The 57,671-nt window shown below is 30.7% G+C and carries 58 protein-coding genes (2 of these 58 running past the window's edge); 48 read left to right on the forward strand and 10 right to left on the reverse strand.

Annotated features, from left to right (window positions below):
• The 7 genes from K354_RS0103345 to sstT form a co-directional block, all read left to right on the forward strand.
• Positions 1-274 carry the final stretch of a polyprenyl synthetase family protein gene (locus tag K354_RS0103345; RefSeq protein ID WP_024954099.1) on the forward strand. 572 nt of this gene lie to the left of the window's left edge, so the window shows 274 of its 846 coding nt (coding positions 573-846); its start codon lies off the left edge, out of view; the stop codon is at positions 272-274.
• Positions 275-294: 20 nt separating this feature from the next.
• The gene (gene tkt, locus K354_RS0103350) at positions 295-2,250 is read left to right on the forward strand and encodes a transketolase (RefSeq protein WP_024954100.1); all 1,956 of its coding nucleotides are present in this window, start codon (positions 295-297) and stop codon (positions 2,248-2,250) included.
• Entirely contained in the window at positions 2,251-2,931 is a 681-nt protein-coding gene (locus K354_RS0103355; protein ID WP_024954101.1) for an HAD family hydrolase, read from the forward strand. It abuts the gene before it with no gap.
• Entirely contained in the window at positions 2,919-3,617 is a 699-nt protein-coding gene (locus K354_RS0103360) for an SDR family oxidoreductase (protein ID WP_024954102.1), read from the forward strand. Before K354_RS0103355 ends, K354_RS0103360 begins: the two co-directional genes overlap by 13 nt.
• 8 nt (positions 3,618-3,625) lie before the next feature.
• Positions 3,626-4,417: an undecaprenyl-diphosphate phosphatase gene (locus K354_RS0103365; RefSeq protein ID WP_024954103.1), complete on the forward strand. Its 792-nt coding sequence runs from the start codon at positions 3,626-3,628 to the stop codon at positions 4,415-4,417.
• 3 nt (positions 4,418-4,420) lie between these two features.
• The gene (locus K354_RS0103370; protein WP_024954104.1) at positions 4,421-4,915 is read left to right on the forward strand and encodes a SprT-like domain-containing protein; all 495 of its coding nucleotides are present in this window, start codon (positions 4,421-4,423) and stop codon (positions 4,913-4,915) included.
• A gap of 61 nt (positions 4,916-4,976) precedes the next feature.
• The gene (gene sstT, locus K354_RS0103375; protein ID WP_024954105.1) at positions 4,977-6,188 is read left to right on the forward strand and encodes a serine/threonine transporter SstT; all 1,212 of its coding nucleotides are present in this window, start codon (positions 4,977-4,979) and stop codon (positions 6,186-6,188) included.
• 43 nt (positions 6,189-6,231) lie between these two features.
• On the opposite strand, the gene K354_RS0103380 is transcribed toward sstT, so the two are convergent.
• On the reverse strand, positions 6,232-7,935 hold the full coding sequence (locus K354_RS0103380) for an FMN-binding glutamate synthase family protein (RefSeq protein ID WP_037940166.1): 1,704 nt from the start codon (positions 7,933-7,935) through the stop codon (positions 6,232-6,234).
• A gap of 117 nt (positions 7,936-8,052) precedes the next feature.
• Between K354_RS0103380 and trhA the strand changes: the two genes are divergently transcribed.
• From trhA to K354_RS0103520, 27 genes are all read left to right on the forward strand, one after another.
• Positions 8,053-8,697 (forward strand): PAQR family membrane homeostasis protein TrhA, encoded by a 645-nt coding sequence (gene trhA / locus K354_RS0103385; RefSeq protein WP_024954107.1) that lies wholly within the window; start codon positions 8,053-8,055, stop codon positions 8,695-8,697.
• Positions 8,698-8,777: 80 nt separating this feature from the next.
• The gene (locus K354_RS0103390; RefSeq protein WP_024954108.1) at positions 8,778-9,884 is read left to right on the forward strand and encodes a pyridoxal-phosphate-dependent aminotransferase family protein; all 1,107 of its coding nucleotides are present in this window, start codon (positions 8,778-8,780) and stop codon (positions 9,882-9,884) included.
• Positions 9,877-10,722, forward strand: coding sequence for an ATP phosphoribosyltransferase regulatory subunit (locus K354_RS0103395; RefSeq protein ID WP_024954109.1), 846 nt, complete (start codon positions 9,877-9,879; stop codon positions 10,720-10,722). Before K354_RS0103390 ends, K354_RS0103395 begins: the two co-directional genes overlap by 8 nt.
• Positions 10,723-10,816: 94 nt before the next feature.
• Entirely contained in the window at positions 10,817-12,070 is a 1,254-nt protein-coding gene (locus tag K354_RS0103400; protein ID WP_024954110.1) for an adenylosuccinate synthase, read from the forward strand.
• Positions 12,071-12,222: 152 nt separating this feature from the next.
• Positions 12,223-12,639: a flagellar export protein FliJ gene (locus K354_RS0103405; protein ID WP_024954111.1), complete on the forward strand. Its 417-nt coding sequence runs from the start codon at positions 12,223-12,225 to the stop codon at positions 12,637-12,639.
• Between the two features lie 5 nt (positions 12,640-12,644).
• Positions 12,645-13,178: a MotE family protein gene (locus K354_RS0103410; protein WP_024954112.1), complete on the forward strand. Its 534-nt coding sequence runs from the start codon at positions 12,645-12,647 to the stop codon at positions 13,176-13,178.
• A gap of 2 nt (positions 13,179-13,180) precedes the next feature.
• Positions 13,181-13,795, forward strand: a complete 615-nt coding sequence (locus tag K354_RS0103415) for a LysE family translocator (protein WP_024954113.1) — start codon at positions 13,181-13,183, stop codon at positions 13,793-13,795.
• Between the two features lie 104 nt (positions 13,796-13,899).
• Positions 13,900-14,454 carry a DUF507 family protein gene (locus tag K354_RS0103420; RefSeq protein WP_024954114.1) on the forward strand — a complete coding sequence of 185 codons (555 nt, stop codon included), beginning with the start codon at positions 13,900-13,902 and terminating at the stop codon, positions 14,452-14,454.
• Positions 14,451-15,581 (forward strand): glutamine-hydrolyzing carbamoyl-phosphate synthase small subunit, encoded by a 1,131-nt coding sequence (gene carA, locus K354_RS0103425; RefSeq protein ID WP_024954115.1) that lies wholly within the window; start codon positions 14,451-14,453, stop codon positions 15,579-15,581. Before K354_RS0103420 ends, carA begins: the two co-directional genes overlap by 4 nt.
• Before the next feature lie 10 nt (positions 15,582-15,591).
• Positions 15,592-16,269, forward strand: a complete 678-nt coding sequence (locus K354_RS0103430) for a sulfite exporter TauE/SafE family protein (RefSeq protein WP_024954116.1) — start codon at positions 15,592-15,594, stop codon at positions 16,267-16,269.
• Positions 16,266-17,501: a PAS domain-containing sensor histidine kinase gene (locus K354_RS0103435; protein WP_024954117.1), complete on the forward strand. Its 1,236-nt coding sequence runs from the start codon at positions 16,266-16,268 to the stop codon at positions 17,499-17,501. The genes K354_RS0103430 and K354_RS0103435 overlap by 4 nt, the downstream gene beginning before the upstream one ends.
• On the forward strand, positions 17,494-18,171 hold the full coding sequence (locus K354_RS0103440; protein ID WP_024954118.1) for a response regulator transcription factor: 678 nt from the start codon (positions 17,494-17,496) through the stop codon (positions 18,169-18,171). Before K354_RS0103435 ends, K354_RS0103440 begins: the two co-directional genes overlap by 8 nt.
• A 170-nt stretch (positions 18,172-18,341) precedes the next feature.
• Positions 18,342-19,808: a cytochrome-c oxidase, cbb3-type subunit I gene (gene ccoN, locus K354_RS0103445; RefSeq protein WP_024954119.1), complete on the forward strand. Its 1,467-nt coding sequence runs from the start codon at positions 18,342-18,344 to the stop codon at positions 19,806-19,808.
• A 15-nt stretch (positions 19,809-19,823) separates the two neighbouring features.
• Entirely contained in the window at positions 19,824-20,489 is a 666-nt protein-coding gene (gene ccoO, locus K354_RS0103450; RefSeq protein ID WP_024954120.1) for a cytochrome-c oxidase, cbb3-type subunit II, read from the forward strand.
• A 17-nt stretch (positions 20,490-20,506) separates the two neighbouring features.
• Positions 20,507-20,722: a cytochrome c oxidase, cbb3-type, CcoQ subunit gene (locus K354_RS0103455; protein ID WP_051505387.1), complete on the forward strand. Its 216-nt coding sequence runs from the start codon at positions 20,507-20,509 to the stop codon at positions 20,720-20,722.
• Positions 20,723-21,571, forward strand: a complete 849-nt coding sequence (locus K354_RS0103460) for a cbb3-type cytochrome c oxidase N-terminal domain-containing protein (RefSeq protein ID WP_024954122.1) — start codon at positions 20,723-20,725, stop codon at positions 21,569-21,571. It abuts the gene before it with no gap.
• 9 nt (positions 21,572-21,580) lie between these two features.
• The gene (locus K354_RS0103465) at positions 21,581-21,787 is read left to right on the forward strand and encodes a DUF4006 family protein (RefSeq protein WP_024954123.1); all 207 of its coding nucleotides are present in this window, start codon (positions 21,581-21,583) and stop codon (positions 21,785-21,787) included.
• A gap of 113 nt (positions 21,788-21,900) precedes the next feature.
• Positions 21,901-22,509 carry a TPM domain-containing protein gene (locus tag K354_RS0103475; RefSeq protein WP_169733412.1) on the forward strand — a complete coding sequence of 203 codons (609 nt, stop codon included), beginning with the start codon at positions 21,901-21,903 and terminating at the stop codon, positions 22,507-22,509.
• Positions 22,506-23,000 carry a FixH family protein gene (locus tag K354_RS0103480; protein WP_024954125.1) on the forward strand — a complete coding sequence of 165 codons (495 nt, stop codon included), beginning with the start codon at positions 22,506-22,508 and terminating at the stop codon, positions 22,998-23,000. The genes K354_RS0103475 and K354_RS0103480 overlap by 4 nt, the downstream gene beginning before the upstream one ends.
• A gap of 132 nt (positions 23,001-23,132) precedes the next feature.
• On the forward strand, positions 23,133-24,074 hold the full coding sequence (locus tag K354_RS0103485) for an ABC transporter substrate-binding protein (RefSeq protein ID WP_024954126.1): 942 nt from the start codon (positions 23,133-23,135) through the stop codon (positions 24,072-24,074).
• A gap of 19 nt (positions 24,075-24,093) precedes the next feature.
• Positions 24,094-26,391, forward strand: coding sequence for an ATP-binding protein (locus K354_RS0103490; RefSeq protein ID WP_169733413.1), 2,298 nt, complete (start codon positions 24,094-24,096; stop codon positions 26,389-26,391).
• Positions 26,392-26,491: 100 nt separating this feature from the next.
• Entirely contained in the window at positions 26,492-28,825 is a 2,334-nt protein-coding gene (locus K354_RS0103495; protein WP_024954128.1) for a PD-(D/E)XK nuclease family protein, read from the forward strand.
• Complete coding sequence (locus tag K354_RS0103500) at positions 28,825-31,548, forward strand: RecB-like helicase (protein ID WP_051505382.1); 2,724 nt, start codon at positions 28,825-28,827, stop codon at positions 31,546-31,548. Before K354_RS0103495 ends, K354_RS0103500 begins: the two co-directional genes overlap by 1 nt.
• A 71-nt stretch (positions 31,549-31,619) precedes the next feature.
• A complete protein-coding gene (gene rplM / locus K354_RS0103505) occupies positions 31,620-32,045 on the forward strand; it encodes a 50S ribosomal protein L13 (RefSeq protein ID WP_084607315.1) in 426 nt (141 codons plus the stop codon).
• A 2-nt stretch (positions 32,046-32,047) separates the two neighbouring features.
• Positions 32,048-32,437 (forward strand): 30S ribosomal protein S9, encoded by a 390-nt coding sequence (rpsI, locus tag K354_RS0103510; RefSeq protein WP_024954131.1) that lies wholly within the window; start codon positions 32,048-32,050, stop codon positions 32,435-32,437.
• A 191-nt stretch (positions 32,438-32,628) separates the two neighbouring features.
• A complete protein-coding gene (gene purT / locus K354_RS0103515) occupies positions 32,629-33,789 on the forward strand; it encodes a formate-dependent phosphoribosylglycinamide formyltransferase (RefSeq protein ID WP_024954132.1) in 1,161 nt (386 codons plus the stop codon).
• The gene (locus tag K354_RS0103520; protein ID WP_024954133.1) at positions 33,790-34,251 is read left to right on the forward strand and encodes a 2-thiouracil desulfurase family protein; all 462 of its coding nucleotides are present in this window, start codon (positions 33,790-33,792) and stop codon (positions 34,249-34,251) included. It abuts the gene before it with no gap.
• Between the two features lie 217 nt (positions 34,252-34,468).
• Here K354_RS0103520 and K354_RS13860 read toward each other — a convergent pair whose 3' ends face one another.
• Positions 34,469-35,221: a Rossmann-like domain-containing protein gene (locus tag K354_RS13860; protein WP_024954134.1), complete on the reverse strand. Its 753-nt coding sequence runs from the start codon at positions 35,219-35,221 to the stop codon at positions 34,469-34,471.
• A 163-nt stretch (positions 35,222-35,384) separates the two neighbouring features.
• Here K354_RS13860 and K354_RS0103535 point away from each other — a divergent pair, with 163 nt between their 5' ends.
• From K354_RS0103535 to nifJ, 9 genes are all read left to right on the forward strand, one after another.
• Positions 35,385-36,425 (forward strand): ABC transporter substrate-binding protein, encoded by a 1,041-nt coding sequence (locus K354_RS0103535; protein WP_024954135.1) that lies wholly within the window; start codon positions 35,385-35,387, stop codon positions 36,423-36,425.
• On the forward strand, positions 36,422-37,465 hold the full coding sequence (locus K354_RS0103540; protein ID WP_024954136.1) for a FecCD family ABC transporter permease: 1,044 nt from the start codon (positions 36,422-36,424) through the stop codon (positions 37,463-37,465). Before K354_RS0103535 ends, K354_RS0103540 begins: the two co-directional genes overlap by 4 nt.
• Positions 37,462-38,223 (forward strand): ABC transporter ATP-binding protein, encoded by a 762-nt coding sequence (locus K354_RS0103545; protein ID WP_024954137.1) that lies wholly within the window; start codon positions 37,462-37,464, stop codon positions 38,221-38,223. Before K354_RS0103540 ends, K354_RS0103545 begins: the two co-directional genes overlap by 4 nt.
• Positions 38,224-38,275: 52 nt before the next feature.
• Positions 38,276-39,775: a peptide-binding protein gene (locus K354_RS0103550; RefSeq protein ID WP_024954138.1), complete on the forward strand. Its 1,500-nt coding sequence runs from the start codon at positions 38,276-38,278 to the stop codon at positions 39,773-39,775.
• Between the two features lie 48 nt (positions 39,776-39,823).
• Entirely contained in the window at positions 39,824-40,414 is a 591-nt protein-coding gene (locus tag K354_RS13865) for an OmpA family protein (RefSeq protein ID WP_024954139.1), read from the forward strand.
• Positions 40,415-40,425: 11 nt separating this feature from the next.
• Positions 40,426-41,457 (forward strand): OmpA family protein, encoded by a 1,032-nt coding sequence (locus tag K354_RS0103560; RefSeq protein WP_024954140.1) that lies wholly within the window; start codon positions 40,426-40,428, stop codon positions 41,455-41,457.
• Between the two features lie 11 nt (positions 41,458-41,468).
• Positions 41,469-42,272 carry a mechanosensitive ion channel family protein gene (locus K354_RS0103565; protein WP_024954141.1) on the forward strand — a complete coding sequence of 268 codons (804 nt, stop codon included), beginning with the start codon at positions 41,469-41,471 and terminating at the stop codon, positions 42,270-42,272.
• Between the two features lie 36 nt (positions 42,273-42,308).
• Positions 42,309-42,932 carry an HAD family hydrolase gene (locus tag K354_RS0103570; RefSeq protein ID WP_024954142.1) on the forward strand — a complete coding sequence of 208 codons (624 nt, stop codon included), beginning with the start codon at positions 42,309-42,311 and terminating at the stop codon, positions 42,930-42,932.
• Positions 42,933-43,125: 193 nt separating this feature from the next.
• A complete protein-coding gene (gene nifJ, locus K354_RS0103575) occupies positions 43,126-46,683 on the forward strand; it encodes a pyruvate:ferredoxin (flavodoxin) oxidoreductase (RefSeq protein WP_024954143.1) in 3,558 nt (1,185 codons plus the stop codon).
• Between the two features lie 37 nt (positions 46,684-46,720).
• Here nifJ and K354_RS0103580 read toward each other — a convergent pair whose 3' ends face one another.
• The 3 genes from K354_RS0103580 to K354_RS0103590 all read right to left on the reverse strand — a co-directional run bounded on the left by K354_RS0103580 (position 46,721) and on the right by K354_RS0103590 (position 49,395).
• The gene (locus K354_RS0103580) at positions 46,721-48,106 is read right to left on the reverse strand and encodes a PhoH family protein (protein ID WP_024954144.1); all 1,386 of its coding nucleotides are present in this window, start codon (positions 48,104-48,106) and stop codon (positions 46,721-46,723) included.
• A 236-nt stretch (positions 48,107-48,342) separates the two neighbouring features.
• Positions 48,343-48,537 (reverse strand): hypothetical protein, encoded by a 195-nt coding sequence (locus K354_RS0103585; RefSeq protein ID WP_024954145.1) that lies wholly within the window; start codon positions 48,535-48,537, stop codon positions 48,343-48,345.
• A 96-nt stretch (positions 48,538-48,633) separates the two neighbouring features.
• The gene (locus K354_RS0103590) at positions 48,634-49,395 is read right to left on the reverse strand and encodes a hypothetical protein (RefSeq protein WP_024954146.1); all 762 of its coding nucleotides are present in this window, start codon (positions 49,393-49,395) and stop codon (positions 48,634-48,636) included.
• 57 nt (positions 49,396-49,452) lie between these two features.
• On the opposite strand from K354_RS0103590, the gene luxS reads away from it, so the two are divergent.
• Both luxS and K354_RS0103600 read left to right on the forward strand, forming a co-directional pair.
• Positions 49,453-49,956, forward strand: coding sequence for an S-ribosylhomocysteine lyase (gene luxS, locus K354_RS0103595; RefSeq protein WP_024954147.1), 504 nt, complete (start codon positions 49,453-49,455; stop codon positions 49,954-49,956).
• 239 nt (positions 49,957-50,195) lie between these two features.
• Positions 50,196-50,537, forward strand: a complete 342-nt coding sequence (locus K354_RS0103600; protein WP_024954148.1) for a hypothetical protein — start codon at positions 50,196-50,198, stop codon at positions 50,535-50,537.
• Here K354_RS0103600 and K354_RS0103605 read toward each other — a convergent pair.
• Together K354_RS0103605 and K354_RS14575 are read right to left on the reverse strand one after the other, a co-directional pair.
• Positions 50,534-50,968, reverse strand: coding sequence for a pyridoxamine 5'-phosphate oxidase family protein (locus tag K354_RS0103605; protein ID WP_037940169.1), 435 nt, complete (start codon positions 50,966-50,968; stop codon positions 50,534-50,536). The two genes, K354_RS0103600 and K354_RS0103605, sit on opposite strands and share 4 nt — an antisense overlap.
• Entirely contained in the window at positions 50,965-51,348 is a 384-nt protein-coding gene (locus K354_RS14575) for a DUF1294 domain-containing protein (protein ID WP_024954150.1), read from the reverse strand. The genes K354_RS0103605 and K354_RS14575 overlap by 4 nt, the downstream gene beginning before the upstream one ends.
• 296 nt (positions 51,349-51,644) lie before the next feature.
• Between K354_RS14575 and dut the strand changes: the two genes are divergently transcribed.
• The 3 genes from dut (at position 51,645) to K354_RS0103625 (ending at position 53,717) form a co-directional block, all read left to right on the forward strand.
• A complete protein-coding gene (dut, locus tag K354_RS13875) occupies positions 51,645-52,337 on the forward strand; it encodes a dUTPase (RefSeq protein ID WP_037940171.1) in 693 nt (230 codons plus the stop codon).
• Positions 52,337-53,098 carry an EI24 domain-containing protein gene (locus K354_RS0103620; RefSeq protein ID WP_024954151.1) on the forward strand — a complete coding sequence of 254 codons (762 nt, stop codon included), beginning with the start codon at positions 52,337-52,339 and terminating at the stop codon, positions 53,096-53,098. The genes dut and K354_RS0103620 overlap by 1 nt, the downstream gene beginning before the upstream one ends.
• Positions 53,099-53,171: 73 nt before the next feature.
• Positions 53,172-53,717: a hypothetical protein gene (locus tag K354_RS0103625; protein WP_024954152.1), complete on the forward strand. Its 546-nt coding sequence runs from the start codon at positions 53,172-53,174 to the stop codon at positions 53,715-53,717.
• Positions 53,718-53,891: 174 nt separating this feature from the next.
• Here the strand turns inward: K354_RS0103625 and K354_RS0103630 are convergent, their stop codons facing one another.
• The 3 genes in view from K354_RS0103630 to K354_RS0103640 are tightly spaced (each overlapping or abutting the next) and all read right to left on the reverse strand, a layout consistent with a single transcriptional unit that may run on beyond the window.
• Entirely contained in the window at positions 53,892-54,584 is a 693-nt protein-coding gene (locus K354_RS0103630) for a cytochrome b/b6 domain-containing protein (protein WP_024954153.1), read from the reverse strand.
• Entirely contained in the window at positions 54,577-55,383 is an 807-nt protein-coding gene (locus tag K354_RS14580; protein WP_024954154.1) for a 4Fe-4S dicluster domain-containing protein, read from the reverse strand. Before K354_RS14580 ends, K354_RS0103630 begins: the two co-directional genes overlap by 8 nt.
• Positions 55,380-57,671 carry the 3' portion of a molybdopterin-containing oxidoreductase family protein gene (locus K354_RS0103640; protein ID WP_024954155.1) on the reverse strand. The gene runs 264 nt beyond the window's last position, so the window shows 2,292 of its 2,556 coding nt (coding positions 265-2,556); the start codon falls outside the window, past its right edge — the gene reads right to left on this strand; its stop codon occupies positions 55,380-55,382. Before K354_RS0103640 ends, K354_RS14580 begins: the two co-directional genes overlap by 4 nt.

The raw sequence follows: 57,671 nt of genomic DNA on the forward strand, positions 1-57,671 counted from the left end.
AGAAGAAAAAAGTATTTATGAATTTGGACTAAAGCTTGGACTTTTATTTCAAGTTCAAGACGATATTATAGATGCAACACTCACAAGTGATGAAGCAGGCAAACCAACAGGAAATGACGGGCATAAAAACTCTTTTGTAAATTTACTCGGAGTAGAGGGTGCAAATAAAGAGAAGAGTAGACTTTTAACAGAGTTAGAAGATGAAACAAAAAAGCTAGATACTAATTTAGCCAAAACACTACAAAAAATTATAAGTGATTATTTTAAAGGATAAATGGAATGGAAGATAAGTTAATGTTACAAAAGCAAGCTGATACTATTAGATTTTTATGTGCTGATATGGTACAACAAGCAAATAGTGGGCATCCGGGTGCTCCTATGGGTCTTGCAGATATTGTTACAGTTTTAAGTAGACACATCAAGCATAATCCAAAAGATACAAAATGGTTAAATAGAGATAGATTAGTTTTTTCTGGAGGACATGCTTCATCTTTAGTATATTCTTTTTTACACTTAAGCGGATATGATGTAAGTTTAGAAGATTTAAAAGAGTTTAGACAATTAGGTAGTAAAACTCCAGGACATCCTGAATATGGAGATGTTCCAGGTGTTGAAGTTACAACAGGTCCTTTAGGTCAAGGAATTACAAATGCTGTAGGTTTTGCAATGGCTGCAAAATATGCAGGAAATATTTTAAATAGTGATAAAGCCAGTGTAATTGATCATAAAGTATACTGTTTATGTGGTGATGGAGATTTACAAGAAGGAATTAGTTATGAATCTTGTTCTTTAGCAGGTCATTTAGGACTTGATAATCTTGTAGTGATTTATGATTCAAATGAAATTACAATTGAAGGTAGTACAGATATAGCTTGGAGTGAAAACGTTAAGCTAAGATTTGAAGCACAAGGTTGGCAAGTAGCACGTATTGATGGTCATAATTTTGATGAGATAAATGAAGTATTAGAAAATTCAAAAAGCCAAAGTAAACCTCTTATGATTATTGCTGATACTACTATTGCTAAGGGTGCTTGTGAAATGGAAGGAAGCCATCATTCTCATGGAGCTCCTTTAGGTGACGAAGAGATTGCAAACTCTAAGAAAAAAGCTGGATTTGATCCCCAAAAGAAATTTTTCATACCTGAAGATGTTAAAGCAAGATTTGAATGTGCTATAGAAAAAGGTGATTTAGCACAATCTGAGTGGAATAAAGTAATCAAAAATGAGTTAAGTGAAGAACAAAGTACTCTTTTAGCCGGGCTTTTAAATCCAGATACTGCAAAAATAGAGTGGCCAACATATGAAGCAGAAACGGGAGTTGCTACTCGTGATAGTAATGGACAAATTTTAAATGCAGTTGCTAAGGCATTACCTGGTTTCATGGGTGGAAGTGCCGATCTTGGTCCTTCAAATAAGAGTGAACTAAAAGGCATGGGTGATTTCCCACATGGCAGAAACATTCACTTTGGTATTCGTGAACATTCAATGGCAGCTATTACAAACTCTTTTGCTCTTTATGGTCTGTTTATTCCTTATAGTGCAACATTTTTTATCTTTAGTGATTATTTAAAACCAGCAGCAAGATTAAGTGCATTGATGAGCTTGAAAAACTTTTATGTCTGGACTCACGATAGTATTGGTGTAGGTGAAGATGGACCAACACATCAACCAATTGAGCAATTAAGTCAATACAGAGCAATGCCAAACTTTTATACATACCGTCCAGCAGATGCAAGTGAAAATGTAAAATCATGGCAAAAAGCATTGAGTATGAATGCACCAGCTTCATTTGTTTGTTCTCGTCAAAAACTTACAGTTTTAAAAGATGACAGAGCTATAGGTGATGTTGAAAATGGTGGTTATCTTCTTACAAAAAGAGAGGGAGCTACTTTAACTTTAATGGCAAGTGGTAGTGAAGTATATCTTGTACTTAAAACAGCTTGTGCCTTAGAAAAAATGGGTATTAAAGCAAATGTAGTAAGTGTACCTTGTTTTGATTTACTAATTGAACAAGATAAAGCATATATAGACTCTATCATTGACCCAGCTACAAAAGTTCTTGCAGTTGAAGCAGGAGCAGGAACTGAGTGGTATAGATTTGCTGATGAAGTGATATGTATGACTCGTTTTGGAGCTTCAAGTCCAGCTGATAAACTATTTATCAAGTTTGGATTTACAGAAGAAAATATAGCAAAAAAAGCGTGTGAGTTAGTTGGAGTTCCTTATAACGAAATAAGTAGTTGTAAATAAATGTATAAAGCAGTAATCTTTGATTTAGATGGTACTTTACTTGATACTTTAAAAGATATTGCAATAAGCAGTAATTACGTACTCGAACAGTATGGTAAAAGTCCTCTTCCTATAGAGGACTTTAAATTACTTGTAGGAAAAGGTGCCTCTCAACTTTTTATAGACCTTTTACCAGATTTATGTGCTGATGAACATAAAAAAGCAAGAGCTTTATTTGAAGAACACTACGCAAAGCAGTTTGATAAAAATACAAAAATGTATGATGATATCAATAAATTATTAACCTTTTTTCAAGTAAGAGGTTATAAAATGGCAGTTTTATCAAACAAACCTAACTCTTTTACAAAAAAATGTGTACTTAAATATCTCAGACGTTGGCATTTTGATGCAGTTTATGGCATACGAGAAGGGATTCCGAGAAAACCTGATAGTGCTGGTGCGGATGAGATATTACAAGAGTTAAATATTGATGCAAATGAGTGTCTATTTGTAGGAGATACAAAGACAGATATGCAAACAGCAGTAAATGCAAATCTTACTCCTATAGGTGTTTTATGGGGATTTAGAGAAAAAAAAGAGTTACTTGAACATGGTGCAAAATTTATTGTACAAAAGCCAAGTGAACTTATAAAATTAGTAGTGACAATGGAAATATTGGAGAGAGATAGATGTCAAAAGTAGCAATAGTAACAGCAGCAAGTATGGGTATGGGTAAAGCTTGTGCAATTGAGTTGATAAATAGTGGATATAAAGTTATCATCATGTCACGTGGTGAAGAAATACTCAATGTTGCAAAAGAGATAGGCGCTGATGCTATGCAAGGAAGTATTACATGTAAAGAAGATATCGTTTCTTTAGTAAAACTTGCAATGAATCAATACGGAAGAATAGATGCTGTTGTAAATAACGCTGGTTATATTCCTAAAGGCGATTTTTTTGAACTTAGTGACGAGAATTGGCATGAAGGTTTAGATATTGTTATAGGAAGTGTAAACACTATGTTAAAGCTAGTAACTCCTATCTTCCAATCACAAGGTGGTGGTAGTGTCGTTAATATTTCTACGTATGCTGCTTATGAGCCTAGTCCAGTTTTCCCAATCTCTGCTTGTTTAAGAGCAGCACTTGGTAGTTACATTAAACTTTACGCTGATAAGTATGCAAAAGATAATATTCGTATAAACAATGTTCTTCCAGGATTTGTAGACTCTAAACCAGTAAATGAAAAGTTTTTAAAAGATATTCCTATGGGAAGATATGGAAAAGTAGAAGAGATAGCAAAAACAGTGAGATTTTTACTGAGTGAGGATGCAAGTTATACAACAGGCCAAAACATTAGAGTTGATGGTGGAATTACTCGTTCAGTATAGGGAATTAGATGGATATAATACAAATAGTTTTTTTAAGTTTAGTTCAGGGATTTACGGAGTTTTTACCAATATCAAGTTCTGCACATCTTATTTTAGTTCCTAAGTTTTTAGGGTGGTCTGATCAGGGTTTAGCTTTTGATGTTGCTTTACATGTAGGAACTCTTATTGCTGTTTTATATTATTTTAAATCTGATATATTTTGCATTTTAAAAGACTTTTTAGAAAGTTTTAAAAAAAGAGAAAAAGTTGGTGAAAGTACTTTAGGATGGGCAGTTATCGTAGGGACTATTCCTGTAGGGCTTGCAGGTATTAGCTTTAATGATTTTATAAGTAATAACCTACGTTCGCCAGAAGTCATCGCTGCAACAACTTTAATATTTGGTTTAGCTCTATTTTTTTCTGATAGAAATGTTGGTAAAAAAAGTGAAATCAATATAACTATAAAAGTAGCAATACTCATTGGTATTGCTCAAGCTATCGCTTTAATTCCTGGAACTTCTCGTTCAGGTATTACAATGACAGCAGCACTTTTTTTAGGTTTTAGTCGTGTGGCATCTGCAAGATTTTCATTTTTACTTTCTATTCCTGTTATTATTTTAGCAGGTGGACTTAAAACACTTGAACTTATTGAAAGCAAAGCAGTTGTTGTTTGGAGTGAACTCTTTTTTGGAATAGGCTTATCAGCTCTTAGTGCATATGCTTGTATATATTTTTTCTTAAAGCTTATTTCTAAAACTTCAATGTTGCCATTTGTAATATATAGATTTATTTTAGGTATTTTTTTACTATCGGTATTCTAAACAGTGACTCTTAAAAAAATTCAATTTATATTTATTGTTATTTCACTATTAGCTTTGGTTATACTAATAAGAAACTGGTATAGCACGTATAATTTTAATAAAAATCCTATACCTCAAAAATATCAAGAAGCAATAGCAAAAGAAGAACAAAGAGTATTAGTTAATATGCAAAAAAACTTTGGTTTTCAATATAAAGTACCTATTATCATTACAGATAAAATTCCAGGAAAAATTTATGGAGTTACATCTTTGGGTCAAGATGGTAGTGTAAAAATATATCTTAATAAAAAAGTTATGAAAGAAAGTATAGAGTATATAATTTCTAATGTAATTGCTCATGAATATGCACATGCAGTACTTTTTAAAATTCATGCATATAACAATAAAAATGATGGTCACTCAAAACTTTGGCAAAACACTTGTGTGAAATTGGGTGGTGCTAAGTGTGAGCAATATGTAAATTCTCATGATGTCATTATGAAAAAGCTTCCATTTTAATATTTGCTTTAAATATTTTTTACGTTATAATCCTCAGTTTTAAATTTTAAAGAGGATTAATATGAGTCAAAAATGTAGTTTAGTATCTAAATACTCTAAAGGCAATTTAGTTGTACAAATTCTTATTGGTATAGTTTTAGGAGTAGTTGTAGCAATGGTTTCACCAGAGCTTGCATCAGCTGCATCTATATTAGGAAGTCTTTTTGTTGGTGCTTTAAAAGCAATAGCTCCTATTTTAGTTTTTATACTTGTGGCAACGGCAATTGCAACAAAAGAAGTAGATAGTACAGCAAATATGAAACCGATTGTTATGCTTTATCTTATTGGTACATTTTCAGCAGCACTTATAGCAGTTAGTGCAAGTTTTTTATTTCCAGTAGAGTTAGTTCTTATTGACGCTGCTAATACTAATTTAACTCCACCAGATAGTGTGATATCAGTTTTAAAAGGGGTACTTTTTAACATGGTTGATAACCCAGTAAATGCCTTAGCAACTGGTAACTTTATTGGTATTTTAGTTTGGGCAATTGCTATTGGTATTGCTATGCATTATAGTTCTAAAGAAACAAAAAATCTCTTTCATGATGTTTCAACTGGTGTAACTAAAATAGTTCGTTTTATTATTCGTTTAGCTCCATTTGGTATCTTTGGTCTTGTTGCAAATACGTTTGCAGAGACAGGATTTGAAGCACTGTTTAGTTATGGTAGACTTCTAAGCGTACTTGTAGGAACAATGCTTTTTATCGCATTTGTTGTAAATCCTATAATCGTTTTTGTTAAAACAAGACGTAATCCATATCCACTTATTTTTACTTGTGTTCGTGAAAGTGGTATTACAGCTTTCTTTACACGTAGTTCTGCTGCAAATATTCCTGTAAATATGAATTTATGTAAGAAACTTGGTCTTCATGAAGATACATATTCTATCTCAATTCCTTTAGGGGCAACAACAAATATGGCTGGAGCTGCTGTTACTATTACAGTTCTTACTTTAGCTACTGTTCATACTTTAGGTATTCACGTAGATATGGCAACAGCACTTCTTTTAAGTGTAGTTTCTGCACTTGCAGCTTGTGGTGCTAGTGGTGTTGCTGGTGGATCTTTGCTTTTAATACCTTTGGCTTGTAGTCTTTTTGGTATTAGTAATGATATCGCTCTTCAAGTTGTTGCTATTGGTTTTATTATTGGGGTTGTTCAAGATTCTCTTGAGACGGCGCTTAACAGTTCAACAGATGTCGTATTTACAGCGGCATGTGATGCTAAAAAAATCTAATTATATCTTTACATGTAAGGATTTTTCCTTACATGTAAACCTTTTAAGCATCTAATCTTTTACGCAAATATCTATTAACATCAGTATAAACGAAACCATTTTTATCTACAAATTGTAAATCATTTTTGTTTAACTCTTTATGACTTTTTTTACCCATGACTGCAAGTACCGTTTTTATCCCTTTAATAAGATTATTATGATAACTTTCGATATGTAAAGATTGTTTCATTACTAAATAAGCACTTCTTTTTTTAGCATCTTGTGTAGCTAGTCCAACAGGACAGTGTCTTCCTCCTGCTCCTGAACACTCCCTTGCACGAATACACCCAGCACTCATCATAAATCCTCTAGCAACCCCTACCATATCGGCACCAAGGCTCAGAGCTATTACCGCATCATCAGGAGTAAGTATTTTTCCACTAGCAAAAAGTTTTACTTCATCTCTTACTCCGTATTCTTCGAGAACACTATTTACTACAAAAAGAGCATCTTTTATACCTAATCCAATTCTATCCATAAGTTCTAATGGTGCAGTAGCACTACCTCCATCACCACCATCAACTGTAATATAATCAGGAATGCCTTCCATTTTGTTTTGTTTTCTATTTTTGATCTCTTGAGCAATTTCTTCTATATTATTTCTACCAGAGATGACTATTTTAAATCCTACTGGTTTATTTGAGAGTTTTTGTAATCTTCCAACAAAATCTAAAAGTTCTTTAGTCGTATTTGCAAAAGGAAATCTATTTGGAGAAAAAATATTTTTATATGGTTCTAATCCTCTATAATAGGCGATTGCAGGGGTTACTTTTTCAGCTATAAGTTTTCCACCTGTCTGTTTTGCTCCTTGGGCTATTTTTATCTCAGTTGCACGACAAAAACTCATGACTTTTTTATATCTATCTTCATCAAAGTTGCCATCTTTGTTTCTACATCCATAAAAACCTGAACTCATTTGATAAATAATATCAGGCATATCTTCAGGAATTTCTTTTGGAAATAGTTTAAATGGAAGTTGCCAATTTGGTCTAAAAAATATTAAAGAGTTAAAATCTATTACGTATGTATCATAAGTTTCTTTTGTAAGTAAAAGGGCTCGAAGAACTTTAAGTGCAACAGCACGGTTAAAAAACATTACTAAAAGCATATAAATAGTTCTATTAACTCCTGAAATTGGAATGTTTTCCATATACTCATCACCTCCGTGATTAGCGTGAGTTACAAAAAAGTTTGAAGTGAGTCCACCTTCTCCTGTATTTATTGGAAAATTTCCATTGGTTGCCCCTATAACAAATGCTCTTGTTCCCTCTGGTGATATAGAGCCATCACTCATGGCTGAGCGATAAATGATTGATTTTGTAACAAAGGGATATTTTCTTTTTTCACCTATAGTAATACTAAAGTCATCGCTTACTTCACTATCATTTAGGACTTGATTTGAGTGTTTTATAAGAAATTTTGGAAGAGGTTGTGGTTGTCCTGGTGAAAAAGATATATAATTTGGCATATCTCTACTTGCATTATATACCCAGTTGATTTTATCTCTTGATTCGTAAAAATCTTCATTAGCAAAGTATTGGCGAAATGGTTCACGAATTGCTTCAAGAAAATATCTCATTCTTCCAATAATAGGGTAATTAATAAGAAGTTGATGTTTTCTTTGTACATATTTATCGTGCACAAACCAAGCAAACATAATAATTATAAAAATTGCTGTAGATATTTCAATAAATAATTCAAAAAACATATTTAATCCTTTTATAATAATATTTAAATAAATATTAGCACAAATTTAATAAACCAACAGATATATGGCACAATAAAATACTAATTTGTATATAATGAACAAAAATAAGGTAAATATATGGAAAAATTAGTAGGAAGATATAGTTTAATAGAAGAAATTATTAATGCAACAACTCATGGGATTGGTATATTATTAAGTATTGTAGGTTTAGCTGTTTTAGTCGCATATGCATCACTTACAGAATCTGCAACAATAATAACAAGTTGTGCGATATTTGGAGCATCATTGATTTTTGCTTATACTTCATCAACACTTTATCATGCAATAACTAATGAAAAAGCAAAACAAATTTTTAGGCAATTTGATCATGCATCTATATATCTTTTGATTGCAGGTACTTATACACCAGTTGTTTTAGTACTGTTGGGAAACACTTGGGGTTGGAGTATATTTTTTATTATTTGGTCAGTTGCTATTGTGGGCATTGTTTTAAAGTTCGTTTGCCCTCATCGATTTAAAAAATTATCCGTTGTACTATATATAACAATGGGTTGGTTTGTCGTAGTTGCTATTAATCAACTTATGGAAAACATGGCAGTAAATGGTCTTTGGCTTATGCTCATAGGAGGGCTTTTTTATTCTATTGGTGTTATCTTTTACGTTAGAAAATCAATTCCTTATAATCATGCAATATGGCACATTTTTGTATTGTGTGGTAGCATCTCTCATTACTTTATGGTGCTCTTTTATGTGCTCCCTTAATTAGTATAAAATTAAATCAACTAAACAAATAAAAAGTAATCTTTAGTTAAAATAGAGTCAAAAACTTAATAGGGCGAGATATGTTACTTCTTACACCAGGGCCAACACCGGTACCTGAAGATATTAGAATGGCGATGAGTGGGCCAACAATCCACCACAGAACACCTGAGTTTGAAGAAATTTTTGAAAAAACAAGAGAACTTTTAAAAGAACTTTTTGATATGGAAGAAGTGTTAATGTTAGCAAGTAGTGGAACAGGTGCGATGGAAGCTACTGTTTTAAATCTTTGTAAAACTAAAGCACTTACTATTAATTCTGGAAAATTTGGTGAGAGATTTGGAAAAATCTGTGAAGCATATGGTAAAGAGTATAGTGAGCTAAAGTATGATTGGGATACTCCTTCTAATGTTGCAGATGTAGTAAATGCAATTAAAAATGATGAAAGTATAGATGCTATTTTCATACAAATTTGTGAAAGTGCAGGAGGTCTTCGTCATCCAGTAGAACAAATCGCAAAAGAAGTAAAAAAAATCAGACCAAATATCATGGTAGTTGCTGATGGCATCACTGCAGTTGGTGTAGAAAAAATTGATACTACAAATATCGATGCTTTGATTAGTGGTTCACAAAAAGCTCTTATGTTACCTCCAGGATTAGCTTTAATTGGACTTAGTGGTAGTGCCATGAAAGTTATAGAAGAGGGTGGTGTTGGTTATTATTTAAATTTAAAAACTGAATTAAAAAAGCAAAAACAAAATACAACAGCATATACAGCAGCAACAACTCTTATCATCGGTTTAAAAGCAATGTTAGAAAAATTACATGAAGATGGTTTTGATAAACTTTATAGTGATACAAAAAAACGTTCACTTGCAACAAAGAAAGCGCTTGAAGCACTTGATTTAAAAATATTTCCAAAAGTTCCTGCAGATGCTATGAGTGCAGTGTATGATGAAGATGCAGCACAAATAAGAAAAATTTTAAAAACGAAATATGATGTAAATATGGCAGGGGGGCAAGACCATGTTAAAACAACACTATTTAGAATTAATCATATGGGACTAGTTGCTCCTTATGAGGCAGCATGGACATTAAATGCTATAGAAATGGCTCTTGATGAAATAGGTCGTCGTCCTTATGATGGAGCGGCAAATGCAATTTTTAGTAAAGAATTATATAATGATTGATGAACACGAAATACCTACTGGAAGTAGGTTGTATTTTGGGAAAAGTGCTAAACTTAAAAGAGAGATTGAAGCCGTATCGAGTGAATTTTTAGGTGAAGCTGGTTTTGAAGAAATTGTAACTCCATTTTTTTCTTATCACCAACACCAGAGTTTAAATGAAAAAGAAATTATTCGTTTTTCAGATGAACAAAACAATATAGTATCTTTAAGGGCTGATAGTACTTTAGATGTAGTAAGATTGATGACTAAAAGGCTTGGTAGAAGTACAAAACAAAATAAGTGGTTTTATATACAACCAGTTTTTAGATACCCAAATACAGAGATAAATCAAATAGGAGCAGAGTTTATAGGCAATAATGATTTAAGCTCAAGTATAGGTATTTGTGAAAAAGTTTTTACAAAATTTGATTTAAATCCTTTAGTTCATATAAGTAATATAAAGATTCCGAAGATAATTGCTGAAGAGTTAAATCTTAGTTTAGATATTTTTGAAAAAGCGGAACTTCAAAAAATCTTGTCTTTAGAAATAGATTGGTTAGAAAAACTTGCTTGTTTACAAAGACCTGAGGATATTGACAAGGTTATAGAAATAGTGCCGCAAAATATTAAAGTGGAATTAAAAAAGATGAAATCACTTTATGAAAAATTAAATTATAAAAATGTTCATTTTTCACCACTTTATTATGTCAATATGCGTTATTATGATGAACTATTTTTTCGGTTTATTGATAAAAACTGTACCCTTGCAAAAGGTGGAAGTTATGAGAGTGAAGGATTAGAGTCTACAGGATTTGGACTTTATACAGATGCGTTTATAGAAACATTAATAAAAAAATAAATTAAATAAAATAAAGAAAGATTTCTTCGCAAGGCTATAGCTTTAGTGATAGGAATTTTTGCTGAACTTTTGTTCAGTAAAAGGAGAAAGTTAAATGAGTAGTAAAGCAGATTTAATAGTAGGAATTCAGTGGGGCGATGAGGGAAAAGGTAAGATAGTGGATATGCTAGCTCAAAAGTATGATGTGGTATGTAGAAGCCAAGGTGGACACAATGCTGGACATACTATTTGGGTTGATGGTGTTAGACATGCACTTCACTTAATTCCTTCAGGTGTTTTAAATAAAGACGCTATAAATATTATCGGTAATGGTGTAGTTTTATCTCCTAAAGCAATTATAGAAGAAATGGAGCAATTTGAATCTCTTGAAGGGCGTCTTTTTATAAGTGATAAAGCACATTTAAATCTTCCATACCATTCACTTATTGATCAAGCCAGAGAAAAATTAAAAGGTGATAATGCCATTGGAACTACTGGAAAAGGTATTGGACCAGCATATGCTTCAAAGATTAATAGAGTTGGAAATAGAGCGGGTGAACTTTTAAATCCAGAACAACTTTGTAAGTCATTATTATTAAGTTTTCATACAAATAAACCAGTATATGATGCACTTAAAATAGAAACTCCTAATGAAGCTGAACTTTTAGCAGAGTTGAAATTCTATAAAGAGAAATTAGGCGCATTTATAACTAATACAACAAATATGGTTTGGGATGCACTGGATAATAATAAAAAAATGCTTTTAGAAGGTGCACAAGGTACACTTCTTGATATTGATCATGGAACATATCCTTATGTTACAAGTTCATCAACAGTAAGTGCAGGTGCTTGTACAGGTCTTGGAATTAATCCAAAAGATATTGGCGTAGTTACAGGTATCGTAAAAGCATATACAACACGTGTTGGGCATGGACCTTTCCCAACAGAAGATTTTGGAAAAGTTGGTGAAACTTTAGCTGATGTTGGTAAAGAAGTCGGAACAACAACAGGACGTGGTAGAAGATGTGGTTGGTTTGATGCTGTTGTTGTAAAACACTCTTCAAGGCTGAATGGTTGTGATCAATTTGCTTTAATGAAATTAGATGTTCTTGATGGTTTTGAAACAATTAAAATTTGTAGAGCTTATGAGTATAATGGTGATGAAATTGATTATGTTCCAAGTGATTTAGAAAATTGTAAACCAATTTATGAAGATATTCAAGGTTGGGACAGTGTTGAGGGAATTTCCGATTATGATAAATTACCTCAAGGGGCAAAAGATTATGTTAAACGTATAGAAGAGCTAACAAATACAAAAATAGGAATCATCTCAACAAGTCCAGATAGAAATGATACGATAGTTTTATAAAAAAGCTTTACATGTAAGGATAAATTTCTTACATGTAAAAATCAATACAATATATAAAATGGAGGGAAACAATGTTATTTACAGAAGTTTCACTTCGTGCTTTAGTGAGAGGAATTTAACTTGAACGTGTTCAAGTTAAAGGAGAAAGTCAGATGAATAGTAAATTCACTCCTATTGCTAAAGTAAGAAAACAACAACGAGATAAAGTAGAAACGCTTTTAGCAAAAGAAAGATATAAAAAAAGTGAGTTAGAGAAAAAAATTCTTGATACTCGTCGCGAAATAGAAGAGATGAAAAGTCCTAAAGAGGGAAGTATCTCTTTAATTTCTGTATTCAGAGAACACTTAGCTATACTTAGACGTGAAAAAGACAATTTGCAAGAAGCAATGCTAAAAAGCGAGAGTGAAATCATGAGACTTCAAAGTGAATATAAACAAGCCAATACAGAGTACGAAAAAATAAAGTATCTTGAAGAGCAAGATTTTGAAGAATGGATGGAAAAGATAAAAAAACAAGAACAGTTAGATATGGATGAAATATCTAATATTTTGTTTAACAACAAGGAGTAGATACATTGAAATTTTTGTTTATTATTCTTATTTTTATAACTACAGTTTTTAGTGAAACTATTGATTGTACAAAAGTTTTTGAAGAGAGAAAAGTTGAGCTTTTAAAAGAAGTTGAAAAAATTGATGAAGCAAGACAATCTTTTGAAGCACTTCAAGCAGCAACTAATGTGCTTTTTGATAAACAAAGAGCAAAACTTGATTCTCAAAAAGAAGATTTAAATGCAACGATGCAAGTAATATCTGCTAAAGAAGAAAATATTAAAAATATGCTTAAAAAAAATCAAGAACTTCTTGATGCCATTAATGGTGCTAAAAATGATAAGATAAGTGATACATATTCAAAAATGAAAGACTCTGCAGCAGCAGGGATTTTAGAAGCATTACCTATAAATGAAGCAGCAGCAGTAATATTTACGCTTCAAGCAAAAAAAGTATCAAAGATTATGGCAAAAATGGATCCAGTCAAAGCTTCAAAAATTACACAGAGGCTTAGAATTGGACCACCATTTGATAATGAAAAGGACCAGAATAAGGAGTAAAAATGGATTTTTTAACGATTATGGCTTTTAGTGGCGCTCTTTTTATTTTCATGGCAAGTCCAGGACCTGGAACATTTGCTATTATTGCAAGAGCATTAGGTTCAGGATTTAATCATGCATTTTCCATGTCATTAGGAATAGTCCTTGGCGATTTAATATTTTTATTGATGGCTATTTTTGGTCTTAATGCTATTGCTAATATGATGGGTGAGGTTTTTATTATAGTAAAGTATATTGGTGGTATTTATCTTTTGTATTTAGGATATAAAATTTTTACTTCTAAAGCAAACGAAAATTCTGTAAAAAATGTAAAAAGTATCTCTTATGGAAAAGATTTTATAACAGGATTATTTGTTTGTCTTTCAAATCCAAAAGTTATACTTTTTTACTTAGGATTTTTACCAACTTTTATAGATTTAAATGCACTGACAACATCAGATATTTGGTTAGTTTCTTCTTTAGTTGTTAGTATTTTAACCTTAGTTTTAGGTAGCTATGCATATTTTGCTGCTAAAGCAAAAAAGGTAATTAAACGACCAAAAACCCAAAATATTATGAATAAACTAGCTGGAAGTGTAATGCTTGGAGCTGGTGGATATTTACTTGTAAAAAATTAAATTTTTATCATTCAGTAGTGTTATTTTAGTGACACTACTCTCACCTAAACAGATATTTACCTTACTTTAGATAAAATACTGAAAATTCTAACGTAAGGTCTGCAATGAAGATCAGATTACCACATGCACCATATATTGCAAATAAAATAGCAATTGATTTACTTAACAGTGGTTTTATAAAACTAATCAGTGGATTAGAACCAGTAGTAAAAGCATCTCAAGAACTAATAGAAGAAGATATTAATAAAGAGATGGCTCTTGAAGAGAGAGTTGATGAGCTTTTGGATGAAAACGAAGATGATATGGAGTTTATGCAAGTAGACAGACGTAATATGTTTTGGTTAATTAAGAAAAAATTAGCAAAAGAGTACGACGTAGTTTTATCATATGAAGATAGATATAGTGCTCTTTCACATAAAATTATGGAGCTTCTTTGGAAAGATAATTTAGTTGAGTACAATGTTACAGAAAACCGTGTTAAAAACATAATTTATGGAGCTATGGAAAAATATATTGAAAGTTTTCAAGACGTCGAAGAGATTGTTGCTGAAAAAATCACTCATTATAAGCGAAAACTAATTCCTGGAAGCCCAGAGTATGATTTAGTATTTGAGCGACTTTATGAGGAAGAATTAAGAAAAAAAGGATTACTTTTATGAGTTTAAAACCTATTTGGATTTATTTAGAGAATGGCATTTATTTAGAAGCAAATAGTTTTGGATATAGTGGAACTAAAGTGGGTGAAATTGTATTTAATACATCTATGAGTGGATATCAAGAAATTATGAGTGACCCTAGTTATGCTGGTCAATTTATTGTTTTTACAATGCCTGAAATTGGAATTGTTGGAACGAATGACAATGATATGGAAAGCAAAACTATTCATGCTAGTGGGATGTTAATTAGAAATTTAAATGAAGAAGCATCTAATTTTAGAGCAACTGCATCATTAAGTGAGTTTTTAAATACTCATGAGAGTTTGGGAATTTGTGATATTGATACAAGATATCTTACGAAGATGATTCGTGATGGTGGCCCTAAAATGATGATAGCTTCAACAGAAGTTAGCGATAAAGATGAATTACAAAAGATTCTTGAGAATACTCCTAGAATCGAAGAAATTAATTATGCACAAAAAGTAAGTACAAAAGAAGCTTATACACATACAGATGCTGCTTGGGATGATGTAAAACTTGAGTATAAAACGGCTCAAGCCAATAGTGGTAAAAAAATAGTAGCAGTTGATTTTGGAGTTAAAAGAAATATTTTAAATGAATTGTGTGAAGTAGGATTAGATGTAGAAGTTGTACCTTCTACTTTTAATGAAGATGAACTTATAAATAGATATAAAAGTGGCGATATTAAAGGTGTATTTTTATCAAATGGTCCTGGTGAACCTCTTGTTCTTAAAACTGAAGCAAAAAAAATAAAAAAATTAATCGATGCAAAAGTACCTATGTTTGCTATTTGTCTTGGACATCAATTGATCTCAATTGCCCTTGGACATCCTACATATAAATTAAAATTTGGTCAACATGGTGGAAATCATCCTGTTAAAAATGAAAAAACTAATATAGTTGAAATAACTGCACAAAATCATAATTATAATGTTCCTGATTCTGTTTGTTCTATTGCTAAAGTAACACATATGAATCTATTTGATAATACAATAGAAGGGCTAGATTATATAGATAAGCCGGTATTTTCAGTACAACATCATCCAGAAGCTAGTCCTGGACCACATGATAGTAAGTATATATTCAAAGAGTTTGCAGATAGACTCTAAGGGATAAATTATAGAAACTATTAACTTTGTAGCTATTATAAGTGTTGCTTTTTTAGGAAGCCTTGGTCATTGCATTGGAATGTGCGGTGGTTTTGTTGTCGCTTATAGTAGTGCAAAGATTGATTCAAATTCGAATAAATTGACGCAATTTATTTCTCATCTTTTTTACAATTTAGGAAGAGTTACTTCTTATGTAATGCTTGGAGTCATTTTTGGCTTTTTAGGAAGTGTTATCTCTTTTTCAAAAACTTCTACAGGTTATCTCTATTTTGTTATTGGCATAATAATGGTTTTAATGGGGCTTTCTCTCATGGGGAAAATTAATTTTTTAACTTCTTTAGAGTGTTCTTTATCTTCAAATTCTTTTGTTAAAAAACTTTTTTCAAATTTAATTCATTCAAAATCATTTGCTAGTTTTTATGGTTTAGGCCTTTTAAATGGACTGTTACCTTGTGGATTAGTATACTTTTTTGCAATTTCTGCAGCGGCTACTAGTTCAGTTTTTTGGGGAGCAATTACAATGTTGATTTTTGGTCTTTCTACAATTCCTACATTATTAAGTTTCGGATTTATTATAGGCTTTTTAAAGAGTGGTAATTTTAGAGAAATTATGATTAAAATAGCGTCAATTGTTATTATCCTTTATGGCATTTACATCTCTTATCTAGGATACATGGCAGTAATATGAATTTAAAAAAATATCAAGAAGCAATAGAACAAAGTAATATAGTTTCAAAAACAGATTTAGATGGAATCATTACTTTTGTTAATGATGAATTTTGTAAAATCTCTGGATATAAGAGAGAAGAGTTAATAGGCGAAAATCATAATATCATACGACACCCAGATGTTCCAAAAGATGTATTTGAAAAATTGTGGAACACTATAAAAGAGAAAAAAGCCTATATATCAACAGTTAAAAATAAAGCAAAAAATGGAAGTACTTTTTATGTTAATACTACAGTGATTCCTATGCTTAATGAAAAGGGCACTATAGAAGAGTTTATTGCTATACGATATGATGTTACAGATAGTATTGAGCTGACAGAAAAGTTAAAACAAAAAGAAGAAGAGTTAGAAAATCTCAACATTACTTTAGAGCAAAGAGTAAAAGAGCAAACTCAGCAACTTTTAGATCTAAATCAAACCTTAGAGCTTAGAATAAAAGAAGAAGTTGAGAAGAATAGAGATAAAGATAGATTTCTTTTTCAGCAATCTCGTCTTGCAGCGATGGGAGAGATGATAGGAAATATTGCTCACCAATGGAGGCAACCACTCTCAGAGCTTGGAATCATTCTTTATACAATGAAAAAAATATTTAAAAACACAAATGTAGATGATAAAGAGTTTTTAAAGAGTTATGAGAGTTCTAAAAAAGTCATTAAAAAAATGTCTGAAACTATTGAAGATTTTAGGAACTTTTTTAATCCTCATCGTCCAATTGAGACATTTTCAATTAAAAATGCATTAGATGAAGCAATGCTTATTATGCAAGGAACTTTACAGCGTCATGAAATAACATTAAAAGTAGATTGTTATGATGAAGTTTCTATAAAAGGGTATTTAAGTGAATTTTCTCAAGTTTTAATAAATCTTTTAAATAATTCAAAAGATGCTTTTAATAAATATTCAGTAGACAATAGAGTGATAAATTTAGAAATAAATAAGATAGAAGATAATTATGCTATTATTAGCTTCAAAGATAACGCTGGTGGAATAGAAAAAGAGGTGCTAGATAAAATTTTTGAACCATATTTTACAACAAAACATGCAAGTATGGGGACAGGTTTAGGTTTATATATGAGTCGAATGATTATTCAAAATAGTATGAGTGGAACACTAGAAGCGGAAAATTGTGATGATGGAATGTGTTTTTATATAAAAGTTCCATGTGTGGATAAGGAGAATATTGATGGGTAAGTTGAGTAAGTTAACAATTTTATTTGTTGAAGATGAAAGAGAGTTAAGAAGTGCTTTAGAAGGTGCTATAGGTGATGAGTTTGATAAATTTATAGTTGCTCGTGATGGTGAAGATGGTTTAAAAAAATTTAAAAAATATAAACCTGATGTTGTTATAACAGATATTTTAATGCCTATATGTGATGGATTAGAAATGTCTAAAGAGATTAAAAAAATATCTAAAGAGACGCCAATAGTTGTATTAAGTGCTTTTAGTGAAAAAGAGCGATTACTGAAAGCGATTGATGTGGGAATAGATAAGTATTTGATTAAACCAATTGATCCAGACGAATTAATGAGTGCATTAAATATTGTAGCGGATGAAATGCTTTCTTTAGATGAATTAATTGATATTAATGCTGGATATCAATTTGATAAAGTTAGAAAAGTACTTATAAAAAATGGTAAAACTATTTCTTTGACGAAAAAAGAGCTTTTATTTATATCAATATTAGTCAAAAATCTTGGAGTATTTGTCCTACATGAAGAGATAAAAAAGTATGTTTGGACAAATAAAAATGTAACAGATGCTGCTATTAGAACATTCATAAAAAGAGTTCGAGAAAAAACAGGAAAAGAATTTATTAAAAATGTTCCTGGACTTGGTTATAAAATAAATACTGACGTATAAAATATACCTACACTTTTAAATGTGTAGGTATATCATTTCTTATTATAAACTTAAAAATATTTCATTTAACACAAATTTAATCTTATTAAGCTATATCGTATAGTTTATATATTATAATTTCCTCAATTATGTGATATTTTTGTGACATAAAAAAGAATTAGGAGGGATTGATGCAGTCTAGTAATATGATTAACTATGACTATTCAGTTGCAAAGTGCTTTGCAATTGCCACTATAGTGTTTGGCATTGTTGGCATGGCTATTGGTGTTCTTATCGCTTTCCAAATGGCTTATCCAGAGTTAAATTATTTAGCTGGTGAGTATAGTACATTTGGAAGACTTAGACCACTTCATACTGATGCGGTTATATTTGGTTTCATACTAAGTGGAGTTTGGTCTACATGGTACTATATTGGACAAAGGGTTCTTAAAGTATCTATGGCAGAATCACCATTTTTAATGTTTATGGGTAAATTACACTTTTGGCTTTATATTGTTGGTGTAGCTGTTGTTGTTGTAACTCTTTTTATGGGTATTACAACTTCAAAAGAGTATGCTGAATTTGAATGGCCAATTGATATTGTTATTGTTTTAATATGGGTAATTTGGGGTATGGGTATTTTTGGACTTATTGGAATAAGAAGAGAAAAAACCCTTTATATATCTATTTGGTATTTCATTGCAACTTTTCTTGGTGTAGCAATGCTTTATCTTTTTAATAACATGGCAGTTCCAACTTATTTTGTTGCGGGACTTGGTAAGTGGTATCACTCAGTTTCTATGTATGCAGGAACAAATGATGCAATGGTACAATGGTGGTATGGACATAATGCAGTTGCATTCGTTTTTACTGTTCCTATTATTGCAATGGTTTACTACTTTTTACCAAAAGAATCTGGTCAGCCAGTATTTTCTTATAAATTATCACTTCTTAGTTTTTGGGGATTGATGTTTGTTTATCTTTGGGCTGGTGGACATCACTTGTTATACTCAACAGTTCCTGATTGGGTACAAACTATGGGTTCAATTTTTTCAGTTGTTTTAATTCTTCCTTCTTGGGGTAGTGCAATTAATATGCTACTTACTATGAAAGGTGAATGGGGACAATTAAAATCAAATCCATTAATTAAATTTATGATTCTTGCTTCAACATTCTATATGTTTTCAACTATCGAAGGTCCTATTCAAGCAATAAAATCAGTTAATGCCTTAGCTCATTTTACTGATTGGATTCCAGGTCACGTTCATGATGGAACATTAGGTTGGGTTGGTTTTATGATTATAGCATCGCTTCTTCATATGGCACCAAGAATGTTTAAAAGAGAAATTTATAGTAAAAAATTATTAGAAGCACAATTTTGGATTCAAACTACGGGTATTGTTCTTTATTTCTCAAGTATGTGGATAGCGGGTATTACTCAAGGTATGATGTGGAGAGCAGCAGATCAATATGGTAACTTAGCTTACTCATTTATTGATACAGTGAATGTACTTCATCCATATTACACTATTAGAGGTGTTGGTGGATTGTTGTATCTAGTTGGTTTCTTTATGTTTTCATATAATTTTTATAAAACAATGACTGCAAGTAAAGCAATTGAGGAAGAACCTCAAAGTGCTTCACCTATGGCAGCATAAAAGGAGGAGTATAAAATGTTTCATTGGTTAGAAAAAAATCCATTCTTTTTTGCAGTAGGTGTATTTGTTGTTATTGCTTATGCAGGAGTCGTAACTGTACTACCAGATTTTATGAATAGTGCAAGACCAGTAGTAGGTACTAAACCTTATACTGTATTGCAATTAGCTGGTCGTCATGTATATATAAAAGATAGTTGTAATGCTTGTCATTCACAATTAATTCGTCCTTTTAAATCTGAAACAGACCGTTATGGAATGTATAGTTTAAGTGGAGAATATGCTTATGATAGACCTTTTCTTTGGGGTTCAAAAAGAACTGGTCCAGATTTAATGAGAGTTGGAAATTATAGAACAACGGATTGGCATGAACATCATATGCTTGATCCTTTAAGTGTAGTTCCAGGCTCAATTATGCCTTCATATAAACACATGTTTAGTAATGTTGCAGATGTTGAAACAGCATATGCAGAGGCACTTACAGTGAAAAAAGTATTTAATGTCCCTTATGATGAAAAAGGTATGCCAAAACTTGGAACTTATGATGAAGCTACTAAAATGGCTTTAGCAGAAGCAAAACCTATCGTTGACGATATGAAAAATCCAGAAGTAAAAGAGGCATTTGCTAGAGGTGAGATTAAAGAAATTGTTGCAATCATTGCATATTTGAACAGCTTAAAATAAAGGTATAAACGGTGGAAATGGAATCAATTAGAGAGTTACAAGCTTATGGTTATGCGTTTGCAAGTTTTGTTTTTGCAATGATCCTTTATGGATATATTTATCATTTGTACACTTCAAAAAAGAAGGGTGGAAAAGATTATGAAAAATATTCAAAAATGGCTTTAAACGATAGCATAGAAGATTCTCCAGTTGAGAAAATAGAACCGTCTAACGAAGATAAAGAGGAGCGATAAATGAATTGGCTGAATGATAATGTAAACTTGCTGTCACTTATAGGCGCTGCAGCAATTATACTTATAACTGCTTTTGTAGCTGGAAAATATATTAAGCAGATGAAGACAGACAAGAGTACAGGAGAATTAGCAGAAGAAAATTGGGATGGAATTGGTGAGTATAAAAATCCACTTCCTATTGGTTGGGCTGTTTCGTTTTTGGGATTAATTATATGGGCAATATGGTATTTTCTAGCGGGTTATCCATTAAATGGGTATTCTCAAATTGGAGAATATAATGAAGAAGTAGCTGCTTATAATACAAAATTTGAAAGTAAATGGGCAAATCCAGATGAAGATACCCTAATGGGTATGGGTGAAGGAGTGTTTTTAGTACAATGTGCTCCTTGTCATGGTATTACTGGGGATGGTATTAATGGAAAAGCAACAGATTTAACTTCTTGGGGTCCTGAAAGTGCTATTGTAAATACAATTGCAATTGGTGCAAAAGGTTCAGGTTATCCATTGGGTGAAATGCCTGCTGGTTTATTAGATCCTGAAAGTGCTAAAGCAGTAGCTGCTTATATGGTTGAAAAAATTTCTAAAGCTGGTCCAAGTAAAAATCCTGATTTAGTAAGTACAGGTGAAGCTCTTTGGGCAACTTGTAGTGCTTGTCATGGAGAAGATGGAAAAGGTATGGCAGGTTCATCACCAGATATCTCAAATTATGGAAAACCAGAGTTTATTGTTAATGTATTAAATCGTGGAAAAAAAGGTATGATAGGAAGTATGCCTTCTTTCAATGATGGACGTTTGACTGATATCCAAAAATTTGCTGTTGGCAAGTACGTTAACTCATTGTCACAATAAGGGATTACTATGGAAAATACAAATAGAAACGTTTTTGGACTAAATGGTATTACTGGAATGTTGATTGCAACAGTTTTGTTGTTGAGTATACTTACAGTATTAACTATATTGGGTCTTAAAGCACAACAAGAGGTTGCTAATAAGCCTTATGAGATTACTAATCCACAGGCTATCAAGATGATTGATAAAACAAACTCTAATTTAATAAAGAAATAGGAGAGAATGATGGCTGAAAATATGGACAAAATAATCACATTAGCTCTTATTGCAATAGCAGTAGTAGCTGCTTGGGCAGTTTTAACACCAAATCATCTATTTATTGGTTAATTTTGATTAGTAAATTAAATGATATAAAGCGTAGAGTTTTTTTACTCTGCGCTTTATTTTTAAGTATAAGTGCAGTTGCTAATGCCTCATTTGTTGTAGTTAATGATGAGATTATTAGCCAAAAAGTTACTCAAAAAATCAATACTATGGGAAGTGAGCTTTTTACAAACACGGGTATTAGTGTATATGTAGCTCTTCCTCAAAGTTTAGAAAAAAAGAGTATTTTTGAGTATGAAAAAGAGATTTCTTTAAAGCTAAGAAAACCTTATGTTTTATTGACTATTGCTAAAAATGAAGAGCAATTAGACATTTTATATACTCAAGGATTAGAAAAAAGATTTGATAAAGAAGCAGTTCTTTCGCCATTTCCTTGGAGTGGTACAATCTTACCAATCTTGACTCAAAAAAAAGAGAATGACCAATATAATGCAGCCACATTAAATGGTTATGCAGACATTGTAGAGCAAATTGCAAAATCTTATAATGTGAAATTGCAAAGTGCTATTGGAAATACAAATAAAAATATTTATCTATATCTTAAGATTATTATTTATGGATTTTTGTTAATTGTTATTGGCAAATATTTATATAAAAAAATGGGAAAAAGATGATTAAAAAAGAAAGAAATTATTGGCCTCATGCCATAGTAGTAGTACTTATTTTAATGGTTTTTGCTTGTGCAAGCGTTGTTAAAATAGCCATGGATAATCCTGTACAGATGGATAGTTTTTATCTTGAAAAGTATCAAAGTGTAGATAACAATATTAATGATATAAAAAAAGAACAGAAGCTATTTGATGAAAACTATGTTTTAAGTTATAAAACAAAAAAATTTAAAATGGGTGAGCCAAATAAGTTTTTAATGAGTATAGAAAATAGAGATACAAAAAGCTTAGTAAAAAAAGCAGAAATCAAGCTTGTAGTTACAAGGCCAGAAACTAATGAGTTTAATCAAGAAATAACAATTAGAAATTCAAAGAATGGAATTTTTATTTTTGAAGGTATTAAAGCAGATAAACCAGGACGTTGGCAAATTTTGACAAAAATAAATATTGGTAATAATCATGGTTTTAATAAATATGAGGTTTATGCTAGTAAATAAAAATATTTTCAATAATACTTTAAAGGTTGATTAAAATAATATTATAATATAATAAGTAAAATGCATATGATATTTATTCTTATTGAAGGATAGACTATAAAAAAAGCAATACTTATTTTTATTATTTTTTTAATGGCTTGTTTTTATTTTTATAATCAGCCAAAAAAAGTTTCTAAAATTTACAAAATTGGAATTCTTTCTCACGCAAGAGTTCTTGATATGTCTTTAAAAGGTTTTAAAGACGGCCTTAAAAGTTTTGGATACAGTGAAAATCAAAATATAAAATATTATTATGATGGAGCAACCAATGATATTAGTAAGTTGCCAAATGCTTTGCAAAAATTATTAGATAAAAATGTTGATATGATTTTATCACTTGGAACTCCTGCCTCGATACAAGCTCAAAAAGGTACAAAAATTAATAAGATTCCAGTTCTATTTGCTCCTGCAAGTAACCCTATAGCTTCAGGGCTTGTAAAAAGTATAAGTTCGCCTGGCGAAAATGTAACAGGTGTTACTTTTGGATTACAAGAAGTGAAGAGGTTAGAATGGCTTCTAAAATTTTTACCCCATGTTAAAAAAATATATTATCCTTATAATAGTAAGGATACAAGTCCTGCTGCTACGTTAAAAAGACTTCAAAAGTATTTGAAAGGTAGTGATATTGAAATAATTATTGCAGATGTCGCTTCAGAAGAACAAATTAAAAAGTCTTTGAAAAATTTACCTCAAGATATAGATGTTGTATACGTAAGTACGGATGCTTTAGTTGCTTCATATTTGCAATATTATTTAAGCGTATTTAATAAACTTAAAATACCTATTAGCGTTCCTCATCGTATTGGTGTTGAGCAAGGTGCTTTTATGTCGTATGGATTTAGTTTATATGAATTGGGCTTTCAATCAGCTAGGATTGCTAAAGAAATATTAGAAGGAATGAACCCTGGAGATATTCCTGTTGAATATTCTGAATTTAAATTAAGTATTAATATTGATAACATGAAAGAGTTAGGAATAAAAATACCCGAAACTATTTTAAAGCAGGCAATTATAGTAGGTAAAGATGTTTATTAGTATTAAAAAGAGAATGACTATGTCTCTGCTTTTAGCATCAATTGTTCCACTGTTCTTTTTTTCTGTTATTTTGTTAATTACAGAATACTATATCCAACAAGAACAAACTTATTTATTGCAAAAAGAAAAAAGCATACAAATTTCTGAACATATAAAAGAGTATTTTAGCAAATTAGAAAATAATATGAATTTTTTGTGTAAGATGACACCTTTTATTTCGGTAAATCTTGAGAAAAAGAAAGATTTACTCTCAAGACTTATTTTACAAGAAAATCAATTTGAAAGATTTTCTTTAAGAGATAATAATGCAAAAGAGTTATTTTATACAGATAGACTAGTACCGTATGTAAAAAGTCAAGAACCTCAATATATCAATAAAAAATTAATTTATAAAGCATTTAGAGATAAAAAAAACTATTTTGATCAAATGCATTTTAGTACGAGCACTTATGAGCCTTTAATAGATGCTACTTTTTTACTTAAAAATACACAAACATTAAAAATTGAAAATATGTTAGTTGTGACTATGAGAATGAAAAAGATATGGGAATATTTATCTTCAGTTACACATTTAAGTGGTGAAGATATTTTTGTAACAAATTCAAAAGATATTATCTTAGCACATAAAAATCCTTCTGTTGTTATTAAAAAAACAAGTGCTATAAGTGCCTCAAAAAAAGGTTTGATAAAAGATAGAAATAATAATTATGTTTTGCGTAGCGTGAAGAGTTTTAAAATAAAAGGTTTTGAATTTAATGTAATTGTGCAAAGAAATATAGCTAATGCTTTCTCTAAGTTTTTATATATTTTTCTTTATTCATTTACTCTGAGTATGCTATTGGTAGTATTTATTTTTCTTGTCATTAAACATATTGATAAAAGTATAATAAATCCTCTTTTAAGTTTATCAAATGTTGCAACAATGCTTTCACAAGGTAATTTAAGTAAAAAAGCAGATGTCTATGGTAATGATGAACTTTCATTTTTAGCAGTGACATTTAATGAAATGAGTGAAAAGATTAGCAAAACAATGAATAGCCTAAAAGATGAAATAAAATTAAAAACGGTTATTCAAAATGATTTGGAAAATAGTGAAAAAAGACTTTTAGCTATCATTAACAATACAAATTCTATTATCTACCTCAAAGATAAAAACGAGAATTATGTAATGGTAAATGATGAATTTTTAAAATTTGTGAATAAATCACGAGAGGATGTTATTAACCATCATATATCGACAATATTTAGTGGAGATAAACTATCTAGTTGTTTAGCTAAAGATACTCAAATAAAATTAAATAAAGAAGTTATTATTTCAGAAGAGAAGTTTGTGGGATATAATGTAGAGGAAAGATGTTTTTTAATTAATCGTTTTCCTATTTTTGATAATGGTGGAAACCTTATTAATATTGCAGGAGTTGCCACAGATATTACAGAGCTTAAAAAAATTCAAAATAAATTAGAAGATTTTAATAAAGATTTAGAAAAAAAGATTCTTAAAAAGACACAAGACTTAACAAATGCCAATAAAAAGTTAGAAAAGACTATAAAAAGCCTGCATAAAACACAAGAGCAACTTATTTTTTCTGAAAAAATAGCTTCTTTAGGACGATTGGTTTCTGGTGTGGCTCATGAAATCAATACACCTTTAGGTATCGCTTTAACTGGTTTGAGTTATCTTGATGAAATTACTATTTCTATCAATGAATTACATAATGATGGTAATATGAGTCAAGATGAGTTTGAAAGGTATTTAAAAACAGCTAAACAATTATCTCATCAATCATTGTCAAATATTGAACGTGCTACACACCTTGTCCAAACATTTAAACAATTATCAGTTACAAATTTTGATGAGGAAAAAAGAAAGATTAATATATATCAATATACAGAGGGTCTCATTGCAAGTATTGAAGAAGAGACAAAAAACTCAAAAGTTGTTATTCAAAATAATATTTCAAAAGAGATTAACATTCATACATATGCTGGGGCATATGGACAAGTAATCTCGAATCTTATTACAAATTCATTAACGCATGGATATGGAAATGAAGGAAAAGGAACGATAACAATTTCAATTGAAAAACTAGATAAAAATTTAAAAATTATATATACTGATGATGGAATTGGTATTGATAAAGAGCATTTATCTCATATTTTTGAACCATTTTTTACGACACAAAGACATTCTGGTGGAACAGGACTTGGTCTTAATATTTTGTACAATATAGTAAGGCAGCAATTAAAAGGTGAAGTAACTTGTAAAAGTGAATTAGGGCATGGAGTATGCTTTGAAATTGTAATTCCAAATAAATAGAAATTCATATTGAAATATTTTTTAACCTTCTTGAGTAGTCCTAGTATAATTTAATAAATATCCTATGTTATAATATAAAACTTTAATTTAAGCGAAACAAATGACCGAAATATTTCCAACTTCAAGATGTGTAAGAGAGTTTTATTCTCACTTTTATGATAAAGATAGATTGTTACCAAAAGCTATGGGTATAGCAGAGTTTGAATCAAAAGCTATTGTTGTTCCTCACAAAAGCCTAGCCGATGAAGATACTCGAGTTTTAGTTATGCAAGAGGCTTCTGGTTTTGAAAACTTTGGTGAACTCAAAATTGATAGAGAGTTTCTCTCATTTATAAAAAATTCTTCATATCTTTTTCGTTTTTTTGAAGAGTTGTCATTAGAAAATGTGCAGATTGAGGATTTAGAATTAGCCGATACTTATGCACAATTTGAAGAGCATTTGAGTATTTTAAAAGAGTTATTGCAAAGGTATAAAACCCTTCTCAATCAAAAAAAACTTTATGACAAAATAACGTTGCCAGAAGTCTATGAGTTAAATGACGAATTTTTACAATCGAGTGAAGGTTTTATTTTTCATTTAGAAGGCTTTTTAAATAAATTTGAATTAGATCTGTTTTTAAAAGTTGCACAAATAACTTCATTTAAAATATCCTTACATGTAACAAAATATAATCAAAAAATGATAGAGCTTTTTGAGGCTTTAGAAATATCTTTACATGTAAACCACTCTTATGTTATTAACCTTAGTACAAACACTATTGAACAGAGTCAAGTGATAAAATCAAAAGATATAAATTATGATGTGAGAGGATTTAGTTCACGCTCACTTCAAAGCTCATTTGTATATGAAAAGATTGCTCAGTTTGTACAAAATGGAATCAATCCAGAGAATATAGCCGTTATAGTTCCTGATGAGAGTTTTGCGGATACACTCAAAGCTTTTGATAGTTTTAAAAATTTAAACTTTGCTATGGGTGAGAGTTATATACATAGTAAGCTTTATAAGAAACTTGACGCAGTTGATAAATGTATTCGCCTAAAAGATTATGAGCATAAGTTTCGTCTTAATCGTTTGAAAATAGAACAGAGCACTATTGATGATTTTCAAAAACTTTGGAGAAAAAAGTTACAAGCTGATGAAATCATCTCTTTGTTAAAAGTTTTTTGTGACCCTCAAAAAGCAGATGAAATTTATGATGAAGAACTTTTTAAATTCTCTAATCTTTTAAAAAACCTTGGAAGTATTGAACTCCAACAAGCCATAAAACTATTTCTCAATAGACTCTCAAAAAAATCTAAAGATGATGTGATGGGTGGAAAGATAACTGTCATGGGTCTTTTAGAGAGTCGTGGTATGAGTTATGATGGTGTTATTGTTGTGGATTTTAGTGATGAGTTTGTTCCAAAAAGAAGCCAAAAAGATATGTTTTTAAGCTCTTCTATTAGAAGCCATGCAAAACTTCCAAATAAAACAGATAGAGAAAATTTACAAAGATATTTTTATTATAGACTTTTAGAAAATGCAAAAGAAGTAGCTATTAGTTTTACCAAAAATGACCAAAGTATGGGTTCTCGTTTTTTAGATGAACTTGGTTTACATGTAAAGGTAAATTCTGATGAGATTTCATACTTTAAACCGCTGTTTTCTAGTAGTAAATTAGCTTCAAGATATGACCCAGAGATAGTAGAAGGAAGTTACGATGTAAGAAGCGGAACGCTTTCTGCGAGTAAGCTAAAAACAATCCTTACATGTAAACGACAATTTTATTACAAATACATACTCAAATCTCAAGAAGCTAAAGTGCCCAATGATACTATCAATGAAGCAGATATTGGCAATATCTTGCATGACGCCTTGCATCATGTTTTAAAAGATATGAAAGTAGTAGATGAAGACAATCTGATGATTCTTTTAAGAAGATACTTACAAAGCGAAGAAAAGAGTCTTATATGGCACTATCATCTTGATATTTGGTTGGATTATCTCAAAGACTTTGCAAAACTTGAAGCCAAAAGATACCTTGAAGGATATAGAATATATTCTCTTGAAAAGCCATATACGATAGAGCATAGAGGTTTTACCTTAGAAGGAAAGATTGATAGGATAGATATAAAAGATGAGAGATTTTGTGTTATAGATTATAAGAGTGGAAAAATCCCAAAAAGTACTATTAAAACACTGGATAAAGAGACAAATTTTCAACTGGAGTTTTATTATCTTTTGACAAACCAGATAAAAGAGGTTCAGAGTGTTTATTATTATGATTTAAAAAAAGCCCAGTTGGTTTGCGAAAATCTTTTTGAAGAGAAGTTAGATAAACTCAATGAGATTTTCCAAGAACTAGAAAAGCCACTGGTAAATTTTGAAAAATGTGATTCAAAAGCATCTTGTATGTATTGTCCTTTTGTAAAGTTATGTGGAAGGGAAGTGTAATGAGTATGTTTGAGCCTTATTTAGCCCTAGAAGCAAGTGCTGGAAGTGGCAAGACGTATGCACTTTCTGTGAGGTATATTTCTCTTTTGTACTTAGGGGCAAGTCCAGCAAAGATACTCACCCTTACTTTTACGAACAAAGCAGCGGCGGAGATGAAGAGTCGTATTTGTGATGTATTAAAAGAGTTAGAAAACAGAAGTGAGCTTGAAGCTATCAGTGAGCAAGTTGGACTTACATGTAAAGAACTTCTTGAGAGAAAAGAAGAGGTATTAGAGAAGTTTTTAAAAGAGGATTTGCTTATCTCTACCATAGATTCATTTTTTGCAAAGATTTTAAGAAAGTTTGCTTTGAATGCTGGTTTTATGCCAGACTTTAAGATAGAGACAAATAGCTTAGAAAATGAAGTATTAGAGAAGTTTTTGCGGATTTGTATACAAGAGAAAAAATACAACTCTTTACTAAAGTTTAGTATCAATGAGCAAAAAAAGCTTTCAGATATTTTTTCACTCTTAGACGAGTTTTATGACAAAGAGAGTGAGTTTGACCCTAAAAAAATTCAAACTACCTTACATGTAAATCCAAAACAGGTTTTATCAATACTAAATGAGTTAAAAGAGTTGTTTGCAAAAGAGGGAGCAAAAGAGGGAGTTTTAAAAACTTTTGAGGCTGAGAGTATTTCAGAGGTTGTGAAAAAGAAGTATCTTGCAAAAGATGATTTGGCATACTGGCAGTATAAAAAACACGTAACCCCACAGATAAGTGAACTTTTTGATGAGTTAAAAGAGGTTTTATCTACGTACTTAAATGAGCGAGAAAAATATCTTTTAGGAGAGTTGAGTGAACTTTTTTATATATATAAGTATGCCATTCGTTCGCTTAACAAAGAACTCTCAACTCTAAGTTTTTCAGATGTCACCAATGCTTTGTACACACTTTTAGAAGATGAGATTTCAAAAGACTTTTTATATTTTAGACTCGATGGCAAGATAGAGCATATCCTCATAGATGAGTTTCAAGATACAAATATCATGCAGTACAAAATCTTAGCGCCACTCATGAGTGAGATAGTCTCAGGTGTAGGAGCAAGTGAGTTTAAGTCACTCTTTTTTGTAGGAGATATCAAACAGTCAATCTATCGTTTTCGTGGAGGAGCGAAAGAGCTTTTCAAACACGCTCGTGAAGAGTTTGGTGTCAAAAGAGATGTTTTAGATACAAACTATAGAAGTGCAATAAATGTCGTAGAGTATGTCAATGATATCTTTGTTCATGAGATAAAAGGTTATGAAAGACAGCTGGTAAAATCAAAAGAAGAGGGTTATGTTGAAGTTGGTTTTTCTGAGTCTATTGAAGAGATGGTTTTACAAAAAGTTACATTTTTATTGGATGAGGGAGTAGAAGCAAAAGACATAGCAATCCTTACTCATCAAAACAAAGATGCCAAAACACTTAAAAATGTATTGATACAAAATATTAAAGATATCAATGTTCAAACAGAAGCCACCATAAAACTTATAAGTGTTCCAATTGTTGGAGCTATTATTGATTTGTTGAAGTATGCCTACTTTAAAGAGGAGTTATATAAACAAAACTTTTTAGTAGCGATTGGTTTTGATTGGCGTGAGAAGTTAGATATGAGTTGGCTCAATCTAAATCAGACTCCAATGAAAATGATAATTTCAATCGTAAAAAGATATGAAATTTTTGAAGATGATATGGATATTATCAAACTTATAGAACTAAGTTCAAGGTACAGTGATATAGAATCATTTTTATTTGAGTGTGATGAGTTTGGTGAAGATGCAAAAAGTGAAGACAATGATGGTGTAAAAATACTCACTATTCACAAATCAAAAGGTTTAGAGTTTGAACATGTCATTGTAGCTGATAGACTTGGAAGTCCACGTGGAGGTGGAGGCACTTTATTGTATGAGTATGATGATATAAATTTGGTTGGTATTTATCAAAGGGTAAGCCAGAGAGAATTTATAGATAAAAAATATGAAAATGCTAAAGCAAAAGAAGATGTTTTAGAAAAAGAAGATGTTTTAAATATGCATTATGTTGCTTTTACAAGAGCAGAGAGTTCTTTGATAGTTTGTGCAAAAGAGCAAAAAAGTGCTTTTAAACATTTAACTCTAGAAGAAGTTCGTAAGGGAAGTGTACATGTAAAACAAAAGTCTTTTGCATCCCAAAAAGTTTTAGTAAGTATGAACCAGACTTTAGAGAGTTATGGAACACAAGAGAGTACAAAAACACTTGAAGAAGACTCTAGTGAAGCTGATCATTTTGCTATTACCTATGGACTTGCGATGCACTTTTGTTTAGAGATGATGAGCGGGTTTAACAAAGAGTCTTTGGATAAAGCTTTTGTCTGTACATGTAACAAATATCGGGTTGTATTATCTATGAGTGAATTAGAGAGTATATACAGTAGAATTACTATGCTCATTAACAATGAAGAGTTTTTATCTTTAGTAAAAAACGGAAAGTTTTACAAAGAACAACCTTTAGTTTATAATGGGGAGAGAAAACAGATAGATTTATTGGTTGAAAAAGATGATGAGGTTATCGTCATAGATTATAAAAGCTCAGCAGATGTTTATGATTCACATTTGGCACAAATCGGTATTTATAAAGAGGCAATGTTGAGTATTTATGCTAAAGAAGTCTCTTGTTATTTGGTTTATTTACAAGAAAATGATATAAAACTGAGAAAAAGCTGAAATTAAGCTTTATTGAAGTTTTATTTGTATACAATCTCACTTCAAATAAATAAGAAGGTTTTAGAATGAAATTGACTAAATCAATGAAATCTAACGAAGTACAACGCGATTGGATCGTTGTTGATGCTGCTGGTAAGAGATTCGGTAGAGTTCTTACAGAAGTTGCAACGTACTTAAGAGGAAAACATAAACCATGCTTTACTCCAAATGTTGATTGTGGTGACTTTGTTGTTATTATCAATGCAGAGAAAGTAGAGTTTAGTGGAAATAAATTAGATACGAAAGAATATTACAGACACACTGGATATTTTGGTGGTGTTAGAACTGATAAACTAGCAGATCTTTTAGAAAACAACCCAGCTAAACTATATAGATTAGCTGTTCGTGGTATGCTTCCTAAAACAAATCTTGCAAAAGATATGATTAAAAAGCTAAAAGTATATGCAGGTAGTGAACACCCTCATACTGCTCAAATTAGTCAGAGTGAAGGAAAATAAATATGGCAAACGTATATGCAACTGGAAAAAGAAAAAGTGCAATTGCTAAAGTATGGGTAACTCCTGGTACTGGTAAAATTGTTGTTAATGGACTTAGCCTTGACCAATGGTTAGGTGGTCACGAGACTATCAAGATGAAAGTTCGTCAACCATTAGTAGTTACAAAACAAGTTGAAAGTTTTGATATTAAAGCTTCAACTTTAGGTGGCGGATATTCAGCACAAGCAGAAGCACTAAGACATGGTATTTCAAAAGCATTAGCTTCTATGGAATCTGATTTTAGAGCTGAGTTAAAACCACTAGGTTTACTTACACGTGATTCAAGAAGTGTTGAGCGTAAGAAATTTGGTAGAAAAAAAGCAAGAAAGTCTCCTCAATTCTCAAAGCGTTAATGGTCCTTTTACAAAACTTTTTAAAAGTTTTTGTGAAAGTCTTAACTGTTTTTATAGACTTTATATTTATGGAAGGGTTTATCCCTTCCAACTTCCCTTATACTCCTTATAAATAAATTTAAATTTTGATATAATCCCCTTTAAAAATGTAAATTATTCACGTAATATAATTTATTTCAAAAGAGGATACAATGCAATTTACAACCCCCTTAAAAAGTAATAGTACAAAAATAATGCTCATAGGTAGCGGTGAACTTGGTAAAGAAGTTGTCATAGAAGCTAATAGATTAGGCATAGAAACTGTAGCTGTTGATTCTTATAACAACGCTCCTGCTCACTTAGTAGCTAATAGAAGTTACGTAATTGATATGAAAGATAAGGAAGAGCTTTTAGAGGTTATAAGAAGAGAAAAACCAACTTATATTCTTCCTGAAATTGAAGCATTAAGCATCGAAGCGTTGATTGAAGCTGAAAAAGAAGGTTTTCATGTTATCCCAAATGCAGATGCAGTGAAAAAAACAATGAATAGAAAAAATATAAGAGAGTTTGCAGCAAAACAATTAGGTGTAAAAACAAGTGAGTATCTTTTTGTAAAAGACTATGAAACTTTATGTGCTGGGGTAGAGAAGATAGGAATTCCTTGTGTAGTAAAACCAGTTATGAGCTCATCTGGTCATGGACAAAGTGTAGTAAAATCTAAAGAAGATATTCAAAAAGCTTGGGAAATTGCTAAAGAAGCACGTGGAGATTCTAGTGAGCTTATTATTGAAGAGTTTGTAAAGTTTGATTATGAGATTACCTTACTAACTGTTAGAAATGAAAAAGAGACAGTATTTTGTGAGCCTATAGGACATATTCAAGAAGATGGTGATTATGTTCTTTCATGGCAGCCTATGAGTATGAGTGAAACTGCTTTGAAAAAAGCACAAGATATAGCAAAAAGGGTTACTGATGGTCTTGGTGGACGTGGACTTTTTGGAGTAGAATTTTTTGTAAAAGGTGATGAAGTATATTTTAGTGAATTAAGTCCAAGACCTCATGATACTGGTATGGTTACTCTTATCACACAATCTCAAAGTGAATTTGCTTTACATGTAAGAGCTATTTTAGGACTACCTTTAGATTATATATTTTATGGTGCTGGTGCAAGTGGAGCTTATAAAAGTGGCGTAGAGTCTGTAACACCAACATTGAATATCCCTGAAAATGCATTTAGTAAAAATTCATTTGTAAGAGTGTTTGGAAAACCAAATAGTCACGAAGGTAGACGTATGGCGGTTGCTTTAGTTTTAGATGAAGTTGAAAGTGCAAAGAAAAAAGCGAGAGAAATTGCTTTAGGTATTACTGAGTAAATGAAACAAAACAAAATTCTTATAAGTGCGTGTTTACTTGGAGAAAATGTTAAGTATGATGGTGGACATAATGATATTAGAGCAGATAGTTTTATACAAAAACTTTTAATGGAAAATTTACTTGTTTCTATTTGTCCTGAAGTTGAAGGTGGACTAGAAACTCCAAGAATCCCTGTGGAGCTTATAGATAATAAAGCTATTAATCAAGAAGGAGAAGATAAAACATCTTTTTTTGAATTTGGTGCACAAAAAGCGTTAGAGCTTTGTAAGCAACATGATATAAAGTATGCCATCCTAAAATTTCGTTCACCTTCTTGTGGTAGTGATATTATCTATGATGGTACTTTTACACACACATTTACAAGTGGAGATGGAATAACAGCAAAATTGCTCAAAGAAAATGGTATAAAAGTTTATAGTGAAAAAAATCTAGAAGAATTAAAAAAAATTTTGATTAATTAAGATAAAATTAGTCTCATTTACTATTTGTTTATAAAAAATTAAATAAGTGTTTAAACAATGATTATATACTTCTTTTACCAAGACAAAAACCTCCTTTTTGTAGATAGAACCGAAAAACTTTAATAATCAAGCATCCTAGTTGCCCGGCTAGGATGCTTTTTTTATGTCTATAAATAATTTCATTTTCACTTTCCAACAAAGCTAATAAAATACTATTTTAAATTTTAGAAATATAACAAGGATATGTAAAAATTTCATTAAGATTGTTGTGTAAAAGTGTTGAGTGATTTATATTTTTAAGATACAAACTTGCTACATGCGTCAATCCACTATCTTTAAACCAAGAAGGATAAGTACCAGCTGAAAATCCAGTAATTACTTTGATAGGTACATTTTTGCTAAAATGTAAAATTGCATCGATAGTAGAGCCAAGAAGAGTCGCTCCAGTAATAATGAGAATATCTGCTTGAGAGATAGCTTCATATTCATAAATATCATTATAGATTTTATTTTCTACATCTGTATGTTGTCTACAAAAGACACTAATATTTTTTCTTTTTTCTTTGAGTGCTTTGACTACAGGTTGCAGGTGACCAATAAAAATAATTTTTGAATTCTCGTGGGAATTTTTTAAAATAAATTTTGTTAAATTATCTCGTAAATCTTCTTCTAATTTTAGTTTTTCTTTTGAAAGTAAATATTGTGATATTGCATTCATTGTGCTGAGTGAAAAAGCTCTTTTACCTGCGTCATATACATTACCTTGAATAAGTAAGTTTTTAAGATCTCCTGGGCAAAATCTACCAATAGCTCCTTCTGTTTTGGGGGTAAGGCAGACACCTGTCGCTTCATTTAAACCATCGGTAATTTTTGTATATGTAAAGAGAGCACCCATACCAGATTCAACGAATTGCAGTGAGTTTTCTTCGATACAGCGTAAAGCATTTTCTTGTAGCTTATAAAAAAGCATTAAAATTCTCCTATTTCTTTTATAAATTAGATTTTAAAATATATCGCATATATTATTTTAAGTAGTATTTAATTTTTAAATGTTAGTATAATACGAAATTAATATAATTATTATATTTTGATAATTATAACATATTTATAATATTAATTATAAGGGCTTTTTTATGAAAAAAATATTGATTCTAATGAGTATTTTAGCATTATATGCATGGGCAAAACCATATACGGATATGTTGGGAAGAGTAGTAGATATTAAGAAAAATCAAACTTTTGTATTTATTGGGCCAGGAGCTTTAAGACTAGGGGTATATCTTGGGCTTAAAAATCGAGTAATTGGAATTGAGAGAATTGAGCAAATGAAGCGTAAAATAAATATTCAATCACCATATCGTATGTATTTAGGAGAAAAGTTTACTCATAGTCGTCCTCTTATTGGAAATGGTGGTCCTGGAAAGATGCCAAATTTAGAAGCACTTGTAAATGTTAATCCTGATGTAATTTTTACTTCATTTATTAAAAAAGATCAAATAGAAATTATTAGACAAAAAACTGGTATTCCAGTAGTCGCTTTAAGCTATGGTTCCTCTTATGGTGGTAAAGGAAATAAAAATTTAGATGAGATTAAAAACTCTTTATACCTCATATCACAAATAGCTCATGTAGAAGAAAGAGCAAAAGAAATAATAGATTTTATAGAATTTCAAGAAAAAAAACTTTCTAAAATTAAACCTTCAAAAAAAAGTTTGTATGTAGGTGGTGTTGCTTATAAAGGTATACAACCTATTACAAGTACAGAGGTTGATTATCCTCCTTTTGTTCTTTTAGGGCAAAAAAATTGTGTTTTCGAAAACAGTACAATAAAAGGGCATCAGTTTATTGATTTTGAAGCACTATTGAAAGCAAATCCAGAAGTAATTTTTACAGATATGCAAAGCCATGATAAAATAACACAAGATTATAAAAAAAATAAACCAATGTATGAAACACTACAAGCATATAAAAACATGGATGTAAAGGAAGTTTTGGGATTTAATAATTATAGTACAAATGTAGAAAATCTTCTTGTTATTGCTTGGCAAATTGCTACATATTTAGGTGAGAGTATTGATATAAATAAGAAAGCTGAAGATATTTATGAAGTATTTTATCCAAAAAATGGAAAAGTACTTTTACATAAACTTGAGTATAATTTAGGAAATGTATGACTCTTTCTAGTGTATATAAAAGACGAAAAAAAAAGAGAGTAGTTGTTCTTTTAATACTCCTTATTATCCTTTTAATACTTTTGTACTTAAGTCTTATTAGTGGTTCATCTGGTATAGTTTGGAAAGATAGTACAAAACTTTTTTCTTTAAGCGAACAAGATAAAACTTTTCAAATAATCGTAAATTCAATTCGTTTACCTAGAGCATTAGCAGGAATAATGGTAGGAGCATTATTAGGGTTAAGTGGTGCAGTAATGCAAGGTATTTTGCAAAATCCGTTGGCTTCACCTTTTACGCTTGGGATTTCTCAAGGAGCAGGGTTTGGAGCTGCTATTGCTATTATTGTTTTACCAGAATATACTATAGGTAGTAGTTGTTTTGGTGAATTTTATATTGCTATAAGTGCATTTACATCTAGTATGTTATGTACTTTTTGTATTCTTTGGATGAGTTCCAAAGTTGGCATGAATCCAACTAGTATTATTTTAGCTGGTGTTGGATTAGGTTCACTATTTCATTCAGGTACAATGTTTTTACAGTATTTTACTGATGAAATGAATGCAGCAGCTACACTTTTTTGGACATTTGGAGATTTGAGTAGGGCAAGAGAGTTTTCTCTTTATATTTTACTGATGGTTTTTATACCAGCAAGTATCTTTTTTCTAGTATCCCATTGGAAGTTTGATGCTTTGTGTTTTGGTGATGAGAGTGCCTTTAATAAAGGTGTTAACGTGAATAAATTTCGCATGGTTGCTTTGATTGTTGCATCTTTATGTGCAGCTGTAGGGGTGGCATTTTTTGGAATAATAGGTTTTATTGGGCTTATTGCCCCTCATATGGTTCGCATGATTATAGGCACAAGTCATAGTATTTTATTACCACTTTCAGCTATTTTTGGAGGAGTTTTACTTTTAGGAGCTGATTTATTAGCACGAACTTTTTTATATCCTATAGTTTTACCTGTTGGAATTTTAACCTCTTTTATAGGAGCCCCTTTATTGCTTTATTTATTAGTAACTCTTAAGAGAATAAAAGAATGAGTTTAAATGTAAAAGATTTGCATTATACATTGGCAAAGCAAACACTGTTACAAGATATAAATTTTCAAGCCAAAAAAGGAGAAGTAGTAGGTATTATAGGTCCAAATGGAGCTGGAAAGAGTACTCTTTTAAAACATATAGCAGCTATTTTACCTATAAAAAAAGAACAAATAATGCTTGATGGAAAAGACATTTCAAAATTAAAACCAAGAGAAATTTCACGACATATTGCATATCTTTCACAATTTGCTTCATTTCCTCAAATAAGTGTACTTGAATCATTAGAACTTGGTAGACGATCTTATAGTGGAATGATGTTAAGCCAATTGGATAAAGAGATGATTTCTCAAAGTATAGAAGAGTTTGACTTGCACAAACTTTTGCATAGAAGCATTGATACACTTAGTGGAGGTGAGCGACAAAAAGTTATGATAGCTAGTGCTATGCTACAAGAACCTGATGTGTTATTACTTGATGAACCTATTTCTCACCTTGATCCTAAAAATCAGCTTGAAATGCTTAGTGCAATCCATAAAGTAACATATGAAAAAAATTTAGTGACATTAGTAGTACTGCATGATTTACAACATGCTATTCATTATTGTGACTCCTTATTAATGCTTAAACTTGGTGAAATTAAATATCATATAAAGACAGATATGTTAGAGGAAAAGATGTTAGAAGAACTTTTTGATATACAAACAAAATTGTACTATGTAAGTGGACATATCTTTGTTTATTATGGTCATCATCATTAGTTTAAGAATAAATTGTAAGACTAAGGGACTCTATTTTTGATATAATTGATTCATGAAAATATTTATATTATGTATGTTTACATGTAGTACTGTTTTTTCTTCTGTATTGCATATGTCAATTTCTGCAAGTCCTAGTAGGATTAATCCTATAATTTCTACAGACTCTATTGGTTCACAAATATCAAGGTGGGTATTTAATGGACTTATCTCTTATGATAAAAATGCAAAAATAAAAATGGAGTTAGCAAAAAGTTATAAATTTTTAGATGATACTACGTTAGAATTTGAATTAAGGGATGATGTCTTATGGAGTGATGGGAAGCCTTTTACTGCAAAAGATGTTTTATTTACCTATGAGACAATTATCTCCCCAAAGATATTTACTCCATATGCAGCAAGTTTTACACACATAAAATCAGTAAAAATAATCAATGATTACAAAGTGGTTATTAAATATAAATATCCCTATTTTCAAGCACTTAATATTTGGATGATGGAGATATTACCAATGCATATTTTGCAAAATGAAAAAGATTTAATGACTTCAAAATTTAATCAATCTCCTATTGGTACAGGACCCTATACATTGGAAAAGTTTTCTATTTCTAGTGATATAGTAATACAATCAAATCCAAAATATTTTGTACATAAACCTAATATTGATAAGATGATATTTCATTTTTTACCTGATAGATCAGCTCAGTTTTTAATGCTCAAATCAAAAAAATTAGATGTTGGCAGTTTATCACCTTTGCAATTTGAACGTCAAATAGATGATGACTTTAAAAAGAACTTTAATATTTATGAAGATATAGCACATGTTTACTCTTATGTTGGCATGAATTTAAAAAATAAAAAGTTTAAAGATAAAAGAGTAAGAGAAGCTCTGAGTTATGCAATCAATAGACAAGAGTTAGTTGATATACTCTATTTTGGTCATGGCAGAGTTTGTAATGGCCCTTTTCTACCAGGAACAGGTGCGTATAACAAAGATGTAAAAGCACCCAAACAAGATATAAATAGAGCCAAAAAACTTTTAAAAGAATTAGGCTACGATGATAAAAATCCTTTTGAATTTACACTAACAACAAATACTGGTTCTTCTGGAGCTTATGCGGCTCAAATTTTGCAATATCAGTTAAAAAAAGCAGGGATTATAATGCATCTTAGAGTGATGGAATGGCAAGCATTTTTAAATACTGTAGTTAAGCCAAGAAAATTTGAAGCTGTTCTTATGGCATGGTCTTTAGGCCTTAAAGCAAATGCTTATAGTATTTGGCATAGTGAATCAAGTAAAAAAGGTGGGTTTAATTATATAGGATATAAAAATGAGAAAGTAGATTTTCTCATAAAAAAGGCAGAAAAAATTATCGACCAAGATAAATTTGATGCAATTTATCGAGATATGTATAAAGAAATTACAGATGATATTCCTTATCTGTTTTTAGTAATTCCTAATTCAATTACAGTAGTCAACAAAAAGATTAAACCAGTAAGTCCATCTATCATAGGTGTGATGCATAACTTGATAGATTGGGTTAAGAACCCTTAATACATTTTATGATAAAATGACTAAATTAATACATTCTAAGGGTAAATTATGAAAAATATATTAATCTTATTGGTTCTATTTTTGTCTTTTTCTTTTGCAGGTCAAAATAGTATTTTTAAAACAGTTGAAGGTGCAACAAACTCTGGAATAACAGAAGGATCAATGATACCTGATTCAAAAAGACCAGATGGTTTTATTATAAAACATATAAAAAATGATTTTGACAATGATGGCATTCAAGATCAATATGATGAGTGTTTAGATACCCCTGAGGGCAAAGTAGTTACAAGTGATGGTTGTATTAAGCTTATCCGTTTAAATGTAAGATTTGACTTTGATAAGTCAAATATCAAAAATGAATATAAAGATGAAATTGAAGAAGCTGTAAAATTTTTAAAACAAAATAAAACGTTAACTACTACTATAGAAGGACATACAGATTCAGTTGGAACTGAAAAATATAATTATGTACTTTCTCAGTTAAGAGCAAAAAAAGTAGCAATTGCTTTAGGTAATGAGGGTATTGATAATAAAAGAATTGTTACAAAAGGTTATGGTGAAACGAAACCAGTTGCTAATAATGATAGTGAAGAAGGAAGAACCCAAAATAGACGAGTTGACATTAGTTTTAACAAATAAAAAGGAAAACTATGAAAAAGATATTATTATGTTTAGTAGTTGTTACTACTTTGGCATTTGCAGGACAAGGTGATTATAAATCAGAAATGACGGCTACTGTGGGTGGCGTTAAAGCAGAAGGTAATTTAGATTTAGAAAATGCTTTAAATTTAGGTCTTAGATACGGTGTTTATGTAGAAGACACATTTTTTGATATGTTTGAAGTTGGTTTTGAGAGATCAAGTGATGTTGATTATGACAATTCATCAGAAGATACAGATATTAATAGGTTTTTTGTAAACCTTGTAAAAGAGTATGATGTAGCAAAAGATACAGCTTTATATGCATTAGTTGGACTTGGTTATGAAAACTATAGAAATCCTATGTTTGATAACGATGATGATGGATTTTTTCAATATGGTATAGGTGTCAAACAGTGGATAACAGATCAATTTGCATTAAAAGCAGAAGTAAGACATGGAATAAACTTTGATGGAGATAATAACCTATTTTATAACTTAGGTTTTGTAATCCCTTTTGGTAAAAAAGTTAAAGATGAGATGCCAATCAAATCTGAGCCAGTTGTAGAGCAAAAATCTGAACCAGTTGTTATAGAAGAACCAAAAAAAGTTATTTCTGTAGATGATGATAAAGATGGTGTTTTAAATGAAAATGATAAATGTCCAACAACAAAAATGGGGAAAATAGTAGATAAAGATGGCTGTGTGAAAATAGTTCGTTTACATGTAAATTTTGCTTATGACAAAGTAGAAATTTCATCTTCATATGTTATAAAGATACAAGAAGTTGCAGATTTTATGAATGAAAATGAAGATTATACAGTAGTTTTAGAAGGTCATACTGATTCAAAAGGAACAGAGCAATATAATCAAAAATTATCAGAAAAAAGAGCAATGGCTGTTTCAAAAGTACTGGTTGATTTAGGTATTGCAAAAGAGAGAATATCTACAGTTGGTTATGGGGAATCAAAACCAATTGCAACTAATGAAACAGAGGATGGAAGAGCTAAAAATAGAAGAGTAGATGCTAGTTATAATAAATAATAAGGATTAAAATGGATTTTAGTATTGATACAATATCATCTTTTATAACTTTATATAGTTTTAGAATTGTTAGTGCTATTGTTATATTTTATGTAGGGAAAAAAGTAGCTTCAATTGTAACTTCTGTAATTGTTAAAATGATGGCAAAATCTAAGGTAGATGTGACTTTGAGTAAATTTTTAGAAAATATAGTATATGGTTTACTTATTGTTGTAGTAGTTTTAACTGCTCTTAATACTTTAGGAGTCAACACTACTTCTTTTGTTGCTGTTTTAGCAGCTGCAGGTTTTGCTATTGGTTTAGCATTTAAAGATACTGTAGCGAATATTGGGGCAGGGGTTTTACTTGTATTTTTTAGACCATTTAAAGTAGGTGATTTTATACAAGCCGCAGGTGAAAGTGGTATCGTAGAAGAGATTAACCTTTTTAGTGTGATTATGAAAACAGTGGATAATAAAGAGATTATTATCCCAAACTCTTCAATCATTGGAGGAAACATAACAAATTTTTCAGCAAAAACTACTAGAAGAGTGGATTTTGTTTTTGGTATTGGTTACGATGATGATTTGAAATTGGCTAAGGCTACTTTACAAGAGATAATTGACTCTGATGAGAGGGTTTTAAAAGAGCCTGCAACTTTTGTTGCTGTTAGTGAACTTGCTGATAGTAGTGTAAATTTTGTTGTACGTGCATGGGTTAATAGCTCTGATTATTGGGGAGTTTATTTTGATACAATAGAAAAGGTTAAATTAACTTTTGATGAAAAAAATATTTCTATTCCATATCCTCAAATGGATATTCATTCAAAAAATTAAGATATAATACAGCCTTTACATGTAAAGGCTGTATATATGACAATACTTTTTGATTTAGATGGAACTCTTATAGATTCTACAGACGCAATTATAGAAAGTTTTGAAGTTGCGTATGATAGTTTTGGAGAAACTCCTGCTAGTAAAGAAGAGATAAAATCTCTTATAGGTTATCCTCTTGATATTATGTTTGAAAAATTAGGTATAAAAGGTGATAAATGGGAATATGTAAATGCGTATAAAGAGCACTACAGAGTGATTTCTCGTGCTAAAACAACTCTTTTGCCATTTGCTCGTGAAGCTGTAGAAGCAGCAGCAAAATTTGCCACCTTAGGTGTAGTAACAACAAAAACAGCAAGATATTCACAAGAGCTTTTAGAGCATATGGAGATTATGCATCATTTTAAGGTGCTAATAGGTCGAGAGAATGTAGAAAATCCAAAACCTCATGCAGAACCAATTCTTAAAGCAATACAATACTTAAATGCTTTACATGATTCAACTTGGATGGTGGGAGATACTATTCTTGATTTACATTCAGCTAAGAGTGCAGGGGTGAAATCTGTAGCTGTATTATGTGGTTATGGAGAGAAACAAGAGTTAGCAAAACATACTGATTTTATAGCGGATAATGCATATGATGCAGTACAACTTATAAAGTAAATGTTATATTTTTTTCATATAATTAGTATATTATTTCATGATTAAAGCTATATATTTCTTTTTTGTTTAAAGTTATATTAATCAAGAAATAGTAATATATCTGTATCATATAGACGTTATATAAAAGTGAATAACTAATGTCTTAAATGAAACTCAAATAAATAAAAATAATTAAAAATTAAGGGGAATTGCAATGTCAAAAGTCATGAAAACTATGGATGGTAATGAAGCAGCAGCTTATGCTTCATACGCATTCACAGAAGTTGCAGGAATTTATCCTATCACACCAAGTTCACCAATGGCAGATTTTACAGATCTTTGGGCAGCACAAGGTAAAAAGAATATATTTGGAATGCCTGTAAAGGTAGTTGAATTACAAAGTGAAGGTGGAGCAGCTGGTACTGTTCATGGTTCACTTCAAGCTGGTGCTTTAACTACAACTTATACAGCTTCTCAAGGTCTTCTTTTAAAAATTCCTAATATGTACAAAATGGCTGGACAATTACTTCCAAGTGTTATTCATGTAAGTGCAAGAACTTTGGCTACGCATGCATTATCAATTTTTGGTGATCATCAAGATGTATATGCTGCTCGTCAAACAGGTTATGCAATGCTTGCAACAAGTTCAGTTCAAGAAGTTATGGATTTAGCAGGTGTTGCTCATCTTGCAGCAATTAAAGGGCGTGTTCCTTTCATGCATTTCTTTGATGGCTTTAGAACTTCTCATGAAATTCAAAAAATTGAACTAATTGATTATGCTGATTTTAACAGACTTGTTGATCATGAAGCTATTCAAGAGTTTAGAGATAACGCAATGAACCCAGAAAGTCCAAAAACTCGTGGTACTGCTCAAAATGATGATATATATTTTCAAGGAAGAGAAGCTCAAAATAAATTTTATGATGCACTTCCTGATATTGTAGCAGATTATATGAGTGAAATTTCAAAAATAACAGGCCGTGAATATAAACCATTTACTTATTATGGGGCACCTGATGCTGAAAGAATTATTATTGCTATGGGTTCTGTTATTGAAGCTGCAAAAGAGACAGTGGATATGCTTAGAGCAAAAGGTGAAAAAGTAGGACTTGTTACGGTACATCTTTATCGTCCATTTAGCATAAAATATTTGATGGATGTACTTCCTGATTCTGTTAAAAAAATCTCAGTTCTTGATAGAACAAAAGAGGCTGGTTCTATTGGTGAGCCATTATATCTTGATATTAGAAGTGCATTTTATGGACAAAAAAGTGCTCCTATCGTAGTTGGTGGACGTTATGGATTATCATCAAAAGATGTAAATCCTGCTCAAATTGTAGCGGTATATGATGCTTTAAAAGTAGATGAACCTAAAAATAGTTTTACTGTAGGTATTATTGATGATGTTACACATACATCATTAGAAGTTGGAGAAAATCTTTCATTAGGTCATGAAAGCACTAAAGAGTGTTTATTTTATGGATTAGGTGCTGATGGTACTGTTGGTGCAAATAAAAACTCAGTAAAAATTATCGGTGATAAAACAGATTTATATGCACAAGCGTATTTTGCTTATGATTCAAAAAAATCAGGTGGTTATACAAGAAGTCATCTTAGATTTGGTAAAGAACCAATCCGTTCAACATACTTAGTATCAAAACCTGATTTTGTTGCCTGTACAGTTGCTGGATATGTTGATCTGTATGATATGATTGGTGGACTTAAAGATGGAGGAACATTTTTACTAAACTCTATTTGGTCTGTGGAAGATACGATCGCTAAAATGCCAAATCATATTAAAAAAACACTAGCTGATAAAAAAGCAAAATTTTATATTATTAATGCAACTAAACTTGCACGTGATATCGGTCTTGGCGGTAGAACGAATACAATTATGCAATCAGCTTTCTTTAAACTTGCAGAAATTATTGATTTTGAAGATGCACAAACTTTTATGAAAGAATTTGCTCATAAATCTTATATCAAAAAAGGTGAAAAGATTGTAGAGATGAACTACAAAGCTATTGATACAGGAGCTAATGGAGTTGAAGAAGTTCCAGTAGATGCTGCTTGGTCAAATCTTGATATAAGTGAATCAAAAGAAGATGCTAAATACATTGGAACTGATTTTGTTGAAAAAATTGCTAAACCAATAAATGCTGCAAAAGGTGATAGCTTACCAGTTTCAGTTTTTGATGGTTATGAAGATGGATCATTTGAAAATGGTACTTCACAATATGAAAAACGTGGTATCGGGGTTATGGTTCCTAAGTGGATTGAAGAAAATTGTATCCAATGTAATCAATGTGCTTTTGTTTGTCCACATGCTGTAATTAGACCTTTCTTGATTAATGATGATGAATTAGAAAAAGCTCCTGTTGGTGTTAAAAATCATGTTCTTGATGCAAAAGGTAAAGACTTAAAAGGATTTAAATATAAAATCCAAGTTTCAACACTTGATTGTACAGGATGTGATCTTTGTGCAGAAGCTTGTCCTACAAAAGAAAAATCTTTAGTAATGGTTCCACTTGGAGAGCAAATAGATGCAGGTGAACAAGATAATGCAGATTACTTATTTAATGAAGTAACTTACAAAGATGATATTGTTTCAAAAAGTACTGTTAAAGGTTCGCAGTTCGCTAAACCTTTATTTGAATTCCATGCTGCATGTCCAGGATGTGGTGAAACTCCATATATTACTCTAATCACTCAACTTTTTGGTGATAGAATGATGATTGCAAATGCAACAGGTTGTTCATCAATTTATGGTGGTTCTGCTCCAACTACTCCTTATAGAAAAAATGATAAAGGTGAAGGTCCAGCGTGGGCAAACTCACTTTTTGAAGATAATGCTGAATTTGGTTTAGGTATGGAAGTTGCAATGGAAACTATGCGTCACCGTATTGAAAATATTATGGTTGAAAATATGGATGCCACTCCAAATGCATTAACAGCACTTTATAAAGATTGGATAGAATTTAAAAATGATGGAAAGAAAACTCAAGAAATAAGAGATATTTTAGTACCTCAACTAGAAGCAAATAAAAATGTTCCTGGTGTAAAAGAGTTATTATCACTGAAAAAATATATTGTAAGAAAATCACAATGGATCTTTGGTGGTGATGGTTGGGCTTATGATATTGGTTATGGTGGGCTTGATCATGTTCTTGCAAGTGGTGAAAATGTAAATATGCTAGTTCTTGATACAGAAGTTTACTCAAATACTGGTGGACAAAGTTCAAAATCAGCTCGTACTGGTTCTATTGCTCAGTTTACTGCAGCTGGTAAACCTACACAAAAGAAAGATTTAGGTTATATCTCTATGACTTATGGAAATATATATATAGCTCAAATTAACTCTAATGCTTCACAAGCACAAACACTTAAAGCAATTGAAGCTGCTGAAGCTTATGATGGACCATCATTAATCATCGCTTATTCACCATGTATTGCTCATGGTATTAAAGGTGGTATGGGTAATTCAGGTAATCAAGGTGAACTTGCTACTAAATGTGGTTACTGGCCAATTTATACATATGATCCAAGACTTGAAGCTGAGGGTAAAAATCCTATTAAAATAACAGGTAAAGAGCCAGATTGGGATTCTTATGAAGATTTCTTAATGAACGAAGTAAGATATGCTTCACTTAAAAAATCAAATCCAGAGCATGCACAAGCACTGTTTGATGCAAATAAAAAAGATGCTCAAAGAAGATGGAGACAGTTAAATCGTTTAGCAAGTGCTGACTTTTCAAATGAGTTAGACGCTTAATAAAACGGAGAGGATTTTAAATCCTCTCCATTTTTTCCTAATTTTTTTCTACTTTACCAAACACTTCATCTGCGAAGTGTGAAAATTTTCCTCTAACAGATTTATCTAATTCTATTGCAAAGAGAGGCAATGGGTTTTTTTCATTTTGTGTTTGCTTTAACAAAGATGTAAGACCATTGTTGTATCTGTTTAAATACATATTATCAATTTGTCTGTTTGAACCAATAACTATAGCTTTACAGTTGTTATCAAGACGAGATAATATAAGCTGGGTTGTATTATTTGAGCTATTTTGCCATTCATCCAATATAACTATAGCATTGCTAAGAGTTCTTCCTCTAGCTTCTCCTGGCCAAAGTTTTTCTATGTGGTATTTTCCCATCATTTCTTCAATTTTACTTTCTATTGCCATTTGCATATCTACATTTTCTTTTTTTCTTAATCTTTTTTTGGCAATAAACTCAAGTGTATCAAAGAGTGCCATATTGTATATTCTGAACTTTTCATCATTACCCGCTAAATATCCAACATCTGCTCCTTTATCAACACTTTCTATAGAGTTTCTTACATAGACAATTTTTTCATAATTTCCTTTATCTATAAGTCTCATTGCAGCAGTAAAAGCCATAAGTGTTTTACCACTACCAGCTCTTGCATCAACTATATGAATATCATAAATATTACTTAAAATTGATTTCATAAAAAATTTCTGTTTTAAATTAATTGGTTTTACTTCTAAACCTTTAAAATCTTCATTTTCATCTATTACATGTATAAGACCACTAGGAGATATAACCGCATATAAAGTATTGCCATCATCTGATACAAATTCATATGAATAATTTCCATATTTATACTCTTCATCATAGTCTCTAATATCTTTATTATTGATTGTATTAAAGTAGCTAGAGTCTAAACTAAGAGTTTTAATAAATTGAAATGCTGGAACATCACTTCTGTCTTCTCTAAGGCTTTCAACTTTTACATTAGCAAGAAGACCAAACATACGAGCATAGACATCTAAAGAGAGAAAAACAATCTTTTGTCCTTTATAGTAATCTTGTGATGCCGTAGCTACTTCTACTATACGTTTATCATTTGATTCATCTAAATGATTTGTATCTATATCTGAATCGTATTTTACTTTTGCAAAAAGATGTAAGTTAATGTCATCTAGTTTCATTTTAACAATACGGCAGTTATTTTTAAAGTCAACTTCACTTACTTTACTCGCAGCTAACATCCTTGCAAAGGTCCTAGCTTGGAAACCAAGTTCAGTGAAATTTTTCTTAAAATTTTCTAATTCAATTAAAACAGTTTCTGGAATAACAATTATATTATTGCCATTATCTGAGAGCTCTTTTATCATATGGTTATTATGGAGGATGATATTTGTATCAAGAACGTAAATTTTGCTGGACATGCATATCCTTTATAGTTTAATTTATTGTATGTTTAAATAATTACCTTATAGTAACAATACCTTTTTATTTTTTAGTAAAAAGTTAAAATGAATAAGTTGTTGATGTAAAAGAGTTAGTAAGTAGTGAAAGTATTTTGTTATTGTAGTAGTAGACGTATTTTGTTTCATAAAAACTCTTTTTGTCAATTCTATCATTAATAATTATAACAAAAAGAGTCTCATAGTTCAAAGTTATATTATAAATTTATTTGAGTTTTTGCCTCATTATTAGATTTTACAACATCACCACTCCCATGAATAATATGAGGAATACAGTTTGTACATATCTCTACAGCTTCCCCACTTTTAGTCGCTTTAATAAACACAGCATCTTTTTCATCTTGACTTGATTTAAAACAAACATTGCATACTTGTATGTTATCAATTTGCATTTTTATTCCTTTATTGAAATTTTTTAGATTATACATCAGTAAAATAAAAAATGAAATGAAATAAGTCAAGACAAAGTGATAATAACTATCATAAATTTATAAGAAAAATATTAAACTTTTCATTGCTTCTATACTTACATCAAGAGGTTCATTATCCATGATAATAAGAGAATTTTTAACATGATGAATCATTTGAGTAAGAATAATTTCAAAATTAAAGTTTGAACTGGAGTAAATACTCTCTTTTTCGTTAGCTATATATTGAAGTTTTTGAATAAGTTCCCAAGAAGGTTTTTCACCATTTTTTATATTCTCTTGCAATTCTATTTGCCAATTATTTTGCCAAGTTAAAAAAAGATATTTATTATTGATGTCTTTTTTTGTTCTAATTTGCCATCTTAAAACTTTGAGTGCATAATAGAGAGATTCTAGAGATTTTTTATCATAGGAGAGTGTTGTAACTTGATGAGATTCATTTAATTGATATGCTTTGTACATATATTTATAAATACCTAAGATTAGATAATCGTTGCGATTTTTGATAGGTTTTTCTTTATCAAGAGCAATTTTTAAATATTGGTTATAGTCTGATATGTATTTATTTTCATATTTTAAAAAAAGTTTATTTGTATTATTGTTTAGTTCTTGGTATATGTAAGGGGCATATTGTTTGTCAAAACTTTTAGGATTTCTAGCATCAAGTTTCTTTTTATAGCTAATAAGAAGTTTTACCATCTCGTAATAGTCTTTTTTCAGATGCGTTGCATTATCTGTTTGAAACAGTTCTTTAATTTTTTGTTGAGAATTTGTGCAACCGGAAAAAATCATAATCATAAGTAATATAGATATAAATTTCATAGTGAGGATTATATCATAATTTATGTGATATAATTCAAATAAAAACAAGGATATATAATGCCATTATTAGATAGTTTTATGGTTGACCATACAAAAATGCCTGCGCCTGCAGTAAGAGTTGCAAAGACGATGAAAACACCATCAAATGATACAATTACTGTATTTGATTTAAGATTTTGTAGACCAAATGAAGATATTCTTTCGAGTGAAGGAATTCATACTTTAGAGCATCTTTATGCAGGCTTTATGAGAGAGCATTTAAATGGTGATGGAGTTGAGATTATAGATATTTCGCCAATGGGATGTAGAACAGGTTTTTATATGAGTTTACTTGGATCTCCTGATGAGCAAAGAGTTGCTCGTGCTTGGAAAGAGTCGATGGAAGATATTTTGAATGTACAAAAACAAGAAGATATTCCAGAGCTTAATATTTATCAGTGCGGAACTTGTGAAATGCACTCATTAGAAGATGCTAAACAAATTGCAAATAATATTTTAAGCAAAGAGATAGGAGTTATGAGTAATCAAGATTTAAAGTTAGATCCAAGTAAGGTAAATTAATTTATAATTAGTTGAAGAAACTTTTTAGTGACTAAATTTTGTAATTGAATGTAAATTTTAGGGAATATTTTTACGTCATAGCTGTACTGTCAATGTATATATGCTTTATTTAATATAGATTAAATATGGAAATTGTTAATTTATTCTTTTTATAAGGATAAATTTATTTTACATTTAATACACAATTAATTCACTTTTGTGTAATATACTTTATTCAATAAATCGAAGGAGAAGATGAAATGAAAAGATTATTGGCTTTATTAATTACAGCTTTTATGATGGTGGGAATGATGAGTTCGTCAGCATTTGCTGATGCAGCTAAAGGACAAAAGTATTACTTGAAATTCTTGAAAAAGAAAACAAGTTTAAAAGGTTCAGAGTTTGCAGTACAACATACTCAAGAAGAGTGGAAAACTCTTTTTGCAGATGGTGGCGCAAAGTTTATTGCTGAATACTCAACTAAGTATCCAAAGTTAGAAAAATTCTTTAATGGTGATAAGTTTAAGAATAAGTACATGAAGCATATTTCAGATTTTTGTATAGAATATGCAAGTGATAGTGGAAACGTTCCATCGTGCTAATTAACAGGGGCTAATTTAGCCCCTTCTTTTTTATAAATTAATTTTTTTCCAAATCCCAATCTATTGTCAGTAAATTTTAAAAACTCTACATGTAAAGTCCATAAAGTTGGATTTAATGCTAAAGCATAGGGGAATGTTTTTATATAGAGTGCTTTTTCTTTCGTGTTTGCTATTTTTATAATTCCTGTTAATTGTAACCCTCTAATCTTACCTATTTCATTTGTTTCAAGAGCGATAGTTGCTGAAAAATTTGGATTTTCTTGTAAATGTTTTATATGTTTTGTAGATTCATCCGAAGCAATAATAAATTTGGTTTCTTTAGTTGAAAAAGCGTAGAAACAGCTTGCACTATAGGGTTTGTTTTCATAAGTACTTGCTAGACTGAGTAAATGATGCTCCTTGATAAATTCAATTATTTTTTCATTTATCATTTACTTAAGCTTTGTAACGTATTTTGTATAATTTCTAAATTATTAATGACATATATTATACAAATAATCCAGATAATAGAGATAATGCTTTGCCACAATAAAAAAACTTTTTTTCTTAGTTTATGTTTTACTAAAATCATTGCTAAAAAAGCACCTATAAAACCACCTGCTATTGAAAAAAAATGAAGTGAGAGTTCACGAACACGTTTTCTCTCTTTTATAGAATGGTATTTGTCAATAATGAAAAGTAAAAAAGTAAATATATTGATTGAAACAAGATACCAAACTATAACAGGAATTGAAGGTATGAAGCTGTTAAATACAAAAGATAAAGCAGCTAAAGAAAACATGAGAATTATACGAAAACCATTACAACACATAAAAACTCTTTTTTGTTGAGTATAGCATATTTTATAACCATTGTATGGATATATAATATGTTAATTTTTTCTACATTATTGTTTTGTAGTAAGAATTATAGAGCTATTTAATGCTTCTTTCAAGACAATTGAACCAAAATAATGCTAATATAACTACTTTTACAAAGAGGTAATTTTATACAAATGTTTTCGATAGTAATAAAATATATATTTTAGAAATATTTTTATTGAAGAGTTACTATAATTATTGAAAGTATTGGTAGAATTACTTACAAAATTACTTAAGAAGGAAGATAATGACAAACGTTGAGTATGTAAAAGAAATGTTTGCCCTTCAGCAAAAACTAAATGATGAGACTAATGGTATTGGTTGGGAAAATGGATATACAAAAAATGACCGTATTATAAATTGGAGACGCTGTATTTATATGGAAAGTGCTGAATTAATAGATAGTTTTAATTGGAAGCATTGGAAAGATATAAATAAAGCAACAGATTGGGATAACGCTACTATTGAAGTAGTGGATATCTGGCATTTTGTGATGAGTTTACTTTTAGAAGATTATAAAGTAAATGATAGAGGAGATTTAGATAAACTAGTAGACGATGTTTTAGATGTTCAAGGATTTGAAAGATTTTCTAAAGAAGCTGGAAGTCGTGATGCTGCTCAATCTATGGAACTTATAAACGATATAGAATCAATTATGCATATGACAACAACTTCTCATATAGATTTATTTGATGGTTTGTTAAAAGAGTATTTTTCTATGTCTTTAAAATGTGGAGTAGATTTAAAAACTTTGTATAAATTTTATATAGCAAAAAATGTTTTAAATCAGTTTCGTCAAGACCATGGCTATAAAGAAGGAACATATAAGAAAGTTTGGAATGGAAAAGAAGATAATGAAGTTATGCTTGAAATTTTGGATAATGAAAGTTTGGGTTCAAAAGAACTTTATGCTGCGCTAGAAAAGGTATATAAAAACTAATGCATGAAATGACTTTAACAAAGGCAACAAAAGATTTTTTTTCACAAAAATTTCTTTTTATGTCTTTGACCCCTTTTATAATTCCTATTTTAGTATTAGGAGCTATTTTTTTATATGGAAGTAATGAACTGTTTGTTCTTTTAAGAGATGGCTCTGTGAGCGGGGACTTTTCTTATATAAATGAGAGTGAATATCCTACTTTTGCATATCTTTTAAGTTTTAGTGTAGTTCACTGGATTGTGATGACTCTTTTTGTTTTACTTGGTTCTTTTGGTGTAGTTCTTTTTTCTTTAGTAATAGCAGTGATTACAGTAGGATTATTGACTCCTTTAATTGTAAAAAATGTAAGAGAAAAAAATTATTCACATGTAAAACCTGCTAAAGCAGATAGTATTATTTTCTCATTATGGCATATATTTAAAATTTTTATGAAATTTTTATTACTCCTTTTATGTTCTTTACCATTTTTATTTATTCCATTATTTAATTTTATGGTTTTTCAATTACCATTTTTTTATCTTTTTTATAGACTTATGATGTATGATCTTGTCTCAGTAGGAATAAGTGATGATGCGGAAAAAATTATAAAAGAAAATAGAGTATATCTTTTAATAGTAATGGGTATATTTTTTCTTTTATCTTTGATACCTTTATTGGGGCTTCTTCTACAAGTATTTTTTGTAGTTTATTTAAGTCATTTTATACTTTCTAAATCACAAGCTATTGTATCTACTAGTAACAATAAGATAGAAAATATATAATTAATTTTTAAATTTATTGGATATTTAATATAAGTTCAGTATAATACCCGACATTTTATTTTTAGGACTAATTTTGAAAAAAGAAATTTTATCATTATTCCTAAGAAGTATTATACTATTTGTACTTTTTAGTAGTGGTTTACATGCCGCTACATTCTCAGATAAACAACTAGAAACACTAAAAATGGTACATGAGGTAGCCCTTCAGTATCCTAATAATACTGGTGAAACTTTTGAAAATACAGCAATGGCAATTTGTCTTACAGAGACAAGTGCAGGTGTATTTAAAGTTGGAGATATAGGAAAAGACCCCAATATATTTAATGCTTCTTTAGGAATTATGCAAGTAAGACTTGAAACTGCGAAATTTTTAGCAAACAAACTAAACTGGACAGAAGTTATAAACATGAGTGATATAAAACTTGTCAATAAACTTTTAGGTGACGATAGATTTAACGTGACTGTTGCAGTCAGATTTATAGTTTGGCTAAATGAGTATACGAAACATAACTACTTTAGAACAGTTAGTAGATATAATGGTGGAAATTATAACTATCCATATTATCATCGTGTTATGAACAATATGGCTTTAATCAGAAGAACAGTTAAATTAAATTAGCATAATTTATGCATATGGTGGATTTTAGAATAATACTGATTCTGCCATATAGCATTTTATTTCCATAAATATAACATAATCCAAATTTTCTTCTTTTTGTTATTGAGGTATTTTTTGATTACAATTATGCCCTCATCGACTTTTACAAATGAGGGCTTAATAAAAAGAAGAAATTTATAATTTGTGAAGTTTTTTATACCAAAGACTGTGATGTTCCTTAACATACTCTTCATCCATTTCACCCGTTTTAAACATTGCTTTATACGCAGCTTTATTTGCTGGATGAGTAGCAAAATAAATATGTATGATAAGAACAACCGCCAAAACAATAAAGCTTATGGCATGAATAGCGCGTATGAGTGAAGCTGTTTCAGCACTAAAGAGTTCTCTAAAAAGAAGCGAATATCCAGAAATCATTAAAGCTGCTGTACAAATTGCCATTACCCAAGCACTTGCTTTTTGACCTATATTCATTTTTCCAAATTCAGCATGTTCTAAATCAATATAGTTTTTTTTCATTTCTATTAATCCATCTACAGAAGCTTGAACACCCCACTTATCTGGCCAAATACTTAATGTATTGATTTTTTTGAGCATTGAAAAAATAAATGGTATTATTACAATAGTAAGTAAAAAACCACTGCTTAGATGAATAACTCTTAAAAATGAAATACCTGAAGCTAGGATATGATCTGTTTGTCCATTGCCTGTAAACCAGTTTATTGGGATACCTACACCATAAGCGATAAAATTAAAACTTTTGGACAAAATAGGCAATCCGGAAATAATTAAAAAAGCCATAAGATGTATCAAATGTTTATGAAACCACATTTCTAAAGAATTATATGCTTGTATTTTCTTATTCATGAATTTCTCCTTCAGCTATTTTTTTCTTTCTTTTGTCTAGCCAGTATATAAGATGAGCTGTAGTTCCTATAATCGCAGTAGCAGCAAGTGCCCCACCACCAACTTTTGCATAGTCACGCCATTGTATTGCTGTTCTGTTAGGAGCAGTATCAAGTTGATACGCTGCTAAATCAGAGGCAGGAACAATTGTAATCCATCTAAGCTCTCCAACAAAGTTATTTATTTTTTCTGCACCATACACAACATACTTATTTCCTGTTGTGGATGTATAAAGTGCTGCTCTACGATTTGCTTCATTTAGTACTTCATCAGTAGGACCAGAAAACATAGCTTGAGTTGGACATGCTTCTACACAACTTTGCTTCATGCCATTTTCAACTCTATCATAGCAGCCATGGCATTTATATGCTTTTTCATTGCTCGTACTATACTTTGGTACATCAAAAGGACAAGCATCACCGCAGCTTTTACATCCTATGCAAATATCTTCATTGATAACAACTTCACCACCTTTTCTTGTACTTATTGCTCCTGTTGGGCAAATTTCCTCACATGGTGAATTTTCACAGTGATTGCAATGATGAAATGCAGTTACTTGTCGTGCTTCTGGATATATACCAATCTCCGTACGTTTAGGACTAAGATGATTTAAATGTGCCAAAGTATGTTGTACACTTTTTTCCATGCCAATTGCATTTTCACGTTGAAGACGTAAACGCTCTTCTACTGAACAATTGATCATACAAGCAAAACAACGTATACAGGGTGTCGTGTCATAACATTTTATTTGAATACTCATACTGATTTCCTTATGCTAATTATAAAATCTTGACCTGGTTGACCTGCTGTCAAAGGATTAAATGTAAAATTTGAAATATGATTTGGATTAATTCCCATGTCATCTGTATTATGAAGCTTTTTAGCAACACTATTATAATAACCAGCACCCATCCCATAGTAAGAAAAAAGAGCATCTGGATGGACTGTTTGGCTAAGTATAACTTTTGTTTTAATGATAAGATTTGGTTTATCAATATTGAAAACTTCTATAATATCACCTGATTTTAGCCCTAATGAAAGACCTTTTTGAGTATTTATAAAGGCTGCATCAGTATTGTTTTCTTGATTTATGGTACTTAGAAGCAGATTGTTTTTAGTTTGTTGTCCTGTAAAACTTCCTAAAGGATGAAACCCAGTTATTGGTATAAATTCACTATTTGAGAGCTTTTCTTTTTTTTCTATCCAAAATGGTTTTACAAATACAGGAAGGGGTGAAGATTGCTCAAGTCTATCATACCCTCTGTTTTTTAGAGTGATATACTGCTGTGCTAAAAACATAGAATAAAGTTCAATTTTTCCAGTAGGAGTACCTTTGGTCTTAATACCATATTTTTGCTCACCAGTCCATATTTGTCCTTCAAGAATAGATTCAAGTGGCGGTAGCGTTTTTTGTTCTTTGGCACTCATACCATGTAAACCTGCATACTGTTTTTTCCAAATAGCCATCATGCCTTCTTTATTATATGCATCAAAATGTTTTTCATATAATTGAGGGTCTAAAACACGTTTTGCCAATTGATTAATAATCCAGTAACCATCTTTAGACTCATAAAGTGGTTCAACCGCTTTACGATTGACACCTATCGTAGGAATAGGAGTTTTGTATTTTGTATTTAAAGCTTCATCTCTTTCCATAAAAGTACAATCAGGTAAAATAATATCAGCATACATCGTAGTTTCATTCCAAAAAGGAGAGATACATACAATGGTTTCTAGTTTATTTAGTGCAGTTACAATTTTTTCACTTCCAGAAGATCCACCAATAATATTTTGACCATAAAATACAGCCATTCTTTGTTTATATGGTTTTTCACTTAAGATAGTTTCTATCCAGGTACGGCGGTAGTATTTGCTACTCATAAATGCTCGTGAAACATCGTTTTTTATATACCACTTTGAAACTGATTTATCTTGAATATGTGGAATATCTTTTATGAAAGATCCTGTTTTAACAGAACGATTATAAAATACTCCTCCTTTTTGACCAAGCGATCCCATCAATACATTTATTTGAGTAATTAATATCTTTTCACGCATACTTGAAGCATAACGTTCTGATCTATATCCACGTTCAATAAAACACGCAGGTTTTGCATCATGAAGTTTTTTTGCACATTCACGGATATTTTTAGCATTTACCGTACTTTGTTTTTCTGCCCATTCGGGAGAAAATTTTTTGCAAGAATCAATCATAAGTTGTAAAGCTGTTTTACATGTAATAGTTTGCCCATCAACTTCAACTTCATATTTTCCAAATAAATTACTTTTTTGATTTGCTGATTTAAATTTATTTCCATCTTTTGTAGAAACTAAATAATCTGTAATAGTAACTTTTTTACCTTTGTGTTCTTTTTCAATATTTTGAGTGATAACAGGTAGTCCTGTAGTAGTATTTATAAGCATATCTACATTGGTATATTTTTCCAAATAATTGATGTCATAGTATTTATTTTTAAAAATTTCATTCATAAGCCCAAGTAAAAATGCTGCGTCAGTACCAGGTCTTATGGATAACCATTCAGTATCACTTTCACCTGCTTCTGATGGCTTACGAGGGTCTACAACAGTAAGTTGCATGCCATTTCGCTTACCACGTCCAAACATATTTCCCCATGCGTGACAAACAAGTCCTCCTCCAGGATTCCTTTGAAGCAGTACACCATATTTTGCATTTTCGTAATCAGGACTAAGTGTTCCTGTTCCTACTGAAGGAATACCAGAATCAAGTTTACCACCAATAATAGAAGTCAATCCAACCGTAAGACCATTGGCAAAACATGTATCGCCATAACCAACTTTATTGGGCGTTCCATACAATTTAAAGAACTCTGCATCCATTAATGGAGCACTACTAAAACGAGGAAGATATGCGAGTGATTTTTGGTCACCTTTAGCTGCAAGAGATTTCATTTTGTCTGAAACCATATTAAGTGCTTCATCCCATGAAGCTTGTCTAAATTTACCTTCTCCACGTTTTCCTATACGAATCAGAGGAGTCTTAATGCGATCAGGATCGTACAGTGTGCC

Source organism: Sulfurospirillum arcachonense DSM 9755 (assembly GCF_000597725.1).
GTDB lineage: Bacteria > Campylobacterota > Campylobacteria > Campylobacterales > Sulfurospirillaceae > Sulfurospirillum_A > Sulfurospirillum_A arcachonense.

Bases quoted from the DNA above. Each gene is read 5' to 3' on its own strand.
- tkt (WP_024954100.1), top strand. From the start codon at position 295: ATGTTACAAAAGCAAGCTGATACTATTAGATTTTTATGTGCTGATATG.
- K354_RS0103355 (WP_024954101.1), top strand. From the start codon at position 2,251: ATGTATAAAGCAGTAATCTTTGATTTAGATGGTACTTTACTTGATACT.
- K354_RS0103360 (WP_024954102.1), top strand. From the start codon at position 2,919: ATGTCAAAAGTAGCAATAGTAACAGCAGCAAGTATGGGTATGGGTAAA.
- K354_RS0103365 (WP_024954103.1), top strand. From the start codon at position 3,626: ATGGATATAATACAAATAGTTTTTTTAAGTTTAGTTCAGGGATTTACG.
- sstT (WP_024954105.1), top strand. From the start codon at position 4,977: ATGAGTCAAAAATGTAGTTTAGTATCTAAATACTCTAAAGGCAATTTA.
- K354_RS0103380 (WP_037940166.1), bottom strand. From the start codon at position 7,935: ATGTTTTTTGAATTATTTATTGAAATATCTACAGCAATTTTTATAATT.
- trhA (WP_024954107.1), top strand. From the start codon at position 8,053: ATGGAAAAATTAGTAGGAAGATATAGTTTAATAGAAGAAATTATTAAT.
- K354_RS0103390 (WP_024954108.1), top strand. From the start codon at position 8,778: ATGTTACTTCTTACACCAGGGCCAACACCGGTACCTGAAGATATTAGA.
- K354_RS0103395 (WP_024954109.1), top strand. From the start codon at position 9,877: ATGATTGATGAACACGAAATACCTACTGGAAGTAGGTTGTATTTTGGG.
- K354_RS0103400 (WP_024954110.1), top strand. From the start codon at position 10,817: ATGAGTAGTAAAGCAGATTTAATAGTAGGAATTCAGTGGGGCGATGAG.
- K354_RS0103405 (WP_024954111.1), top strand. From the start codon at position 12,223: ATGAATAGTAAATTCACTCCTATTGCTAAAGTAAGAAAACAACAACGA.
- K354_RS0103415 (WP_024954113.1), top strand. From the start codon at position 13,181: ATGGATTTTTTAACGATTATGGCTTTTAGTGGCGCTCTTTTTATTTTC.
- K354_RS0103420 (WP_024954114.1), top strand. From the start codon at position 13,900: ATGAAGATCAGATTACCACATGCACCATATATTGCAAATAAAATAGCA.
- carA (WP_024954115.1), top strand. From the start codon at position 14,451: ATGAGTTTAAAACCTATTTGGATTTATTTAGAGAATGGCATTTATTTA.
- K354_RS0103435 (WP_024954117.1), top strand. From the start codon at position 16,266: ATGAATTTAAAAAAATATCAAGAAGCAATAGAACAAAGTAATATAGTT.
- K354_RS0103440 (WP_024954118.1), top strand. From the start codon at position 17,494: ATGGGTAAGTTGAGTAAGTTAACAATTTTATTTGTTGAAGATGAAAGA.
- ccoN (WP_024954119.1), top strand. From the start codon at position 18,342: ATGCAGTCTAGTAATATGATTAACTATGACTATTCAGTTGCAAAGTGC.
- ccoO (WP_024954120.1), top strand. From the start codon at position 19,824: ATGTTTCATTGGTTAGAAAAAAATCCATTCTTTTTTGCAGTAGGTGTA.
- K354_RS0103455 (WP_051505387.1), top strand. From the start codon at position 20,507: ATGGAATCAATTAGAGAGTTACAAGCTTATGGTTATGCGTTTGCAAGT.
- K354_RS0103460 (WP_024954122.1), top strand. From the start codon at position 20,723: ATGAATTGGCTGAATGATAATGTAAACTTGCTGTCACTTATAGGCGCT.
- K354_RS0103465 (WP_024954123.1), top strand. From the start codon at position 21,581: ATGGAAAATACAAATAGAAACGTTTTTGGACTAAATGGTATTACTGGA.
- K354_RS0103480 (WP_024954125.1), top strand. From the start codon at position 22,506: ATGATTAAAAAAGAAAGAAATTATTGGCCTCATGCCATAGTAGTAGTA.
- K354_RS0103485 (WP_024954126.1), top strand. From the start codon at position 23,133: ATGGCTTGTTTTTATTTTTATAATCAGCCAAAAAAAGTTTCTAAAATT.
- K354_RS0103490 (WP_169733413.1), top strand. From the start codon at position 24,094: ATGTCTCTGCTTTTAGCATCAATTGTTCCACTGTTCTTTTTTTCTGTT.
- K354_RS0103495 (WP_024954128.1), top strand. From the start codon at position 26,492: ATGACCGAAATATTTCCAACTTCAAGATGTGTAAGAGAGTTTTATTCT.
- K354_RS0103500 (WP_051505382.1), top strand. From the start codon at position 28,825: ATGAGTATGTTTGAGCCTTATTTAGCCCTAGAAGCAAGTGCTGGAAGT.
- rpsI (WP_024954131.1), top strand. From the start codon at position 32,048: ATGGCAAACGTATATGCAACTGGAAAAAGAAAAAGTGCAATTGCTAAA.
- purT (WP_024954132.1), top strand. From the start codon at position 32,629: ATGCAATTTACAACCCCCTTAAAAAGTAATAGTACAAAAATAATGCTC.
- K354_RS0103520 (WP_024954133.1), top strand. From the start codon at position 33,790: ATGAAACAAAACAAAATTCTTATAAGTGCGTGTTTACTTGGAGAAAAT.
- K354_RS13860 (WP_024954134.1), bottom strand. From the start codon at position 35,221: ATGCTTTTTTATAAGCTACAAGAAAATGCTTTACGCTGTATCGAAGAA.
- K354_RS0103535 (WP_024954135.1), top strand. From the start codon at position 35,385: ATGAAAAAAATATTGATTCTAATGAGTATTTTAGCATTATATGCATGG.
- K354_RS0103540 (WP_024954136.1), top strand. From the start codon at position 36,422: ATGACTCTTTCTAGTGTATATAAAAGACGAAAAAAAAAGAGAGTAGTT.
- K354_RS0103545 (WP_024954137.1), top strand. From the start codon at position 37,462: ATGAGTTTAAATGTAAAAGATTTGCATTATACATTGGCAAAGCAAACA.
- K354_RS0103550 (WP_024954138.1), top strand. From the start codon at position 38,276: ATGAAAATATTTATATTATGTATGTTTACATGTAGTACTGTTTTTTCT.
- K354_RS13865 (WP_024954139.1), top strand. From the start codon at position 39,824: ATGAAAAATATATTAATCTTATTGGTTCTATTTTTGTCTTTTTCTTTT.
- K354_RS0103560 (WP_024954140.1), top strand. From the start codon at position 40,426: ATGAAAAAGATATTATTATGTTTAGTAGTTGTTACTACTTTGGCATTT.
- K354_RS0103565 (WP_024954141.1), top strand. From the start codon at position 41,469: ATGGATTTTAGTATTGATACAATATCATCTTTTATAACTTTATATAGT.
- K354_RS0103570 (WP_024954142.1), top strand. From the start codon at position 42,309: ATGACAATACTTTTTGATTTAGATGGAACTCTTATAGATTCTACAGAC.
- nifJ (WP_024954143.1), top strand. From the start codon at position 43,126: ATGTCAAAAGTCATGAAAACTATGGATGGTAATGAAGCAGCAGCTTAT.
- K354_RS0103580 (WP_024954144.1), bottom strand. From the start codon at position 48,106: ATGTCCAGCAAAATTTACGTTCTTGATACAAATATCATCCTCCATAAT.
- K354_RS0103585 (WP_024954145.1), bottom strand. From the start codon at position 48,537: ATGCAAATTGATAACATACAAGTATGCAATGTTTGTTTTAAATCAAGT.
- K354_RS0103590 (WP_024954146.1), bottom strand. From the start codon at position 49,395: ATGAAATTTATATCTATATTACTTATGATTATGATTTTTTCCGGTTGC.
- luxS (WP_024954147.1), top strand. From the start codon at position 49,453: ATGCCATTATTAGATAGTTTTATGGTTGACCATACAAAAATGCCTGCG.
- K354_RS0103600 (WP_024954148.1), top strand. From the start codon at position 50,196: ATGAAAAGATTATTGGCTTTATTAATTACAGCTTTTATGATGGTGGGA.
- K354_RS0103605 (WP_037940169.1), bottom strand. From the start codon at position 50,968: ATGATAAATGAAAAAATAATTGAATTTATCAAGGAGCATCATTTACTC.
- K354_RS14575 (WP_024954150.1), bottom strand. From the start codon at position 51,348: ATGTGTTGTAATGGTTTTCGTATAATTCTCATGTTTTCTTTAGCTGCT.
- dut (WP_037940171.1), top strand. From the start codon at position 51,645: ATGACAAACGTTGAGTATGTAAAAGAAATGTTTGCCCTTCAGCAAAAA.
- K354_RS0103620 (WP_024954151.1), top strand. From the start codon at position 52,337: ATGCATGAAATGACTTTAACAAAGGCAACAAAAGATTTTTTTTCACAA.
- K354_RS0103630 (WP_024954153.1), bottom strand. From the start codon at position 54,584: ATGAATAAGAAAATACAAGCATATAATTCTTTAGAAATGTGGTTTCAT.
- K354_RS14580 (WP_024954154.1), bottom strand. From the start codon at position 55,383: ATGAGTATTCAAATAAAATGTTATGACACGACACCCTGTATACGTTGT.